The 57,671-nt window shown below is 66.4% G+C and carries 41 protein-coding genes and 1 pseudogene (2 of these 42 only partly in view); 25 read left to right on the forward strand and 17 right to left on the reverse strand.

What is annotated here, in order from left to right:
* The 7 genes and pseudogenes from BTN82_RS13435 to BTN82_RS13465 form a co-directional block, all read left to right on the forward strand.
* A protein-coding gene (locus tag BTN82_RS13435) for an energy transducer TonB (protein WP_075119598.1) crosses the window boundary here: on the forward strand, nucleotides 1-32 show its 3' end. It extends 676 nt beyond the left edge of the window; only the last 32 of its 708 coding nucleotides appear in the window; its start codon lies off the left edge, out of view; it ends in the stop codon at nucleotides 30-32.
* A gap of 43 nt (nucleotides 33-75) precedes the next feature.
* Nucleotides 76-1,770: a putative porin gene (locus tag BTN82_RS13440; protein ID WP_075119599.1), complete on the forward strand. Its 1,695-nt coding sequence runs from the start codon at nucleotides 76-78 to the stop codon at nucleotides 1,768-1,770.
* 34 nt (nucleotides 1,771-1,804) lie between these two features.
* On the forward strand, nucleotides 1,805-2,449 hold the full coding sequence (locus BTN82_RS13445; protein ID WP_075119600.1) for a DNA repair protein: 645 nt from the start codon (nucleotides 1,805-1,807) through the stop codon (nucleotides 2,447-2,449).
* Nucleotides 2,450-2,469: 20 nt separating this feature from the next.
* A complete protein-coding gene (locus BTN82_RS13450; RefSeq protein ID WP_075119601.1) occupies nucleotides 2,470-2,979 on the forward strand; it encodes a YbjN domain-containing protein in 510 nt (169 codons plus the stop codon).
* Nucleotides 2,976-3,932, forward strand: a complete 957-nt coding sequence (locus BTN82_RS13455; RefSeq protein ID WP_075119602.1) for a peptidylprolyl isomerase — start codon at nucleotides 2,976-2,978, stop codon at nucleotides 3,930-3,932. Before BTN82_RS13450 ends, BTN82_RS13455 begins: the two co-directional genes overlap by 4 nt.
* Nucleotides 3,933-4,076: 144 nt before the next feature.
* Nucleotides 4,077-5,054, forward strand: a complete 978-nt coding sequence (locus BTN82_RS13460; RefSeq protein WP_075119603.1) for a LysR family transcriptional regulator — start codon at nucleotides 4,077-4,079, stop codon at nucleotides 5,052-5,054.
* Between the two features lie 152 nt (nucleotides 5,055-5,206).
* Nucleotides 5,207-5,620, forward strand: a pseudogene (locus BTN82_RS13465) (GNAT family N-acetyltransferase); the annotation flags it as partial.
* A gap of 171 nt (nucleotides 5,621-5,791) precedes the next feature.
* Here BTN82_RS13465 and BTN82_RS13470 read toward each other — a convergent pair.
* A complete protein-coding gene (locus tag BTN82_RS13470; RefSeq protein WP_075119604.1) occupies nucleotides 5,792-6,499 on the reverse strand; it encodes an aspartate/glutamate racemase family protein in 708 nt (235 codons plus the stop codon).
* Between the two features lie 79 nt (nucleotides 6,500-6,578).
* Here BTN82_RS13470 and BTN82_RS13475 point away from each other — a divergent pair, with 79 nt between their 5' ends.
* Nucleotides 6,579-7,349, forward strand: coding sequence for a helix-turn-helix domain-containing protein (locus BTN82_RS13475; RefSeq protein WP_075119605.1), 771 nt, complete (start codon nucleotides 6,579-6,581; stop codon nucleotides 7,347-7,349).
* 136 nt (nucleotides 7,350-7,485) lie between these two features.
* On the opposite strand, the gene BTN82_RS13480 is transcribed toward BTN82_RS13475, so the two are convergent.
* Nucleotides 7,486-7,713, reverse strand: coding sequence for a hypothetical protein (locus BTN82_RS13480; RefSeq protein ID WP_075119606.1), 228 nt, complete (start codon nucleotides 7,711-7,713; stop codon nucleotides 7,486-7,488).
* A 63-nt stretch (nucleotides 7,714-7,776) separates the two neighbouring features.
* Nucleotides 7,777-9,204 (reverse strand): cytochrome-c oxidase, cbb3-type subunit I, encoded by a 1,428-nt coding sequence (gene ccoN, locus BTN82_RS13485; protein ID WP_075119607.1) that lies wholly within the window; start codon nucleotides 9,202-9,204, stop codon nucleotides 7,777-7,779.
* A gap of 344 nt (nucleotides 9,205-9,548) precedes the next feature.
* On the opposite strand from ccoN, the gene BTN82_RS13495 reads away from it, so the two are divergent.
* The 11 genes from BTN82_RS13495 to BTN82_RS13545 all read left to right on the forward strand — a co-directional run bounded on the left by BTN82_RS13495 (nucleotide 9,549) and on the right by BTN82_RS13545 (nucleotide 26,830).
* Nucleotides 9,549-11,222: a nitrite/sulfite reductase gene (locus BTN82_RS13495; protein WP_075119608.1), complete on the forward strand. Its 1,674-nt coding sequence runs from the start codon at nucleotides 9,549-9,551 to the stop codon at nucleotides 11,220-11,222.
* Nucleotides 11,223-11,258: 36 nt separating this feature from the next.
* Entirely contained in the window at nucleotides 11,259-11,753 is a 495-nt protein-coding gene (locus BTN82_RS13500; protein ID WP_075119609.1) for a DUF934 domain-containing protein, read from the forward strand.
* A gap of 194 nt (nucleotides 11,754-11,947) precedes the next feature.
* On the forward strand, nucleotides 11,948-12,616 hold the full coding sequence (locus BTN82_RS13505; RefSeq protein ID WP_075119610.1) for a DUF3313 domain-containing protein: 669 nt from the start codon (nucleotides 11,948-11,950) through the stop codon (nucleotides 12,614-12,616).
* Nucleotides 12,617-12,979: 363 nt separating this feature from the next.
* Nucleotides 12,980-13,423 (forward strand): SRPBCC family protein, encoded by a 444-nt coding sequence (locus BTN82_RS13510; RefSeq protein ID WP_075119611.1) that lies wholly within the window; start codon nucleotides 12,980-12,982, stop codon nucleotides 13,421-13,423.
* A 167-nt stretch (nucleotides 13,424-13,590) separates the two neighbouring features.
* Nucleotides 13,591-14,091 (forward strand): thiol peroxidase, encoded by a 501-nt coding sequence (gene tpx, locus BTN82_RS13515; protein WP_075119612.1) that lies wholly within the window; start codon nucleotides 13,591-13,593, stop codon nucleotides 14,089-14,091.
* A 175-nt stretch (nucleotides 14,092-14,266) separates the two neighbouring features.
* Nucleotides 14,267-15,580 (forward strand): MdtA/MuxA family multidrug efflux RND transporter periplasmic adaptor subunit, encoded by a 1,314-nt coding sequence (locus tag BTN82_RS13520; protein ID WP_075119613.1) that lies wholly within the window; start codon nucleotides 14,267-14,269, stop codon nucleotides 15,578-15,580.
* Nucleotides 15,577-18,681, forward strand: a complete 3,105-nt coding sequence (locus tag BTN82_RS13525; protein WP_075119614.1) for an MdtB/MuxB family multidrug efflux RND transporter permease subunit — start codon at nucleotides 15,577-15,579, stop codon at nucleotides 18,679-18,681. The genes BTN82_RS13520 and BTN82_RS13525 overlap by 4 nt, the downstream gene beginning before the upstream one ends.
* Complete coding sequence (locus BTN82_RS13530; RefSeq protein ID WP_075119615.1) at nucleotides 18,678-21,785, forward strand: efflux RND transporter permease subunit; 3,108 nt, start codon at nucleotides 18,678-18,680, stop codon at nucleotides 21,783-21,785. Before BTN82_RS13525 ends, BTN82_RS13530 begins: the two co-directional genes overlap by 4 nt.
* The gene (locus tag BTN82_RS13535) at nucleotides 21,782-23,263 is read left to right on the forward strand and encodes an efflux transporter outer membrane subunit (RefSeq protein WP_075119616.1); all 1,482 of its coding nucleotides are present in this window, start codon (nucleotides 21,782-21,784) and stop codon (nucleotides 23,261-23,263) included. Before BTN82_RS13530 ends, BTN82_RS13535 begins: the two co-directional genes overlap by 4 nt.
* 529 nt (nucleotides 23,264-23,792) lie before the next feature.
* Nucleotides 23,793-25,871 carry a putative bifunctional diguanylate cyclase/phosphodiesterase gene (locus tag BTN82_RS13540; RefSeq protein WP_075119617.1) on the forward strand — a complete coding sequence of 693 codons (2,079 nt, stop codon included), beginning with the start codon at nucleotides 23,793-23,795 and terminating at the stop codon, nucleotides 25,869-25,871.
* Between the two features lie 212 nt (nucleotides 25,872-26,083).
* Complete coding sequence (locus tag BTN82_RS13545) at nucleotides 26,084-26,830, forward strand: SDR family oxidoreductase (protein WP_075119618.1); 747 nt, start codon at nucleotides 26,084-26,086, stop codon at nucleotides 26,828-26,830.
* A 270-nt stretch (nucleotides 26,831-27,100) separates the two neighbouring features.
* On the opposite strand, the gene mapR is transcribed toward BTN82_RS13545, so the two are convergent.
* From mapR to BTN82_RS13560, 3 genes are all read right to left on the reverse strand, one after another.
* Nucleotides 27,101-28,510 carry a GntR family transcriptional regulator MpaR gene (mapR, locus tag BTN82_RS13550; protein ID WP_075119619.1) on the reverse strand — a complete coding sequence of 470 codons (1,410 nt, stop codon included), beginning with the start codon at nucleotides 28,508-28,510 and terminating at the stop codon, nucleotides 27,101-27,103.
* A 133-nt stretch (nucleotides 28,511-28,643) separates the two neighbouring features.
* Complete coding sequence (gene ccoG, locus BTN82_RS13555) at nucleotides 28,644-30,056, reverse strand: cytochrome c oxidase accessory protein CcoG (RefSeq protein WP_075119620.1); 1,413 nt, start codon at nucleotides 30,054-30,056, stop codon at nucleotides 28,644-28,646.
* A 207-nt stretch (nucleotides 30,057-30,263) separates the two neighbouring features.
* Nucleotides 30,264-30,536, reverse strand: a complete 273-nt coding sequence (locus BTN82_RS13560; protein WP_075119621.1) for a hypothetical protein — start codon at nucleotides 30,534-30,536, stop codon at nucleotides 30,264-30,266.
* Nucleotides 30,537-30,746: 210 nt separating this feature from the next.
* On the opposite strand from BTN82_RS13560, the gene BTN82_RS13565 reads away from it, so the two are divergent.
* The 3 genes from BTN82_RS13565 (at nucleotide 30,747) to glgB (ending at nucleotide 38,526) form a co-directional block, all read left to right on the forward strand.
* Complete coding sequence (locus BTN82_RS13565; protein ID WP_075119622.1) at nucleotides 30,747-32,762, forward strand: alpha-1,4-glucan--maltose-1-phosphate maltosyltransferase; 2,016 nt, start codon at nucleotides 30,747-30,749, stop codon at nucleotides 32,760-32,762.
* 191 nt (nucleotides 32,763-32,953) lie between these two features.
* The gene (gene treS, locus BTN82_RS13570; RefSeq protein ID WP_075119623.1) at nucleotides 32,954-36,301 is read left to right on the forward strand and encodes a maltose alpha-D-glucosyltransferase; all 3,348 of its coding nucleotides are present in this window, start codon (nucleotides 32,954-32,956) and stop codon (nucleotides 36,299-36,301) included.
* Nucleotides 36,298-38,526, forward strand: a complete 2,229-nt coding sequence (glgB, locus tag BTN82_RS13575; RefSeq protein WP_075119624.1) for a 1,4-alpha-glucan branching protein GlgB — start codon at nucleotides 36,298-36,300, stop codon at nucleotides 38,524-38,526. The genes treS and glgB overlap by 4 nt, the downstream gene beginning before the upstream one ends.
* Before the next feature lie 237 nt (nucleotides 38,527-38,763).
* On the opposite strand, the gene BTN82_RS13580 is transcribed toward glgB, so the two are convergent.
* The 11 genes from BTN82_RS13580 to BTN82_RS13630 form a co-directional block, all read right to left on the reverse strand.
* The gene (locus BTN82_RS13580; RefSeq protein WP_075119625.1) at nucleotides 38,764-39,810 is read right to left on the reverse strand and encodes an autotransporter outer membrane beta-barrel domain-containing protein; all 1,047 of its coding nucleotides are present in this window, start codon (nucleotides 39,808-39,810) and stop codon (nucleotides 38,764-38,766) included.
* Between the two features lie 359 nt (nucleotides 39,811-40,169).
* A complete protein-coding gene (locus BTN82_RS13585) occupies nucleotides 40,170-40,970 on the reverse strand; it encodes an endonuclease/exonuclease/phosphatase family protein (RefSeq protein ID WP_075119626.1) in 801 nt (266 codons plus the stop codon).
* Nucleotides 40,971-41,063: 93 nt separating this feature from the next.
* The gene (locus tag BTN82_RS13590; RefSeq protein WP_075119627.1) at nucleotides 41,064-41,819 is read right to left on the reverse strand and encodes a PIG-L deacetylase family protein; all 756 of its coding nucleotides are present in this window, start codon (nucleotides 41,817-41,819) and stop codon (nucleotides 41,064-41,066) included.
* A 295-nt stretch (nucleotides 41,820-42,114) separates the two neighbouring features.
* Entirely contained in the window at nucleotides 42,115-44,277 is a 2,163-nt protein-coding gene (gene glgX, locus BTN82_RS13595) for a glycogen debranching protein GlgX (protein WP_075119628.1), read from the reverse strand.
* A gap of 118 nt (nucleotides 44,278-44,395) precedes the next feature.
* The gene (locus BTN82_RS13600) at nucleotides 44,396-44,689 is read right to left on the reverse strand and encodes a DUF2934 domain-containing protein (RefSeq protein WP_075119629.1); all 294 of its coding nucleotides are present in this window, start codon (nucleotides 44,687-44,689) and stop codon (nucleotides 44,396-44,398) included.
* 20 nt (nucleotides 44,690-44,709) lie between these two features.
* Nucleotides 44,710-47,508 carry a malto-oligosyltrehalose synthase gene (locus tag BTN82_RS13605; protein WP_075119630.1) on the reverse strand — a complete coding sequence of 933 codons (2,799 nt, stop codon included), beginning with the start codon at nucleotides 47,506-47,508 and terminating at the stop codon, nucleotides 44,710-44,712.
* Entirely contained in the window at nucleotides 47,505-49,589 is a 2,085-nt protein-coding gene (malQ, locus tag BTN82_RS13610; protein WP_075119631.1) for a 4-alpha-glucanotransferase, read from the reverse strand. Before malQ ends, BTN82_RS13605 begins: the two co-directional genes overlap by 4 nt.
* Nucleotides 49,586-51,379 (reverse strand): malto-oligosyltrehalose trehalohydrolase, encoded by a 1,794-nt coding sequence (gene treZ / locus BTN82_RS13615; RefSeq protein ID WP_075119632.1) that lies wholly within the window; start codon nucleotides 51,377-51,379, stop codon nucleotides 49,586-49,588. Before treZ ends, malQ begins: the two co-directional genes overlap by 4 nt.
* A 15-nt stretch (nucleotides 51,380-51,394) precedes the next feature.
* Nucleotides 51,395-52,963: a glycogen synthase GlgA gene (glgA, locus tag BTN82_RS13620; RefSeq protein WP_075119633.1), complete on the reverse strand. Its 1,569-nt coding sequence runs from the start codon at nucleotides 52,961-52,963 to the stop codon at nucleotides 51,395-51,397.
* A gap of 486 nt (nucleotides 52,964-53,449) precedes the next feature.
* Entirely contained in the window at nucleotides 53,450-54,403 is a 954-nt protein-coding gene (locus BTN82_RS13625; RefSeq protein WP_075119634.1) for a D-2-hydroxyacid dehydrogenase family protein, read from the reverse strand.
* A 21-nt stretch (nucleotides 54,404-54,424) separates the two neighbouring features.
* On the reverse strand, nucleotides 54,425-55,435 hold the full coding sequence (locus BTN82_RS13630; protein ID WP_075119635.1) for an alpha/beta fold hydrolase: 1,011 nt from the start codon (nucleotides 55,433-55,435) through the stop codon (nucleotides 54,425-54,427).
* Between the two features lie 306 nt (nucleotides 55,436-55,741).
* Between BTN82_RS13630 and BTN82_RS31335 the strand changes: the two genes are divergently transcribed.
* The 3 genes from BTN82_RS31335 to BTN82_RS13640 form a co-directional block, all read left to right on the forward strand.
* Nucleotides 55,742-55,903, forward strand: coding sequence for a hypothetical protein (locus BTN82_RS31335; protein ID WP_186828391.1), 162 nt, complete (start codon nucleotides 55,742-55,744; stop codon nucleotides 55,901-55,903).
* Nucleotides 55,904-55,989: 86 nt separating this feature from the next.
* Nucleotides 55,990-57,462: an MBL fold metallo-hydrolase gene (locus BTN82_RS13635; protein WP_075119636.1), complete on the forward strand. Its 1,473-nt coding sequence runs from the start codon at nucleotides 55,990-55,992 to the stop codon at nucleotides 57,460-57,462.
* Nucleotides 57,459-57,671, forward strand: the 5' portion of a protein-coding gene (locus BTN82_RS13640; protein WP_075119637.1) for an MBL fold metallo-hydrolase. 1,176 nt of this gene lie beyond the right edge of the window; the window shows 213 of its 1,389 coding nt (coding positions 1-213); the start codon lies at nucleotides 57,459-57,461; the stop codon falls past the right edge of the window. Before BTN82_RS13635 ends, BTN82_RS13640 begins: the two co-directional genes overlap by 4 nt.

Consider the following 57,671-nt stretch of genomic DNA (forward strand, 5'->3'; position numbering starts at 1 on the left):
GCCTGTCCCTGCAAGGGCGGCGCCCGGGTTAACCGAACGATTGAGGCAAGTCTTGCCATAAGGAGTTGTGTGCAAATGATTTCCAACGTGAATCGATTGTCCCTGGCAATCGGCATGGTCATCGCGACCCTGGTAGGGCAGGCGGCGGCCGCGCCCGCCGGGCCTTCGGAAAACGCCACGATCAATCTGATCCGTTTGCTGGTGCAGCAGGGTGTGCTGAAACAGGAACAGGCCGACGGCCTGATCGCCCAGGCCGAGAAGGAGGCCGTGCAGGCACGCCAGGCCAATACCGCAGTGGCCGCGGGGCCGGCGGCGACGCCGGGGGATGTGCGGGTGCAGTACGTGCCGGCGATCGTCCGCGACCAGATCCGCGATCAGGTCAAGGCCGAGGTCATGGCCACCGCCAAGCAGGAGAACTGGGCCCAGCCCAATACCTTCCCGGAGTGGGTGTCGCGCATCAGCTTCGACGGCGACATCCGCCTGCGCGACGAGTCGCGCTACTACTCCGGCAGCAACAGCAACCAGATCGTCGACTTCGCCAAGCTAAACGACAAGGGGCCGTACGACGTCAACCCCAACAGCAGCAGCAACCTGCCGCCCTTGCTCAACACCCGCGAGGACCGCGAGAACCTGTTCCGCCTGCGCGCCCGGTTGGGCATGAAGGCGCAGATCGCCCCGGACTGGAGCGCCGGCATCCGCATCGGCACCGGCTCGGACAACAACCCGGTGTCCACTACCCAGACCCTGGGCGGCGGTTTCGGCAAGAAGGACATCTGGCTCGACCAGGGCTACCTGACCTGGAAGGCCACCGACGAGCTGACCCTGACCGGCGGGCGGATCGCCAACCCGTTCTTCTCCACCGACATGCTGTATTCCACCGACCTGAATTTCGACGGCGTGGCGGCGATCTTCAACCATAAATTCAACCGCGACTGGGGCGTATTCGGCACGGTCGGCGCGTTCCCGGTGGAGTACACCAACGACACCACCACCAGCAACGGCTTCGACAAGGAAGAGAGCGACAACAAGTGGTTGTACGGCGCGCAGATCGGCGCCAACTGGGCGATCAACAACAACCACCGGCTCAAGGGCGCGCTGGCCTACTACCGTTTCGACGATATCGAAGGCCAGCGCTCCGGTGCCTGCGAACCCTGGGCCGGAGCGCCGGGCTGCGACACCGACGGCTCGCGGGTGGCCTTCATGCAGAAGGGCAACAGCGTGTTCCTGCTGCGCGACATCACGCCCAACCCGGCCAACCCGGCCGCCACGCCGCAGCCGCAGTTCGTCGGCCTGGCCTCGGAGTTCAACCTGCTGGACCTGAACCTGGTATGGGACGCCGACCTGCCGGAAGACTTCAAGCTGCGCAGCCAGGCCAACTACATCCACAACCTGGGCTACGACGAAGGCGAGATGCGCAAGCGCTCCGAAGGCCAGATCGTCAACAACCTGGACAGCAGCGGCGAGCTGGAAAGCGGCGCCAACGCCTGGATGGTGCAGTTCACCCTGGGCAATAGCCTGGAGCTGGCCAAGCAGGGCGACTGGAACCTGTTCGCCGGCTACAAGTACATCCAGCCGGACGCGCTGCCGGACGGTTTCAACGATTCCTCGTTCCACCTCGGCGGCACCAACGCCAAGGGCTATTTCATCGGCGGCAACTACGGCCTGGCCAAGAACGTCTTCGCCACCGGCCGCTGGCTGAGCTCCGAGGCGGTCTACGGCGCGCCGTTCGACATCGATGTCTTGCAGCTTGAAATCAACACGCGCTTCTAGGGCGCAGGGGTGCATTGCTATGAAGAGCGACCGGATGAATAGGCGAGCCAGGGCAGGGGGTTGCCTGTGGCTGACCCTGGGCGTACTGGCGGCCAGCGGGGCCAGTGCCGAGGGCATGGAGGAGCGCCTGCGCACCCAATTGCGCAGCACCACCCAGCAGTTGCAGGCGTTGCAGAGCGAACAGGCCCAGGCCGGCGCGGCGCGCGTCGCGGCAGAGAACCAGGCCAGGGAGGCCCAGGCGCAGGTCAAGCAACTGACCGCCGAACTGGCCAAGGCCCGCGGCGTGGCCGAGCAATTGGCCGGCCAGCAACAGAACCTGCACAGCCAGGCCCAGGCACAGATGGCCGCCAGCAGCGAGCAGATCGGCAAGTTCAAGAAGGCCTATGACGAGTTGTTGGTCATGGCCCGTGCCAAAGAGGCCGAACGGGCTAAGCTTCAGGCGCAATTGAGCGAACGTGACACACAAGTGCAGCAATGTTCGGTCAAGAATCAGCAGATGTATGGCGTGGCCAAAGAGCTTCTCGCGGCCTATGAAAAGATCGACGTGGCCGAGGTCATGAAGATCCGCCAGCCCTTCGCCGGCGGCGCCCGGGTCAAGTTCGAGGAACTGGCCCAGGGCTTTGGCGACGACTTGTACAAGACCCAGTTCGATGCCCCGCGGGCAGCGAGCACTCACTGACTATCAAGGATGAATCGAGCATGACCGAACAACAGCAATTGATCGCCAGCGTCACCCCCCACAGCCTCACCGAGCTGCTGCAAGGCGCCGGCTACCGGGTCAACCAGACCGACCAGAACGGCGTCGTGCAACTGCTCAGCGCCAGCCAGGGCATCGGCTACGCCGTGCGTTTCGGCAACGCGGCAGCGCAGCAGGGCAGCTATGTCGACTTCACCTTCAGCTGCGCGCTGCGGGTCCAGGGCGAACTGCCGGCGGGCCTCGCGGAGCTGTGGAATGCCTCGCGGCGTTTTGCCCGGTTGTCGTTGCAGGGCGAATTCCTGGTGATGGAAATGGATGTGGTGGTGGCCGGGGTCGGCACCCAGCACCTGCGCAGCCAACTGGAACTCTGGGACCGGCTGTTGCAGGAATTCATCGTCTACCTGCGCGACTACAGCCAGCATGCCGCGCGCTTGCAGGCCCAGGCCGACGCGCCTGAGGCAACCGCGCCTGAGGCAACGCCCGAGGCCGCTGCCGAGGTGCCTGCGCAGTGAAGAGACCAAGCCTGATGGTCGGCGCGGGAGCGCTGGCCCTGGTGGCGCTGGCGGTGTGGCTGGGCGGGCGCCCGGGTGGCAGCGATCCGGTGGCGGCGCAACAGCGTGCGGTGGCGCTCGCCGGCCAGGCCGAATCCGCGCCCGCGGTGGCGCGCCTGGGCAACCTGCAAGTGGCGCCGGAGGAGCTCAAGGCGCTGCTGGCGGCGTTGCCCGAGGCGTCGCGGGAGCAACTGCGGGGCAATCGGCCGGCGCTGGAAAGCTGGATTCGCGCGCGCCTGGCGGAAAAGGCCGTGCTCGAACAGGCCGACGCCCAGGGCTGGCGCCAGCGTCCGGAGGTGGCCTTGCAGACCCGCGCGGCCACCGAACAGATCGTGTTTCGCGACTACTTGCAGTCGGTCAGCCAGGTGCCGCCTGGCTACCCCAGCGAGGCCGAGTTGCAGCAAGCCTATGAGGCCGGCAAGGCGCAGTGGCAGACCCCGGCGCTGTACCGGGTCAGCCAGATCTTCCTGGCGGTCGGCGACCCGCAAGCCCTTGAGGCGACGCGCAAGCAGGCCCAGGAACTGAGCAAGAAGGCCCAGGCGGCCCCCGGTGAATTCGCCGCCCTGGCCAGCCAGTATTCCCAGGACCCCGACAGCGCCCGGCGCGGTGGCGATTCCGGCTTGCAGCCGCTGCAGCAACTGCTGCCCGAGGTGCGGGGCGCGGTGGCGCGGCTGAAGGTCGGTGCGGTGTCGGACGCGGTGCAGAGCGCGGCGGGTTTCCATGTGCTCAAGCTGACCGAGCAGCAGCCGGCCCGCGCCGCGACCCTGGACGAGTTGCGCGACCGCCTGACCCAGGCCCTGCGGGCCCAGCGCCAGGAGCAGATCGCCAAGGCTTACCTGGAGGGCATGCTCGACACCGCGACCTTGAGCATCGACGGGGCGCAGTTGAACAAGGTGCTGGAGGAGAAGCTGTAGATCGCTATCGCGAGCAATCGAGCGTCGACCGACTGCTCCTTCAGTCGTTCGCATTTCCCTGTAGGAGCGAAGCTTGCTCGCGATAGACGGCAACGCCGTCAAACATGCAATGGATGCAATCACCCACACGACAGGGAGTCACCCATGTCCTTTCTGGAACCCGCCCCGACCTCGGGCATCACACCTTACCTCGCCCAGGCGGAGCCTCGGGAAGCCTGGCTGGCCCTGGCCGCCGGGATCGAGCCGGAGCTGGCCCAATACTTCCTGGTCACCGCCCGCTGCGGCTGTTTCATGCAGGCCGCGCGCAGCCTGAACATCAAGTCGACCCTGCTGCGCAAGCAACTGGCGCATCTGGAAGCCCAACTGCGCCGCTCGCTGTTCAGCTTCCAGGGCAGCGCCCTGAGCCTGAGCCGCGAAGGCCAGCAGCTCAAGGCGCAGCTGGTCGCCCTGGCCCACGAGCGCACGCTGCCGGTGCTCGAGCAACCGCTGATCCGCCTGGCGGTGGCCGAGTCGATCCTCCACGACATCCTCGGTCGCGACCTGATTTCCCTGCTGCGGCGCAACGCCAGCGTGCGCCTGGAGATCATCTCCATCGACAGCGAACTGTCCTTGCGCGCCTTGAGCGCCGATGTGGTGGTGTGGCTGGGCGGGGTGGATTCGCCAGCGCCGGGGCCGAGCTTCGTCACCGGCACGCCGCAGCCGCTGGTGCGCCTGGACTACCTGCCGCATATCGCCAAGCGCTACTCGCGGGTGGCGGCGCGCCCCGACAGCGTCGGCGACCTGGCCGACTACATGCTGGTGCAGTGGCAGCAGGACCGTCAGGTCGAGCAACTGCGGCCCTGGAACCAGTTGGTGGAGCAGCGCCTGGCGGGCGTGGTGCAGGTGCATTCCTACGAACTGATGCTGGAAATGATCCGCTGCAGTGCCTGCATCGGCCTGCTGCCGCACTACATGAGCCGCTTCGACCGCGGCCTGACCGCCTTGCCCGGGCTGTTCGACGAGGCCATGCCGCGCCAGGTGTGGCTGGCGGTGAATGCCCAGGCGCAGCACGACGCCGAGGTGCGGATGCTGGTGGAGCTGATCCTCAACACCTTCGACGAACGCGGCGAGTGGTTCGAATAACGGCCGGGGTTGTTCTGTAGGAGCGAAGCTTGCTCGCGATAGACCGCCCCGCGGTCGCTCTGCCTCTGGCCAGCGTTTCCGCTGGCGTTCTACACTCGACGGCCGTCCCGCAGCCATCAAGGAAGACCCATGTCCGTCGAGACCCCGGCCATCAGATGCCGTTCCAGTCCACCGAGGTCTGGCGCCAGCGCCTGGCCCCGGACAACGAACGGCGGGTGGCCCTGGTGGCGCTGCACCAGGGCACGGTGATCGGCAGTTGCAGCATCGAACAGTTCTCACGCATCCGCCGCGCCCACTGCGGCTCGGTCGGCATGGGCGTGGCGGTGGAGTGGCAAGGCCAGGGCATCGGCAGCCGCCTGTTGGCGGCGGTGCTGGACGTGGCGGACAACTGGATGAACCTGCACCGGGTGGAACTGACCGTGTTCGCCGACAACCAGGCGGCCCAGGGCCTGTACCGCAAGTTCGGCTTCGAGGACGAAGGCCGGCTGCGCGCCTACGCGGTACGCGACGGCCAGTACGTCGACGTGCTGAGCATGGCGCGGCTGCGCCATATGCCACACGCCTGAGTTGCCTCTGATCTTGTAGCCGCTGCCGAGCCCCAGCGAGGCTGCGATAGGTCCGAAGGACCTCTGGCGTCCGTGAGATCGCCGCGCCCGTTCCGGGCGATCGCAGCCGCGCTGGGGCTTGGCAGCGGCTACAGGTTTTGTGCCGGTGCGAGGTCAGCGCTCGTTACGATCTCAATACCTCTCCATCTTTCCATCCAGGGCAAAGTCCACCGCCGCCCGCGCATGCAGCTCGGTGGTGTCCAGCAGGGGCAGCGGGCTGTGCTCGGGTTTGAGCAGCAGGCCGATTTCCGTGCAGCCTAGGATGATGGCCTGGGCGCCGCGGGCTTGCAGGGCCTGGATCGCCTGCTGGTAGCGCTGGCGCGAAGCGGCGCTGATCACGCCGACGCACAACTCGTCGTAGATGATCCGGTGCAGGGCCTGGCGGTCCTCGGCGTCCGGCACCAGGACCTGCAGGCCCTGGTCGGCCAGGCGTTGCTTGAGAAAATCCTGCTCCATGGTGAAGGCTGTGCCCAGCAGGCCGACGGTCAGGGTGCCGGCGGCGAGCGCGGCCGCGGCGGTCGGGTCGGCGATGTGCAGGAAGGGCAGCGCCGTCGCCGCCTGAATCCGCCCGGCGACCTTGTGCATGGTGTTGGTACAGAGCACCAGGCACTCGGCGCCGCCGGCCTCCAGGCGCTGCGCGGCATCCCGCAGAATCTCTGCCGCAAGGTCCCAGCGCCCGGCGTGCTGGGCCTGTTCGACAGGCCCGAAGTCGACGCTGTACATTAGCAACCGCGCCGAGCGCAGCGGTCCGAGACGGTCCCGGACCTGCTGGTTGATCAGGCGGTAATACTCGGCGCTGGACTCCCAGCTCATGCCGCCGATAAGGCCGATGGTACGCATACGCAGCTCCTGTTGCCGACACCATTGAATGCTGAGAGTGTCTCGTGACGCAGCCCCGCGATCTATCAGGAAATTTCACATGCCCGCCGTACTGAGCCGCACACTGCTGGACGCCACGCTGGAGCTGCAATTGCTGCCGCGTGCGGCCTACAGCGCGCGCGATCCGTTGCAGTGGCAAAGCCTCGGCGTGACCCTGGAGCGGCAGACGGGCGTGCACGCCATCGGCAGCGACCGCCGCGAGGATTTCGACAGCTGGCCGGGCACCCTGGCCCTGACCCCGGCCGGGGTCGAGGTGTTTTCCGAGTCGCCGCAAGGCGGCGAATACCTGCTGTTGCGCTGGCTGGCAGAACCACCATCGCGCGCCGCCGGGGCGCGTCGGCAGGTGTCCGGGCACGCCCGCGCCCTGGCGTTGGGGCACCAGGCCCGGCGGCTGTTGCTGGCGCCGGCGGGCGATTCGCTGGCGCTGGAGGAATGCGCCTTGCAGTTCGCGACGCTGGCCGCTGGCGAAACGCCTCGCCAGGCACCTGGGCGTGGGGCGTTCGGCCGGGTATTGAAGCTGATCGATGAGCAGTACGCCGAGCCCCTGTCGCTGCGTGACCTGGCGGCCTGTTGCGGGTGCACGGAGCTGCGTTTCCTGCGCGACTTCAGCCGCGCCATCGGCATGACGCCCCACGCCTGGCTGGTCGAGGTTCGGGTCCAGGCGGCGCGCCGGCTGATCGAACGCAGCGACCTGCCGCTGGCCGCCATTGCCCTGGAAACCGGCTTCGCCCACCAGTCCCACATGGGCAGCGCCTTTCGCAAATGCCTCGGCCTGACGCCCAGCCAATACCGCGCTGCCCAAGCCCTGTAGCCGCTGCCGCAGGCTGCGCAAGGTCCGCAGGACCTCGGCGGTCGTTAGATCGCCGCGCCCGTTCCGGGCGAACGCAGCCTCGCTGGCGCTCGGCAGCGGCTACAGGTTTGTATCGGTTGGGGGGGCAAGGCGCGGCTCAAACCTCCAGGTTGCCCCAGCCGGGCCTGGGCTCGACGGGCTCCGGCGCCACGGCGTCGATCTTCTTGCCGGTGGCCAGTTCCACCCGGCGTGCCACTTCCGGGTCGTCGGCGAAGGGGATCAGGCTGGCGTCGTCGAGGCTCTTGGCGGTTTGATGGCGCAGGCAGTAGCCGATGCTCAGGTAGAGGAAGGTCACGCCGAGCAGGTCCAGGGCGATTTCGATCATCGGGGGCTCCCTATAAAAGGCAGGGCGCGGGCCAGGAGCGGCCCACGCGGAGTGCTGGAGCAATCAGGCGATCTGCGCTTCGCTCGCGGCCAGGCGCGGGTCGGCCACGCGCACGGTGCGCCAGGTGTTGTAGGCCATCAGCAGCATGCCGCTGAGGAAGAACACGCCGCCGGCGAAGCGCACGATAAAGCCTGGATGGCTGGCCTGCAGGGCCTCGACGAAGGAGTAGGTGAGGGTGCCGTCGTCGTTGACCGCGCGCCACATCAGGCCCTGGGTGATGCCGTTGACCCACATCGAGGCGATGTAGAGCACGGTGCCGATGGTGGCCAGCCAGAAGTGCGCGTTGATCAGGCCGATGCTGTGCATCTGCGGCCGGCCGAAGACCTTGGGCACCATATGATAGACCGCGCCGAAGGTGATCATCGCCACCCAGCCGAGGGCGCCGGCGTGGACGTGGCCGATGGTCCAGTCGGTGTAGTGGGACAGGGCGTTGACCGTCTTGATCGCCATCATCGGCCCTTCGAATGTCGACATGCCGTAGAAGGCCAGGGACAGCACCAAAAAGCGCAGGATCGGGTCGGTGCGCAATTTATGCCAGGCGCCGGAGAGGGTCATCATGCCGTTGATCATGCCGCCCCAGCTCGGGGCCAGGAGGATCAGCGACATCGCCATCCCTAAGGATTGCGCCCAGTCCGGCAGGGCGGTGTAGTGCAAATGGTGCGGGCCGGCCCAGATGTACAGGGTGATCAGCGCCCAGAAGTGCACGATGGACAAACGATAGGAATACACCGGGCGCCCGACCTGCTTGGGCACGAAGTAATACATCATCCCGAGGAAACCGGTGGTGAGGAAGAAGCCCACCGCGTTGTGGCCGTACCACCACTGCACCATGGCGTCGGTGGCGCCGGAATACACCGGGTAGGACTTGAACCAGTCCACCGGGATCGACAGGTGATTGACCACGTGCAGCATGGCGATCACCAGGATAAAGGCGCCGAAGAACCAGTTGCCGACGTAGATATGCTTGGTCTTGCGTTGCACCACGGTGGTGAAGAACACGATGCCGTAGACCACCCAGACCACCGCCATCCACACCGCGCCGGAGAATTCGATCTCGGCGTATTCCTTGGTGGTGGTGTAGCCCAGCGGCAGGGTCACCAGCATGACCACGATCACCGACTGCCAGCCCCAGAAGGTAAAGGCGGCGAGCTTGTCTGAGTACAGCCGTACCTGGCAGGTGCGCTGTACCGCGTAATAGCTGGCGGCGAACTGCGCGCTGCCGGCGAAGCCGAAGATCACCAGGCTGGTGTGCAGCGGGCGCAGGCGGCCGAAGCTGGTCCAGGGCAGGTCGAGGTTCATCTCCGGCCACACCAGCTGGGAGGCGATCCACACCCCCATGGCCATACCGATTACGCCCCAGGCTACGGTGGCGATGACGAATTGGCGCACCACCTGGTAGTTGTAGGCCGGTTCCATTGTTGCTGTGCTCATGGTCAATGCTTCCACGGTTGCAAAGGCTTGCCAGGCCACCCGGCCTGGCATGCTGCGCACTGTAGAAAGCCTGGAAGAAACAAAACAGACTCAGAAAAAACACATAAATACGGATCAGATTTACCGCCTGCCTGCGTAGGTCTGCGACCTGCTGATACGGTTTTTTAGTTTTTACCTGAATCTGTAACGCTCTGAGCCGTAGGTCCATAGTCACCGCCACACCAAAACCCCCGGGTTACCCCTGGTATGCCTGTAGCCACTGACTCGCGTAGCGAGTCAGTGGCTACAGGCATCGCGACGGCATTCAGGGATGGGATCGGGGTCAGCACTGATGAGGCCGTGACATGTATCACTATGACGAGTACGACCGGGCCCTGGTCTTTGAGCGGGTGGCGCAGTTTCGCGATCAGGTCGAGCGGTTCATGGCCGGCGCGTTGAGCGAAGAAGAATTCCTGCCGCTGCGCCTGCAGAACGGCCTGTACATGCAGAAACATGCCTACATGCTGCGGGTGGCGATTCCCTACGGCACCCTCAGCGCGCGGCAGATGCGCACCCTGGCCAGCATCGCCCGGGACTATGACCGCGGCTACGGCCACTTCACCACCCGGCAGAACCTGCAGTTCAACTGGATCGAACTGGCCCAGGTGCCGGACATTCTCGAGCGCCTGGCGGAGGTCGAGATGCATGCGATCCAGACCTCCGGCAACTGCGTGCGCAACATCACCACCGAAGCCTTCGCCGGGGTCGCCGCCGATGAGCTGATGGACCCGCGGCCGTTGGCGGAAATCCTCCGCCAGTGGTCGACCATCAACCCGGAATTCCTGTTCCTGCCGCGCAAGTTCAAGATCGCCATCTGCTCGGCCCGCGAGGACCGCGCGGCGATCATGATGCATGACATCGGCCTGTACCTGTACCGCGACTGGCGCGGCCAGATGCTGTTGCGGGTCATGGTCGGCGGCGGCCTGGGGCGCACGCCGATCCTCAGCCAGCAGATCCGCGACGGTTTGCCGTGGCAGCACTTGCTGTCCTACGTGGAAGCGGTGCTGCGGGTCTACAACCGCCACGGCCGGCGCGACAACAAGTACAAGGCGCGGATCAAGATCCTGGTCAAGGCGCTGGGCATCGAGGCCTTCGCCAGGGAAGTGGAGGAGGAGTGGCAGCACCTCAAGGACGGTCCGGCGCAACTGACCGAGGCCGAGTACCAGCGGGTTGCCAGCGCCTTTGTGCCGCCGCTCTATGAACGCCAGCCCGCCACCGATATCGACTACGGCAGCCGCATGGCCGAGTTCCCGGCCTTTGCCCGCTGGGTCGCGCGCAACGTCCAGCCGCACAAGGTGCCGGGCTACGCCTGCGTGGTGCTCTCGACCAAGCCCGGGGCCGCCGCGCCGCCGGGCGACGTGACGGCAACGCAGATGGCGGCGGTGGCCGACTGGGCCGAAGCCTTCGGTTTCGGCGAAATCCGCATTGCCCACGAGCAGAACATCGTCCTGCCGGATGTGCCCAAGGCGGCGCTCTATGCCTTGTGGCGGCTGGCCAGCGACCAGGGCCTGGGCAGCGCCAACGTCGGCCTCTTGACCGACGTCATCGCGTGCCCGGGCGGCGACTTCTGCGCCCTGGCCAACGCCAAGTCGATCCCTATCGCCCAGGCGATCCAGGCGCGCTTCGACAACCTCGATTATTTGCACGACCTGGGCGATATCAGCCTGAACATCTCCGGCTGCATGAACGCCTGCGGCCACCACCACATCGGCAATATCGGCATCCTCGGCGTCGATAAGAACGGCAGCGAGTGGTACCAGGTCACCCTCGGCGGGGCCCAGGGCCGGGACAGCGCGCTGGGCAAGGTGATCGGGCCGTCGTTCAGCGCCGAGGAGGTGCCGCAGGTGATCGAACGCATCATCTCGACCTTCGTGCGTTACCGGGAAAGCGAAGAGCGCTTCGTCGATACCGTGCAACGGATCGGCCTGGAGCCGTTCAAGGAGCGGGTCTACCCGAAAGTGCTGGAGGCACAGCCATGAACCAGGAGCGACAGCCATGAGCGAAGGACTGCAACCATGAACAATCTATTACGCCTGCAAGACGGCGAGGCCCGGCGGGTCGAGGACGACCCCTGGACCCTGGTGCGCGAAGTGGACGGCCTGCTGCCCGAGGGGCCGCTGATATTGCCGTTGGCGCGCTGGCTGATCCGCCGCATCGAGCACGAGCCGGCGCGGGACGGCGTCTGGCTCGGCCCGGACGACGAGGTCGAAAGCCTGCGCCCCTGGCTCAAGCTGATCCCGCTGATCGCCCTGGATTTTCCCAGTTTTCGCGACGGCCGGGCCTACAGCCAGGCGTATCTGTTGCGCACCCGGCTGGGCTGGCTGGGCGAATTGCGGGCGGTGGGCGATGTGCTGCGCGACCAGCTCAGCCACATGCGCCAGTGCGGTTTTGACAGTTTCGCCATTCGCGAAGACAAGTGCGCCGACGACGCCCTCAAGGGGCTGGCGGGCATGAGCGTGCTCTACGGACGTTCGGCGATCGAGCCGCGGCCGCTGTTCCGCCGGCGCTGAACCGCGAAGCCGGCGCAACATGGGCGTTACGCGGGCTCAAGGGGCGCGCGCGCACTGGCAATGGGCCTGCTCGCGACTGGGGAGGAGAATGCGCTTGGCGTGTTGTTTTTTGTTGCTGGTTTGCCAGGGATTTGGCTATACCTACAACTCCTAAAGCTGGCATCGCGTCCGGCTTTTCTGACAGGAGTTACCCTATGAAGCTTGCACGAATCACTGGCGCACTGTGCATCGCCTCCCTCGCACTGGCGGGCTGTTCCAGCAACGTCCCCAAGCCTGACGAGTATTCCGGTTTTCTGGGCGACTACAGCCAACTCAAGGAAGCCAAGTCGCCGTCGGGTGTCGAGGTGATGCGCTGGGTCGATCCCAAGCTGGACCTGAAGCAATACCGCAGCGTCTATATCGAGCCCACCCAGTTTTATCCCAAGCCTCAGCCGACGGCGAAAATCCCGCAAAATACGCTGAACGGGATCAATCGCTATTACGACGAAGCGCTCAAGCGTGAGATCGGGCAGGCCATGCCGCTGGCGACAGGGCCTGGGCCGGGTGTGATCGTGGTGCGCGCGGCGATCACCGCCGTGAGCAGCAAGACCGAAGGCCTGAAACCCTACGAAATCATTCCGATCGCCCTGGTGGCGGCGGCGGTGAGCACCGCCAGCGGCATCCGCGACCAGGAAACCACCCTGGGCACCGAGGCGCAGTTCATCGACGGTGGCAACAACAAAGTGATTGCCCAAGTCGTGCGCAAGGGCAGCGGCAAGGAACTGGAGAACGACAGCCAGGTGATGCAGGCCGCGGACGTGAAAAACGTTATCGACGGCTGGGCTTCGGACCTGCACCAGTCGTTCCAGCGGCTGAAAAAATAACTGCGTTCGACCCCACCGCCGGGGGCTGCAACTTATCCGGTCCGGGGTCGGGCAGCGTCTGCCCGACCCCTTTATCGACGCCGGGACGATAAGCGCCCGCACGTATCGCCAAGCCAACAGAATCAGCATCGGGCGAGGGCAAAGGCCTTATGCTCGGGCTGGCTCGCGGCCCTCATACGCCCAGGGCGAGCCGTTGCGCGGGGCCCTTTGGTTAAAGTTGAATATGACTATATCCATGTTTTTTTAGTGGTTAAGTTAAAGTGAATTGTTAAGTTAAATAAATTCAATAAAAACAATAGATTAATGATTTTTTGTGATGTTTTACATCATGTATTTTTGGTGGAAATAAGGAGCTTTCTCAGCATGCCCGTAGTCGAACGCACGACTTTCATTGCTGCTCGCAGCCCGGCCCAGGTGCTGGATTTCTGCCTTGAGGGGGCGAATTTCCCGAAGATATTTCCCGAACGCATCAGCCCCCTGAAAGGCGTCGATCTCAGTCACCTGCGCATTGCCGCCGGGCGTGAGTTCAGCTTTCGCCACTGGATGTGGGGTGTCATACCGGCGACATGGACGGTGGTTATACGTGAGGTCGGCGAGCGGCATTTCGTCGACGAGATGCTCAAGGGCCCCTTGCGGGCATTCCGTCACGAGCACCGGGTCGAGGCTGCCGAAGGGGGCACCCTGTATACCGACCGGGTGACCTATCGGGCCCTGGGTGGGGCCTGGGTGGAACGGTTGATCGTCAATGCCTACATGACACGCATTTTCGCCGCCCGGCACCGCAATATGCTGCGCTTGCTGGGGTGAAGGCGATCAAGCCGGGTTTTCGCGTTCCGCCGGTATTTCAACGGCGCCGGGTCTTGTTCGACAATTTGCATCCCGGGCATAGGTGGTCGAGGCGTTTCATGGTTAACTTCGGCCTCTTCATTTCTTTACCGCTGTTTTAACGACAACCGTTCAAAAGGACTCCGTTCATGGCTCAAGTCACCCTTAAAGGCAACCCGGTTCAAGTCAACGGTCAACTGCCCCAGGCCGGTTCCAAGGCCCCAGCGTTTTCCCTGGTGGGCGCCGGCCTGGCCGACGTCACCCTGAGCAGCTTTGCCGGCAAGCGCAAAGTGCTGAACATCTTCCCGAGCGTCGACACTCCGACCTGCGCCACTTCCGTGCGCAAGTTCAACGCCCAGGCCAGCGGCCTGAACAACACCGTGGTGCTGTGCATCTCGGCCGACCTGCCGTTCGCCCAGGCCCGCTTCTGCGGCGCCGAAGGCCTGGACAACGTGCAGAACCTGTCGACCCTGCGCGGCCGCGAATTCATCGAGAACTACGGTGTGGCGATCGTCGACGGCCCGCTGGCCGGCCTGACCGCCCGCGCGGTGGTGGTGCTGGACGAGAACGACAAGGTGCTGCACAGCGAGCTGGTCAAGGAAATCGCTGAAGAGCCTAACTATGACGCGGCGTTGGCCGTACTCAAGTAACAGGTTTTACAATTATTCACGGCCTGGCCCTGTCCAGGCCGTTTTTATTTGTGCTTCAGTAGCTTAGCGGGCACTTGCAAACGTAAGCCCAAGGTAAATTGCCGGTAAAGGCGCTTTGCTAAACCCCCGCCAGTGCTTATCTTTCAGCCACCTGAAAAAGATCCCCTCGCGCCCAATGGTTGATCACTCCATGCAATCCTCCGTTTCCCGCAACTCCCGTCGCTGGCTGTTTGGCCTGCTTGTCCTGTTGGCCATTGTCGGCCTGTGCTGGAAATTCTGGCCGGCCTCGAGCACCCACAAGGATGCCGCCGGGCAGAACGCCGCCGGCCACACCGGGCGCAGCGGGTCGATGCGCCCGGGGTTCGGCGGTGCGAGCGGGCCGATTCCGGTGCGGGTGGCGCCGGCCACGCGGGGCGACTTCCCGCTGTATTACAAGGCGCTGGGCACGGTGACCGCGCTCAACACCATTAATGTACGCAGCCGGGTGGCCGGCGAGCTGGTCAAGGTGAGCTTCGAGGAAGGGCAGATGGTCAAGGCCGGCGACCTGCTGGCCCAAATCGACCCGCGTCCGTACCAGAACGCCTTGCTCCAGGCCGAAGGCACGCTGTTGCAGAACCAGGCGCAACTGAAGAACGCCCAGGTCGACTACGAGCGTTATCGTGGCCTGTACGCCCAGGACAGCATCGCCAAGCAGACCCTGGACACCGCCGCGGCGCAGGTCGGCCAGTACCAGGGCACGGTCAAGACCAACCAGGCGGCGGTCAACGACGCCAAGCTCAACCTCGAATTCACCCAGATCCGCGCGCCGATCGCCGGCCGTGTGGGCCTGCGCCAGCTGGATGTCGGCAACCTGGTGGCGGCCAATGACACCACCGCGCTGGCGATCATCACCCAGACCCAGCCGATCAGCGTGGCGTTCACCCTGCCGGAGAACAACCTGGCCGCGGTGCTGGAGCGTTATCGCAGCGGCGCCAAATTGCCTGTGGAAGCCTGGGACCGCGGCGACCTGAAACTGCAGGCCAACGGCGTGCTGCAAAGCCTCGACAACCAGATCGACACCACCACCGGCACCCTGAAGTTCAAGGCGCGCTACGAGAACCGCGATCAGGTGCTGTTCCCCAACCAGTTCGTCAATGTGCGGTTGCTGGCCGACACCCTGAAGGACGTGGTGCTGGTGCCGTCGGCGGCGATCCAGTTCGGCACCAACGGCACCTTCGTCTACGCCCTGGACGGCGACAACAAGGTCAAGATCCGTCAGTTGCAGGTCGGCGCCAGCAACGGCGACTCCACCGTGATCAAGGCCGGCCTGGAAGTCGGCGACCGGGTGGTGCTCGAAGGCACCGACCGCCTCAAGGACGGCAGCGACGTCGAAGTGGTCAACACCACCGAAGAAGTCCCGACCACGCCGACCGAGCATTTGCAGGGCAAGCCGGCCAGCTCCAGCGCGACCCCGGCCGCTGACGCCCCGGCGAACAAGGTCGGCGCATGAACCTCTCGCGGCTGTTCATCCTCCGTCCGGTAGCGACCACCCTGAGCATGCTGGCCATTGTCCTGGCCGGCCTGATCGCCTATCGCCTGTTGCCGGTCTCGGCGCTGCCCCAGGTCGACTACCCGACCATCCGGGTGATGACCCTGTACCCCGGCGCCAGCCCGGACGTGATGACCAGCGCCGTGACCGCGCCGCTCGAGCGCCAGTTCGGGCAGATGCCCGGCCTGACCCAGATGGCCTCCACCAGTTCCGGCGGCGCCTCGGTGCTGACCCTGCGCTTCAACCTCGACATCAACATGGATGTCGCCGAGCAACAGGTGCAGGCCGCGATCAACGCCGCCACCAACCTGCTGCCGACCGATCTGCCGGCGCCGCCGGTGTACAACAAGGTCAACCCGGCGGACACCCCGGTGCTGACCCTGGCCATTACCTCCAAGACCATGCTGCTGCCCAAGCTCAACGACCTGGTCGACACGCGCATGGCGCAGAAGATCGCGCAGATCAGCGGCGTGGGCATGGTCAGCATCGCCGGCGGCCAGCGCCAGGCGGTGCGGATCAAGGTCAACCCCGAAGCCCTGGCGGCCAACGGCCTCAACCTGTCGGACGTGCGGACCCTGATCGGCGCCTCCAACGTCAACCAGCCCAAGGGCAACTTCGACGGCCCGACCCGGGTGTCGATGCTCGACGCCAACGACCAACTGACGTCGCCCAAGGATTACGCCGAGCTGATCCTGGCCTACAAGAACGGCGCGCCGCTGCGCCTGAAAGACGTCGCGCAGATCGCCGACGGCGCCGAGAACGAGCGCCTGGCGGCCTGGGCCAACGAAAACCAGGCGGTGCTGCTCAATATCCAGCGCCAGCCCGGGGCCAACGTGATCGAGGTGGTGGACCGGATCAAGGCGCTGCTGCCGAGCATCACCGACAACCTGCCGGCGGGCCTGGACGTCACCGTGCTCACCGACCGCACCCAGACCATCCGCGCCTCGGTCACCGACGTGCAGCACGAGTTGCTGATCGCCATCGCCCTGGTGGTGATGGTGACGTTCCTGTTCCTGCGCCGGGCCAGCGCCACGGTGATTCCGTCGATCGCCGTGCCGCTGTCGCTGATCGGCACCTTCGGCGTGATGTACCTGGCGGGTTTCTCGGTCAACAACCTGACCCTGATGGCCCTGACCATCGCCACCGGTTTCGTGGTCGACGACGCCATCGTCATGCTGGAGAACATCGCGCGGTTCATCGAGGAGGGCGACAGCCCGATGCAGGCCGCGCTCAAGGGCGCCAAGCAGATCGGCTTCACCCTGGTCTCGCTGACCCTGTCGCTGATCGCCGTGCTGATCCCGCTGCTGTTCATGGCCGACGTGGTCGGGCGGCTGTTCCGCGAGTTCGCCATCACCCTGGCGGTGGCGATCCTGATTTCCCTGGTGGTGTCCCTGACCCTGACGCCGATGATGTGCGCGCGCTTGCTCAAGCGCGAGCCGAAGATCGAGGCACAAGGGCGTTTCTACCGCGCCAGCGGCGCCTGGATCGACTGGTTGATCGCCAGCTACGGCCGCGGCCTGCAATGGGTGCTCAAGCACCAGCCGCTGACCCTGCTGGTGGCCGTCGGCACCCTGGCGCTGACCGTGTTCCTGTATATGGTGGTGCCCAAGGGCTTCTTCCCGGTGCAGGACACCGGGGTGATCCAGGGCATTTCCGAAGCGCCGCAGTCGGTGTCTTTCGCCGCCATGAGCCAGCGCCAGCAGGAGCTGGCGAAAATCGTCCTTGCCGATCCGGCGGTGCAGAGCCTGTCGTCCTATATCGGCGTCGACGGCGACAACGCCACGCTCAACAGCGGCCGGTTGCTGATTAACCTCAAGCCGCACCGCGAACGCGACCTCAGTGCCGCGCAGGTGATCGCGCGGATCCAGCCCCAGGTCGACCAACTGGTGGGTATTCGCCTGTTCATGCAACCGGTGCAGGACCTGACCATCGAAGACCGGGTCAGCCGCACCCAGTACCAGTTCAGCATGTCGTCGCCGGACGCCGACCTGCTGGCCACCTGGAGCGGACGCCTGGTGGACGCCCTGGCCCAGCGGCCGGAGCTCACCGACGTCGCCAGCGACCTGCAGGACAAGGGCCTGCAGGTGTACCTGGTGATCGACCGCGACGCTGCCTCGCGGCTGGGCGTCTCGGTATCGAACATCACCGACGCGCTGTACGACGCCTTCGGCCAGCGGCAGATTTCCACCATCTACACCCAGGCCAGCCAGTACCGCGTGGTGTTGCAGGCCCAGTCCGGCGAAAGCATCGGCCCGCAGGCGCTGGAGCAGATCCATGTGAAGACCACCGACGGCGGCCAGGTGCGGCTGTCGAGCCTGGCGCGGGTCGAGGAGCGCCAGGCGCAACTGGCCATTGCCCATATCGGCCAGTTCCCGGCGGTGATGATGTCGTTCAACCTGGCGCCGGGCGTGGCCCTGGGGCAGGCGGTGGAAGTCATCGACCAGGTGCAGCGCGACATCGGCATGCCGGTGGGCGTGCAGACCCAGTTCCAGGGCGCGGCCCAGGCATTCCAGGCGTCGCTGTCGAGCACCTTGCTGCTGATCCTGGCGGCGGTGGTGACCATGTACATCGTGCTCGGCGTGCTCTACGAGAGTTACATCCACCCGATCACCATCCTCTCCACCTTGCCGTCGGCGGCGGTGGGGGCCTTGCTGGCGCTGATCCTCAGCGGCAACGACCTGGGCATGATCGCGATCATCGGCATCATCCTGCTGATCGGCATCGTCAAGAAGAACGCGATCATGATGATCGACTTCGCCCTCGACGCCGAACGCAACCAGGGCATGGCCCCGGAACAGGCGATCTACCAGGCGGCGCTGCTGCGCTTCCGGCCGATCCTGATGACCACCCTGGCCGCGCTGTTCGGCGCCGTGCCGTTGATGCTGGCCACCGGTTCCGGCGCCGAGCTGCGCCAGCCCCTGGGGCTGGTGATGGTCGGCGGCCTGGCGCTGAGCCAGGTCCTGACCCTGTTCACTACGCCGGTGATCTACCTGTATTTCGACCGCTTGGGCCGGCGCTGGCGTTCGGCGCCTGAGCGCGCGGAGCCGGTAGAACAGCCATGAACCTGTCCGGACCCTTTATCCGCCGGCCGGTCGCCACGATGCTGCTGAGCCTGGCCATCATGCTGCTGGGCGGCGTCAGCTTCGGCCTGTTGCCGGTGGCGCCGCTGCCGCAGATGGACTTCCCGGTGATTGTGGTCCAGGCCAGCCTGCCGGGGGCCAGCCCCGAGGTCATGGCCTCGACCGTGGCCACGCCGCTGGAGCGCTCGTTCGGCGCGATCGCCGGGGTCAACACCATGAGCAGCCGCTCCAGCCAGGGCTCGACCCGGGTCATCCTGCAATTCGACCTGGACCGCGACATCAACGGCGCGGCGCGGGAAGTGCAGGCGGCGATCAACGCCTCGCGCAACCTGCTGCCCAGCGGCATGCGCAGCATGCCGACCTACAAGAAGGTCAACCCCTCCCAGGCGCCGATCATGGTGCTGTCGCTGACCTCCGACGTGCTGGAAAAGGGCCAGCTGTACGACCTGGCCTCGACCATCCTGTCCCAGAGCCTGTCCCAGGTTTCCGGGGTCGGCGAGGTGCAGATCGGCGGCAGTTCGTTGCCGGCGGTGCGCATCGAACTCGAGCCGCAATTGCTCAACCAGTACGGCGTGGCCCTGGACGATGTGCGCAAGACCATCGCCGAGGCCAACGTGCGCCGGCCCAAGGGCTCGGTGGAGAACGCCGAGCAACTGTGGCAGGTGCAGGCCAACGACCAGTTGGAGAAGGCCCGCGATTACGAGCCGCTGATCATCCACTACAAGGACGGCGCGGCCCTGCGCCTGAGGGACGTGGCCAAGGTCAGCGATGGCGTCGAGGACCGCTACAACAGCGGCTTCTTCAACGACGACGCGGCGGTGCTGCTGGTGATCAACCGCCAGGCCGGCGCCAACATCATCGAGACGGTCAACGAGATCAAGGCCCAGCTGCCGGCGTTGCAGGCGGTGCTGCCGGCCAGCGTCAAGCTCAACCTGGCCATGGACCGCTCGCCGGTGATCAAGGCCACCCTGCACGAGGCCGAGATGACCCTGCTGATCGCCGTGGCCCTGGTGATCCTGGTGGTCTACCTGTTCCTCGGCAATTTCCGCGCCTCGCTGATCCCCACCCTGGCGGTGCCAGTGTCGCTGGTGGGCACCTTCGCGGTGATGTACCTGTACGGTTTTTCCCTGAACAACCTGTCGCTGATGGCGCTGATCCTCGCCACCGGGCTGGTGGTGGACGACGCCATTGTGGTACTGGAGAACATCTCCCGGCACATCGACGAGGGCATCGCGCCGATGAAGGCGGCCTACCTGGGAGCCAAGGAAGTCGGCTTCACCTTGCTCTCGATGAACGTCTCGCTGGTGGCGGTGTTCCTGTCGATCCTGTTCATGGGCGGGATCATCGAAAGCCTGTTCCGCGAGTTTTCCATCACCCTGGCGGCGGCCATCGTGGTCTCGCTGGTGGTGTCCCTGACCCTGACCCCGATGCTCTGCGCCCGTTGGCTCAAGCCCCACGTGCCGGGCCGTGAGAACGGGCTGCAGCGCTGGAGCCAGCGGGCCAACGACTGGATGGTGGGCAAATACGCCCGCAGCCTGGACTGGGTGCTGCGCCACAAGCGCCTGACCCTGCTCAGTCTGTTCGTGACCATCGGCGTCAACGTCGCGCTGTACGTGGTGGTGCCCAAGACCTTCATGCCGCAGCAGGACACCGGCCAGTTGATCGGGTTCGTGCGCGGCGACGACGGCCTGTCGTTCACCGTGATGCAGCCGAAGATGGAAATCTTCCGCCGCGAGGTGCTCAAGGACCCGGCGGTGGAGAGCGTGGCCGGCTTCATCGGCGGCAACAACGGCACCAACAACGCCTTCATGCTGGTGCGCCTCAAGCCGATCAAGGAGCGCAAGCTGTCGGCGCAGAAGGTCATCGAGCGCCTGCGCAAGGAAATGCCCAAGGTTCCCGGCGCCCAATTGATGCTGATGGCCGACCAGGACCTGCAGTTCGGCGGTGGTCGCGAGCAGACCACCTCGCAGTATTCCTACATCATCCAGAGCGGCGACCTGGGCGCGCTGCGCGAGTGGTACCCGAAAGTGGTCACCGCGCTGCGCGCCTTGCCGGAGCTCACCGCCATCGACGCCCGCGAAGGGCGGGGCGCGCAGCAGGTGACCCTGGTGGTCGACCGCGACCAGGCCAAGCGCCTGGGGATCGACATGAACATGGTCACCGCGGTGCTCAACAACGCCTACAGCCAGCGGCAGATCTCGACCATCTACGACAGCCTCAACCAGTACCAGGTGGTGATGGAGGTCAACCCGAAATACGCCCAGGACCCGATCACCCTCAACCAGGTGCAGGTGATCACCGCCGACGGCGCGCGGGTGCCGCTGTCGACCATCGCCCATTACGAAAACAGCCTGGAAGACGACCGCGTCAGCCACGAAGGCCAGTTCGCCTCGGAGAGCATTTCCTTCGACATGGCCGAAGGGGTGACGGTGGAGCAGGGCACGGCGGCCATCGAGCGGGCGCTGGCCAGGCTGGGCATGCCTGAAGATGTGATCGTCAAGATGGCCGGCACCGCCGACGCCTTCGCCGCGACCCAGAAAAGCCAGCCGTTCATGATCCTCGGCGCCTTGCTGGCGGTGTACCTGGTGCTCGGCGTGCTCTATGAAAGCTATATCCACCCGCTGACCATTCTTTCCACACTGCCGTCGGCCGGGGTCGGCGCCTTGCTGTCGATCTATGCGCTGGGCAGCGAGTTCAGCCTGATCTCGCTGCTGGGACTGTTCCTGCTGATCGGCGTGGTGAAGAAGAACGCGATCCTGATGATCGACCTGGCGCTGCAACTGGAGCGCCACCAGGGCATGGGGCCGCTGGAATCGATCCGCAGCGCCTGCCTGCTGCGCCTGCGGCCGATCCTGATGACCACCCTGGCGGCCATCCTCGGCGCCTTGCCGCTGTTGCTGGGCAGCGCCGAGGGCGCGGAAATGCGCCAGCCCCTGGGCCTGACCATTATCGGCGGCCTGGTCTTCAGCCAGGTCCTGACCCTCTACACCACCCCGGTGGTCTACCTCTATCTCGATCGCCTGCGCCATAAGTTCAACCACTGGCGTGGGGTCCGTACCGATGCCGCTCTGGAAACGCCGCTATGACTGACCGTTCGCTCTCCCTCCTTTCCCAGCGCCTGCTCCTGGCCCGCGGCTCGCGGCTGTTGAGCCTGGGCTTGAGCCTGATGCTGCTCAGCGCCTGCGCCATCGGCCCGGATTACCAGCGCCCGCAGGTGGCCGAGCCTGCCCACTACAAGGAAGCGGCCGGTTGGCGCCAGGCCAGCCCCAGCGACTCCCTGGCCCGCGGCGCCTGGTGGGAGCTGTACGGCGACCGCCAGCTCAATGAGCTGATCGACAAACTCAACAGCGCCAACCAGACCGTGGCCCAGTCCGAGGCCCAGTACCGCCAGGCCCAGGCCCTGGTGCGCAGCGCCCGTGGCTCGCTGTTCCCGACCGTGGACCTGAGCGCGGGGAAAACCCGCGCCAGCCAGGGCACCGGTAGCAGCAGTTCGGCCCTGAGCAGTTCTTCCAGCGGCATCCGCGACACCTACAACACCCAGCTCGGGGTCAGTTGGGAGGCCGATGTCTGGGGCAAGCTGCGCCGTGGCCTGGAGGCCAACGAGGCCAGCGCCGAAGCGAGCTTCGCCGACCTTGCGGCCATGCGCCTGAGCCAGCAGTCGGAACTGGTGCAGAACTACCTGCAACTGCGGGTCATGGACCAGCAGAAGCGTCTGTTCGAAGCCACGGTGGCGGCCTACCAGCGTTCGCTGACCATGACCGAGAACCAGTACCGCGCCGGCGTCGCCGGCAAGGACGCCATCGCCCAGGCGCGGACCCAGCTGAAAAGCACCCAGGCCGACCTGATCGACCTGATCTGGCAGCGCGCCCAGCTGGAAAACGCCATCGCCGTGCTGATCGGCCTGCCGCCGGCCGAGTTCAACCTGGCGGAAACCCAGGACATCCCGGCCTTGCCCCAGGTGCCGCTGGGCCTGCCGTCGCAGCTGCTGGAACGGCGCCCGGACATCGCTTCGGCCGAGCGTTCGGTGATCGCCGCCAACGCCAATATCGGCGTGGCCAAGGCGGCCTATTACCCGGACCTGACCCTGAGCCTGGCGGGCGGCTACAGCAGCAGTACCTACGCCGACTGGATCAGCCTGCCGAACCGCTTCTGGTCGGTGGGGCCGAAACTGGCCATGACCCTGTTCGACGGCGGCCAGCGCTCGGCGGAAGTCGACCGCACCGAGGCGGTCTACGACCAGACCGTGGCCAAGTATCGCCAGACCGTGCTCGACGGCTTCCGCGAAGTGGAGAACTACCTGGTGCAGCTCAAGGTCCTGGAAGACGAGGCCGCGGTACGCCAGGAGGCCCTGGACGCGGCGCGCGATTCCCAGCGCCTGACCGAAAACCAGTACAAGGCCGGGCTGATCGCTTACCTCGACGTGGTGGTGGTGCAGGCCACGGCCCTGAGCAACGAACGCAGCGTGCTGAGCCTGCTGCAAAGCCGGTTGGTCACCAGCGTGCAACTGATCGCCGCCCTGGGCGGCGGCTGGGACGGCCAGCTGCAAGCCAGCGAGCAGCCCTGACGGTTTCCGCCCAGCGCAACCCCGGGCCTCGCGTTCGGCCTGGCTGTACGCACCAGCCGATTCCGCGACCGCTGCGTGGCCGTACGCAGGCTGCGCCAGCGGCTACATCGCCCGTGGCGCCCACGAACCTGTAGCCGCTGCCGAGCGACAGCGAGGCTGCGTCCGGTTGCGCAGCGACCGTAAACCCAAGCCCCGCGTTCGGCCTGGCTGTACGCGCCAGCCGGTTCCGCGACCGCTGCGCGGCCGTACGCAGGCTGCGCCAGCGGCTACATCGCCCGCGGCGCCCACGAACCTGTAGCCGCTGCCGAGCGACAGCGAGGCTGCGTCCGGTTGCGCAGCGAGCGCCAGCCCAGGCGATGGCGATCAGGAAAGGTGCGTTTGTAACGGATTTGTTTTGTCGACCGGGTACTTTCTGTCCGACTGATGGCTTTTTGCTTACTTTGTGAGTGCGTTCCTACGCGCAATCAGTACAATTGCGAATTTTTACCGCCGGGTATGGAAGCTTCCGGCTCACGGCCACGAGACGTCCATGCTCATCGGTACCTATTCTTCCGCACTGGTTCTGATTTCCCTGTTTGTGGCGATTCTCGCCTCCTATACCGCGCTCGACATGACCGGCCGCATCGCCACCGCCCAGGGCCGTGCGGCGATGTGGTGGATGGTCGGCGGCGCCCTGGCCATGGGCATCGGCGTGTGGTCGATGCACTTTATCGGCATGCTCGCCTTCCGCCTGCCGATCGACCTGGGCTACGACGTCGGCATTACCGCCTTGTCGCTGCTGATCTCCGTGCTGTCCTGCGGTTTCGCCCTGTGGCTGGTGAGTCAGCCGAGCCTGCCGGCCTGGCAACTGGGGTTCGGCGCGCTGATCATGGGCTCCGGGATCAGCGCCATGCATTACACCGGCATGGCGGCGATGCGCATGCAGCCGGGTATCGACTATGACCCGAGCCTGTTCGGCGCCTCGCTGCTGATTGCCGTCGGCGCTTCGGCCGCGGCGCTGTGGATCGCCTTCCGCCTGCGTCACAACACCCCCTATGTCCGTTTGGCCCGCTGCGGAGCGGCGGTGGTGATGGGCATCGCCATTGTCGGCATGCACTACACCGGCATGGCCGCGGCGCGTTTCGCCGACGGCAGTTTCTGCGGCGCGGCGGTGGATGGGCTGAGCGGCAAGGGCCTGGACAACCTGGTGTTGATCACCACCTTGGCAGTGCTGGTCATCGCCTTGCTGACCTCGGTGCTCGACGCGCGGCTGGAAGCGCGCACCGCGGTGCTCGCCGAATCGCTGACCGTGGCCAACCGCGAGCTGACCCAACTGGCGCTGCACGACACCCTGACCGGACTGCCGAACCGCACGCTGCTGGCCGACCGGATCGACCAGGCGATGCAGCGGGTCACCGAGCAGGGCGGCTGTTTCGCGCTGATGTTCATCGACCTGGACGGCTTCAAGCCGGTCAACGACGCCTTCGGCCATCACATGGGCGACCAGTTGCTGCGCGAAGTGGCGGTGCGCCTGCGCGAAGACCTGCGCAGCCAGGACACCCTGGCGCGGATCGGCGGCGACGAGTTCGTGCTGCTGGTGCAACTGAGCGAGCCGGACGACGCCTTGCGCCTGGCCGCGCGCCAGGTCGGCCTGATCGCGCAGTCGTTCCGGGTCGCCGAGCACGCCTTGCAGATCTCCGCCAGCGTCGGCATCGCGGTCTACCCGGGCAACGGCCTGACGCCCCAGGAACTCTTGATGAACGCCGACGCGGCGATGTACCACGCCAAGGGCACCGGCAAGAACGGCTACAGCTTCTTCGACGCCTCGATGAACAGCGACGCGCGCCGCCAGCTGCAACTGTTGCAGGATCTGCGCAACGCCGTCGAACACGGCCAGTTCAAGCTGTATTACCAACCCAAGTTCGACGCCGCCAACGGCATGCCGGTGGGGGCCGAAGCCTTGCTGCGCTGGGACCACCCGCAGCTGGGGCTGCTGTTGCCGGACAAGTTCATCGAGCTGGCGGAAAAGACCGGGCTGATCATTCCCATCGGCGAATGGGTGCTCAACGAGGCATGCCGGCAGATGCGCGAGTGGTACAGCGAGGGTTACCAGGGCTGGCGGATCGCGGTGAACATCTCCGCGTTGCAGTTCTGTCATGCCGGGCTGGTCGACAGCGTGGCCAAGGCGCTGGCCCAGCATCGCTTGCCGGCCAACAGCCTGACCCTGGAGATCACCGAGACCACGGCCATGAGCGACGCCGACGCGAGCATGACCGTGCTCAGGCAACTGGCGGACATGGGCGTGGACCTGTCCATCGACGATTTCGGCACCGGCTATTCGAGCCTGATGTACCTCAAGCGCCTGCCGGCCAACGAACTGAAGATCGACCGCGGTTTCGTCCGCGACCTGGAGCACGACAGCGACGACGCGGCGATCGTCTCGGCCATCGTCGCCCTGGGCCAGGCCCTGGGCCTGCGCATCGTCGCCGAGGGTGTGGAAACCGACGTGCAGCAGAGCTTCCTGACCCAGCTGGGCTGCGACTCGCTGCAAGGCTATTTCCTCGGCCACCCGTTGCCGGCCACGCGTTTCATGCAAAGCATCCACCAGGCCGAACGCCAGCCCCTGTAGTCGCGGCCGAGCCTGCGAGGCTGCGCTCGGTCGTGTCGCGACCGCAAAACCTGAACGCGCGATCTGCCTGAACAAACGCGGTAATTGGCCTGGCGGATGCTTCGCGACCGGCGAGCAGCCACGGGGCGGATGCCCCGCCGGTGGAGGTTTGCAACGCTGGCCGCAGGGTGTTTAATGGCTCGCGTTCAACGATCAGCGAGGGAGTCGGCAGCATGGAAAAAGTCATCCTCATCACCGGTGGCGGGCGCGGTATCGGCGCGGCCACCGCGCTGCTGGCCGCGCAACAGGGCTACCGGATCTGCATCAACTACCAGGCCGACGAGCAGGCGGCCTTCAAGGTGCTGGAGCAGGTGCGCGAGCTGGGCGCCCAGGCGATTGCGGTGCGCGCCGATGTGAGCATCGAGGACGAAGTGATCGGCCTGTTCCAGCGGGTCGATGCCGAACTGGGGCGGGTCACCGCGCTGGTCAACAACGCCGGGACCGTCGCGCAGAAGTCGCGGCTCGACGAAATGTCCGAATTCCGCATCCTGAAAATCATCAAGACCAACGTGCTCGGGCCGATCCTCTGCGCCAAGCACGCGGTGCTGCGCATGTCGCCCAGGCACGGCGGGCAGGGCGGCAGCATCGTCAACGTGTCGTCGGTCGCGGCGCGCCTGGGTTCGCCCGGCGAGTACGTCGATTACGCCGCCTCCAAGGGCGCGCTGGACACCTTCACTATCGGCCTGTCCAAGGAAGTCGCCGGCGAAGGCATCCGCGTCAATGGCGTGCGCCCGGGCTATATCTACACCGATTTCCACGCCCTGAGCGGCGACGCCGACCGCGTCAGCAAGCTCGAATCCGCGATCCCCATGGGCCGCGGCGGCCGCCCGGACGAAGTGGCGGAGGCGATTATCTGGCTGCTGTCGGACAAGGCCTCGTATTCCACCGGGACCTTTATCGATCTGGGCGGCGGGCGCTAGGCCGCCAACCCTGAGTCCGCGATCTGTCTGGATAACCGCATCAGCCGATCTTGCGACCGCTGCGCGGCCGATCGCAGCCTGCGGCAGCGGCTACATTGATCGTGGCGTGCGCGGTTTCTGTAGCCGCTGTCGAGCCTGCGAGGCTGCGTCCGGGCGCGCAGCGGCCGCCAACCCTGAGTCCACGATCTGTCTGGATAACCGCGTCAGCCGATCTTGCGACCGCTGCGCGGCCGATCGCAGCCTGTGGCAGCGGCGACGGGGCGTGTGGCGTTAGAACGAGCGCACGATCCGCCCTAACGTCTCCATGGCCTTTTCCGCTGCTTCGCTCCACGGGCTGCCGTAGTTCAGGCGGATGCAGTTACGAAAGCGCTGGGTCGGCGAGAAGATCGGCCCCGGGGCGATGCTGATGCCCTGGGCCAGGGCCATCTGGAACAGTTTCAACGAGTCCATCTGCGCCGGCAGTTCCAGCCACAGGAAGTAGCCGCCGGCCGGCTGGCTGACCCGGGTCTGCGCCGGGAAGTAACGGGCGATGGCCGCGAGCATGGCGCTCTGCTGTTCTTCCAGGGCGTAGCGCAGCTTGCGCAGGTGGCGGTCGTAGCCGCCGTGTTGCAGGTAGTCGGCGATGGCGGCCTGGGCCGGCATCGAGGCGCACAGCGAGGTCATCAGTTTCAGCCGCTCGATTTTCTGCGCGTAGCGCCCGGCAGCCACCCAGCCGATGCGGTAGCCCGGCGCCAGGCTCTTGGCGAACGAGCCGCAGTGCATCACCAGGCCCTCGGTGTCGAAAGCCTTGGCCGGTTTCGGCGCCTGCTGGCCGTAGTACAGCTCGGCGTAGACGTCGTCCTCGATCAACGGCACCTGGTGCGTGCGCAGCAGTTCCACCAGTTCCTGCTTCTTCGCCTCGGGCATGGTCGCGCCCATGGGATTCTGGAAGCTGGTCATGCACCAGCAAGCCTTGATCGGATGCCGCTCCAGGGTCTGCGCCAGCACCCCGAGGTCGATGCCGTCCCGCGGGTGCACGGGGATTTCCACCGCCTTGAGTTTCAGCCGCTCCAGCACTTGCAGGCTGGCGTAGAAGGCCGGTGCCTCGATGGCCACCAGGTCGCCCGGTTCGGTCACCGCTTGCAGGCACAGGTTCAGCGCTTCCAGGGCGCCGTTGGTGATCAGCAGTTCTTCCATGGGCAGCATCAGCCCGCCGACCATGTAGCGCAGGGCGATCTGCCGGCGCAGTTGCGGGTTGCCCGGCGACATGTCGGTGACCACCACGCGCGGGTCCATCTCGCGGCTGGCGCTGGCCAGGGAGCGCGACAGGCGTTGCAGGGGGAACAGGGTCGGGCTGGGGAAGGCCGAGCCGAAGGGCACGGTGGTCGGGTCCTTGATCGAGTCCAGCACCGAGAACACCAGTTCGCTGACGTCGACTTCGGTGGACTCGTTGACCTGGCTGCTGATCACCGGCTCCGAGAACGGGCTCGGCGCATGGGTGTTGACGAAGTAGCCGGAACGCGGCCGGGCGCGGATCAGGCCGCGGCGTTCCAGCAGGTAATAGGCCTGGAACACCGTGGACGGGCTGACCCCGTAGGTCTGGCTGGCGTAACGCACCGACGGCACGCGCTGGCCAGGGCCGAGCACCCCGGAGCGGATCAGTTCTGCGATGTCGTCGGCGAATTTTTCGTAGCGTTTCATGGGCGACTCGGTCTGGATTTTGCGGTGTCTGGGCGTTTTATCGCGAGCAAGCTCGCTCCTACAAGGACAGGTGCGGACCTGTAGGAGCGAGCTTGCTCGCGATCGGCCGCGAAGCGGCGCCCAGTCTAAGGGATCAACGGTTCAACGGGGCAACGAAACGGCTCTTGGCCACGCTGTAGACCCCGGGCTCGTCGCTGTCGATCACCTTGAACGACAGCTCCTGGGAACTGCTTTGCGGCTTGTCGGCGAGCATCGCCACCGACACCGGCAGGTCGACGATTTCCCCCGGGGCCAGGCTGATCTGGTCCTTGCCTTGCAACTGGAAGCCGTCGCCGTCCACCAGTTGCAGGCGGTAATCCTGGCGCTGCTGGGTCTTGTTGATGATCTTCAGGCTGTAGATGTTCTCGATCTGGCCCAGGGCGTTCTCGCGGAACAGGCCGCGGTCCTTGCTGACGTCCAGCGAGACCATCGGCCGCTCCACCAGCGCCAGGGCCAGGGCGCCGATCATCACCAGCAGCACGGCGCTGTAGCCCACCAGGCGCGGGCGCAGCAGGTGGGTCTTGCCGCCCTGCAACTGGTGCTCGGAGGTATAGCTGATCAGGCCGCGGGCATAGCCCATCTTGTCCATGATCGAATCGCAGGCGTCGATGCACGCGGCGCAACCGATGCATTCCATCTGCAGGCCGTCGCGGATGTCGATGCCGGTCGGGCAGACCTGCACGCACAGCTGGCAGTCGATGCAGTCGCCGAGGCCGATGTCGGTGGGTTTCACGCCGCGTTTGCGCGGGCCGCGGATTTCGCCGCGGGCCGGGTCGTAGGAGATGGTCAGGGTGTCCTTGTCGAACATCACGCTCTGGAACCGCGCATACGGGCACATGTGCATGCACACCGCCTCGCGCAGCCAGCCGGCGTTGAGGTAGGTGGCGCCGGCGAAGAACAGCACCCAGAACAGGCTCACGCCGCCCAGTTGCAGGGTCAGCAGCTCTTCGGCCAGCGGCCGGATCGGGGTGAAGTAGCCGACGAAGGTCAGCCCGGTGAGCAGGCTGATGGCCAGCCACAGGGTGTGCTTGGCCGAGCGGCGGATCAGCTTGTTCAAGCTCCAGGGCGCAGCTTGGAGCTTGATGCGCTGGTTGCGCTCGCCCTCGGTGAGCTTCTCGCACCACATGAACAGCCAGGTCCAGGAACTTTGCGGGCAGGTGTAGCCGCACCAGACGCGGCCGGCGAACACGGTGATGGCGAACAGGCCGAAGGCGCAGATGATCAGCAGGCCCGAGAGCAGGATGAAATCCTGCGGCCAGAAGGTCGCGCCGAAGATATGGAATTTACTTTCCGCCAGGTCCCAGAGCACCGCCTGGCGGCCGCCCCAGTTCAACCACACGGTGCCGAAGAACAGCAGGAACAGGAAACCCGCGCCGCTCATGCGCAAGGTGCGGAACAAGCCGGTGAAGCTGCGGGTGTGGATCAGGTTGTCGCTGGATTTGGCCTTCGTCTTTGGGCGCGCAGGCTCGAATGTTTCTACTAATCGGACGGGGATTCTTTCGCTCATGGTCGTTCGCTCATCAGCCTCCATCAGGCCGATGAACTATGCCCAGCGATCTGTTTGCATAACAGACTCAGGTATTGCAATAAAAAGCAGATCAGATGTGTAGTTGGCGGCGCCCTGCGACAACTTGCCATACCCGGCCGAACCCCCGTCAGCAGGCGGCGGGAGCCTCTGGCACAGGCGTGTGCGGGGCGCCGTGACGCAGATCAGTCAAATCACCGAATCACTGAGGGTGGGCCCAGGTGACGTCGGCCGTCGGCAGCGCCTGCTACGGTCGATGCCTCGGCTTCTGCCGCGGTGATGCCGGGCGGCCACCACTGGCGCCGGGTCGCCGGGCGGATCGACCCTGGGCGGCGGAGCGCTTTCCGGCGGTTCCTGTTCGGGCACCGGCTGGGGTTGGGGTTGGGGTTGGGGCTCGGGCGGCGGCAAGGTCGGGTGGTCGATGTTCGGATCGGGGGTTTGCGCCGGGATCGGAATATTCATCGTTATGGCCTCCTTTGTGCTTGGCTTTGTCCCTGAGTGGACCGTCGACGCGGCGATTTGATTCCCCTGCGCGAGGCCAGGCAAATCCGCCTGAACTTTCCCGGCGTCGGCGTCTCGGAACCTAAGTGTCGTGTCGATCCGCAAGCACCGGCGCGGCGCTGCGACAGACCAGCTACAGAGCGTCCATGGGGCGTAAAGGGGTGAGGCTCGATGACTGCCGAAAAACCGACCGAACTGCACGACCATCCGCACATGCATGCGCACATGCCGCTGTCGCAGGCCTTGCTGTTGCCACGGATCGCCATCGAAAACACCCGGCCGCAGATCGACGGCGGGCGTTTCGCGGTCAAGGCGGTGGCGGGGCAAGTGGTGCGGGTCAGCAGCAAGGTGTTCGCCGACGGCCACGACGTGCTGGCGGTACGCATCCGTTGGCGCGCCGACGCCGATGCCGACAGCCGCTGGCACAGGGCAACCATGGAGGACCTGGGCAACGACGGCTGGGGCGGCCATTTCAGCGTCGCCGGCCAGGGCCGCTACCGGTATTGCATCGAAGCCTGGGTCGATCAGTTCGCCAGCTTCTGCTACGAGCTGCGCAAGAAGCACCAGGCCGGCGTGGCGGTCAGCCTCGAATTGCAGGAGGGCCGCAACCAGGTGCAACAGGCCGCCGAGCGCAGCGACGGGCCGCTGCGCGAGCAACTGCTGGCGCTGCACCAGGAGCTGGCGACGCTGTTGGAAACCGAGCAGGTGGCCTTGTTCCTCGATCCGCGCAGCGCGCGGCTGATGGCCGAGGCCGACCACCGTCCCTACCTGAGCCTGAGCCCGGAATACCCGCTGGACGTGGAGCGCGAACGCGCGCAGTTCGCCAGCTGGTATGAGCTGTTTCCCCGCTCGATCACCGACGATCCCGCCCGCCACGGCACCTTCGACGCTGTCCATTCGCGCCTGGCGACGATCCGCGACATGGGCTTCGACGTGCTCTATTTTCCGCCGATCCACCCCATTGGCCGGCGCTTTCGCAAGGGCCGCAACAATTCCCTGACCGCCGGTCCCGACGAGCCAGGCAGCCCGTACGCGATCGGCAGCGAGGAGGGCGGCCACGAGGCGATCCACCCGCAGCTCGGCAGCCGCGACGACTTCCGGCGCCTGGTGGCGGCGGCGGCCGAACATGGCCTGGAGATCGCCCTGGATTTCGCCATCCAGTGTTCCCAGGACCACCCCTGGCTCACGCAGCATCCGGGCTGGTTCAACTGGCGCCCGGACGGCAGCATCAAATACGCCGAGAACCCGCCGAAGAAATACCAGGACATCGTCAACGTCGACTTCTATGCCGCGGACGCCATCCCCGGCCTGTGGCTGGAGCTGCGCGACATCGTGGTCGGCTGGGTCGAGGAGGGGGTGAAGATCTTTCGCGTCGACAACCCCCACACCAAGCCGCTGCCGTTCTGGCAATGGCTGATCGCCGATGTGCGCGCGCAGTACCCGGAGACGATCTTCCTCGCCGAAGCCTTCACCACGCCGGCGATGATGGCGCGCCTGGGCAAGGTCGGTTACTCCCAGAGCTACACCTACTTCACCTGGCGCAACACCAAGAGCGAGCTGGCGAGCTACCTCACCGAGCTGAACCAGTCGCCGTGGCGCGAGTGCTTCCGGCCGAACTTCTTCGTCAATACGCCGGATATCAACCCGTTCTTCCTGCACGAGTCGGGCCGCCCGGGGTTTCTCATCCGCGCCGCCCTGGCGACCATGGGCTCGGGCCTGTGGGGCATGTATTCGGGGTTCGAGCTGTGCGAGGCGGCGCCGATCCCGGGCAAGGAGGAGTACCTGGATTCGGAGAAATACCAGCTGCGCCCGCGGGACTTCGAGGCCCCCGGCAACATCATCGCCGAGATCGCCCAGCTCAACCGCATCCGCCGGCAGAACCCGGCGCTGCACACACACCTGGGCCTGCAGCTGTACAACGCGTGGAACGACAACATCCTGTATTTCGGCAAGCGCACCGCCGACCGCGGCAACTTCATCCTGGTGGCGGTCAGCCTCGACCCGTTCAACGCCCAGGAAGCGCATTTCGAGCTGCCGCTGTGGGAGCTGGGCCTGCCCGACGACGCCCAGACCCAGGGCGAGGACTTGATGAACGGCCATCGCTGGACCTGGTACGGCAAGGTCCAGTTCATGCGGATCGAACCCTGGCGGCAGCCGTTCGGTATCTGGCGCCTCAGCGTTATCTGATTCGATCCTTCGCCGTCTCGACAGCGGCGGCAGGTGGAGCGTGATCGATGTAGCCGCTGCCGCAGGCTGCGATCGGCCCGGAACGGGACGTGCTCTTGAGGCCCTTGAAGGCCCTGCGGGCCTTGTCGCAGCCTCGCGGGCTCGGCAGCGGCTACAGGGGCGCGAACCATTGAATTTTTCAGGAGCATGCAATGGCGAAGAAAACCCGCTCGGCGACCTTTATCAAGGACCCGCTCTGGTACAAGGACGCGGTGATCTACCAGGTTCACGTCAAATCCTATTTCGACTCCAACAACGACGGGATCGGCGATTTTCCCGGGCTGATAGCCAAGCTCGACTACATCGCCGAACTGGGGGTGAACACCCTCTGGCTGCTGCCGTTCTATCCCTCTCCGCGCCGCGACGACGGTTACGACATCGCCGAATACCGCGGCGTCAGCCCCGACTACGGGACCCTGGCCGATGCCCGCCGGTTTATCGCCGAGGCCCACAAGCGGGGGCTGCGGGTGATCACCGAGCTGGTCATCAACCACACCTCGGACCAGCACCCCTGGTTCCAGCGGGCGCGCAAGGCCAAGGCTGGCTCCAAGGCGCGGGACTTCTATGTGTGGTCCGACGACGACCAGAAATACCCCGGCACGCGGATCATCTTTCTCGACACCGAGAAGTCCAACTGGACCTGGGACCCGGTGGCCGGCCAGTACTTCTGGCACCGCTTCTATTCCCACCAGCCGGACCTCAACTTCGACAACCCGCAGGTGCTGGAGGCGGTGCTGTCGGTGATGCGCTACTGGCTGGACATGGGCATCGACGGCCTGCGCCTGGACGCCATTCCCTACCTGATCGAGCGCGACGGCACGAATAACGAGAACCTGCCCGAGACCCACGACGTGCTCAAGCGCATCCGCGCCGAGATCGACGCCCACTACCCGGACCGCATGCTGCTGGCCGAGGCCAACCAATGGCCGGAAGACACGCAACTCTATTTTGGCGATGTGAAGGGCGACGACGGCGACGAATGCCACATGGCCTTCCACTTCCCGCTGATGCCGCGCATGTACATGGCCCTGGCCCAGGAAGACCGCTTCCCGATCACCGACATTTTGCGCCAGACCCCGGAGATCCCCGCCAATTGCCAGTGGGCGATCTTCCTGCGCAACCACGACGAGCTGACCCTGGAGATGGTCACCGACCGCGAGCGCGACTACCTGTGGAACTACTACGCCGCCGACCGCCGCGCGCGGATCAACCTGGGGATCCGCCGGCGCCTGGCGCCGCTGATGGAGCGCGACCGCCGCCGTGTCGAGCTGCTCAACAGCCTGCTGCTGTCGATGCCCGGCACGCCGACCCTGTATTACGGCGACGAGATCGGCATGGGCGACAACATCTACCTGGGCGACCGCGACGGTGTGCGCACGCCGATGCAGTGGTCCATCGACCGCAACGGCGGTTTCTCCCGGGCCGACCCGGCGAGCCTGGTCTTGCCGCCGATCATGGACCCGCTGTACGGCTATCAGTCGGTGAACGTCGAGACCCAGTCCGGCGATCCCCATTCGTTGCTCAACTGGACCCGACGCATGCTGGCGATCCGCAAGCAGTCCAAGGCCTTCGGCCGCGGCAGCCTGAAGATGCTGGCGCCGAGCAACCGGCGGATCCTGGCCTACACCCGCGAATACACCGGGGCGGACGGCAAGCACGAAATCATCCTCTGCGTGGCCAACGTCTCGCGCAGTGCCCAGGCGGCGGAGCTGGACCTCTCGGCGTTCGCCGGCATGGTCCCGGTGGAGATGCTCGGCGGCAACGCCTTCCCGCCGATCGGCCAGTTGCATTTCCTCCTGACCCTGGCGCCCTACGGTTTCTACTGGTTCGTCCTGGCGGCGGAAAACCAGATGCCGAGCTGGCACGTGGAGCCGGCCCAGAGCCTGCCGGACTTCACCACCCTGGTGCTGAAAAAGCGCCTCGAAGAATTGCTCGATGCACCGTCGCGCACCACATTGGAGCAGAGCGCGCTGCCGACCTGGCTGCCCAAGCGCCGTTGGTTCGCCGGCAAGGACAGCGCCATCGAGCAGGTGCAGATCGCCTACGGCGTGCGTTTCGGCGACCCGCAGCACCCGGTGCTGCTCAGCGAGCTGGAGGTCACCGGCGGCGGCCGGAGCGGGCGTTACCAGCTGCCGTTCGGCCTGCTCGGCGAAGAGCAGATCGGCGCCGCCTTGCCCCAGCAACTGGCCCTGGCCCGGGTCCGCCGCGGCCGTCAAGTCGGGTTGATCACCGATGCCTTTGCCCTGGAAAGCTTCGTGCGCAACGTGCTGCAGGCGCTCCTGGCGCAGACCCGGCTGCCTTGCGCCGACGGCGAGATCCGTTTTGAGGGCAGCGAACAGCTGGCGGCGCTGGGGCTGGGCAGCGACGCCGAAGTGCGTTACCTGTCCGCGGAACAATCAAATAGTTCGGTGGTGATCGGCACCAGCCTGGTGCTCAAGCTGATCCGCAAGGTGGCCAGCGGGGTGCACCCGGAACTGGAAATGGGCGCCTACCTGACCGCCGCCGGTTTCCAGTACATATCGCCGTTGCTCGGTTCGGTGGTGCGCCGCGACGGGCAGGGCGAGGACAACCTGCTGCTGATCGCCCAGGGCTACCTGAGCAACCAGGGCGATGCCTGGGAGTGGACCCAGAACAATCTGGAGCGGGCGATCCGCGACGAACTGGCCGATGCCATGTCCGAACAGGACCAGCACTACAATGCCCTGGGCGAGCTGCGCGACTTCGCCGGCCTGCTCGGCCAGCGCCTGGGGGAGATGCACGAGATCCTCGCCGCGCCCACCGCCAATCCGGACTTCCGCGCGCAGCCAAGCACCGCCAGGGATGCCCAGGCCTGGGCCAGACAGATCGGCGCGCAACTGGAACGGGCCTTGCACTTGCTCAACGAACATCGGGCCCAACTGACGGCCGAGGAGCAGCAGCGCGTGGCGGCATGGAGCCAGCACAAGAAGGCGATCCTGGCGCATGTCCAGGCGCTGGCCAAGCGCGCGGTCGGCGGCCTGCGCATGCGCGTGCACGGCGACCTGCACCTGGGCCAGGTGCTGGTGATCAAGGGCGATGCCTACCTCATCGACTTCGAGGGCGAGCCGGCGCGGCCGTTGTCCGAGCGGCGGGGCAAGCACAGCCCGTACAAGGATGTCAGCGGCGTGCTGCGTTCCTTCGACTATGCGGCGGCGCTGGCGGTCAGCGGGCCGAACGTCGATGGCTCGGCCCAGGCCCTGGCCGCCCGGCAACGAGTCGCCGAGCGGTATCTGGGGGACGCCCGCGAGGCGTTTGTGCAGGCGTATCGGCTGGCGACGGCTAGTCTTGCTCATGCCTGGCAGGACCCGGCCGGCGAGGACGCGGCCCTGGCCTTGTTCAGCCTGGAGAAGGCCGCCTATGAAGTGGCGTATGAGGCGCAAAATCGTCCGGCCTGGCTAGCGGTGCCGTTGCGGGGCTTGCACGGGTTGTTGAGTGGCGTTGAACCCTTTTCCGATACACGCGGTGGTGGAGAGCAGTCATGAGTTTCTCGAACAAGGAACAGGGTGAAGTCCGGCAGGCCATGCCCGCCGCCAAGGAAATCGAGGCGCTGCTGCGCGCCGAACACCAGGACCCCTTTGCCGTGCTCGGCCCCCATGGCGACGGTGCCGGCGGCCAGTTCGTCCGCGCCTTCCTGCCGGGCGCCTTGAGTGTGCAGGTGCTGGCCCGCGACAGCGGGGAGGTGCTGGGCAGCCTGAACGGCACCGAGGTGCCGGGGTTGTTCGTCGGGCACTTCGCCCCGGCCCAGGCCTATCTGTTGCGCACGCAATGGGCCGGCGGCGAGCAGATCGGCGAAGACCCCTATAGTTTCGGCCCGTTGCTGGGGGAGATGGATTTGTACCTGTTCGCCGAGGGCAACCATCGCGACCTCGGCGCCTGCCTCGGCGCGCAGTTGCACAGGGTGGACGGCGTCGCCGGGGTGCGTTTCGCGGTCTGGGCGCCGAACGCGCGACGGGTCTCGGTGGTCGGCGACTTCAACGTCTGGGACGGGCGCCGGCACCCGATGCGCCTGCGCCATCCGACCGGAGTCTGGGAGCTGTTCATTCCGCGCCTGGGTCCGGGCGAAGCCTATAAATACGAAATCCTCGGCGCCCATGGCATCCTGCCGCTGAAGGCCGACCCGATGGCGCTGGCCACCCAGTTGCCGCCGGACACCGCCTCGAAAGTCGCCGCGCCGCTGGCCATCGACTGGCAGGACCAGGAGTGGATGCAGGCCCGCGGCGAGCGCCAGCGGGTGGATGCGCCGCTGGCCATCTACGAGCTGCACGCCGGCTCCTGGCAGTGCGAGGTGGACGACCTGGGCGACGTGGCGCGCCAGTACGACTGGCACGAGCTGGCCGAACGGCTGATTCCCTATGTGCAAGAGCTGGGCTTCAGCCATATCGAGCTGATGCCGATCATGGAGCACCCCTTCGGCGGTTCCTGGGGCTACCAGCCGCTGTCGCAATTCGCCCCGAGCGCCCGTTACGGCAGCGCCGACGACTTCGCGGCCTTCGTCAACGCCTGCCACCGGGCGGGCATCGGCGTGATTCTCGACTGGGTGCCGGCGCATTTTCCCACCGACGCCCACGGCCTGGCGCAGTTCGACGGTACGGCCCTGTATGAATACGGCAACCCGCTGGAAGGGTTCCACCAGGACTGGGACACCCTGATCTACAACCTGGGGCGCACCGAGGTCCACGGTTTCATGCTGGCGTCGGCGCTGCACTGGCTCAAGCATTTCCATGTCGACGGCTTGCGGGTGGATGCCGTGGCCTCGATGCTCTATCGCGACTATTCGCGCAATGCCGGGGAGTGGGTGCCCAACCGCCATGGCGGGCGCGAGAACCTCGAGGCCATCGATTTCTTGCGCCACCTCAACGACGTGGTGGCGCTCGAGGCGCCGGGCGCGCTGGTGATCGCTGAGGAGTCCACGGCCTGGCCCGGGGTCAGCCAGGGCACCCAGCAGGGCGGCCTGGGCTTTGCCTACAAATGGAACATGGGCTGGATGCACGACTCGCTGCACTACATCCAGCAGGACCCGGTGTACCGCGCCCACCACCACAACGAGTTGAGCTTCGGCCTGGTCTACGCCTGGTCCGAGCGCTTCATCCTGCCGATCTCCCACGACGAAGTGGTGCACGGCAAGCATTCGTTGATCGACAAGATGCCCGGCGATCGCTGGCAGAAGTTCGCCAACCTGCGGGCCTACCTGAGTTTCATGTGGGCGCACCCGGGCAAGAAGCTGCTGTTCATGGGCTGCGAGTTCGGCCAGTGGCGCGAGTGGAACCACGACCAGCAACTGGACTGGTACCTGCTGCAATACCCCGAGCACCGCGGCGTGCAGAAGCTGGTGGGCGACCTCAACCGGCTGTACCGCGAGCATCCGGCGCTGCACGACCAGGACGACGTGCCCCAGGGGTTCCAGTGGCTGATCGGCGACGACGCGATCAACAGCGTCTACGCCTGGCTGCGCTGGAGCAAGGACGGCAAGCCGCTGCTGGTGGTGGCCAACTTCACCCCGGTGCCGCGCCAGGCCTACCGGGTCGGCGTGCCGTTCGCCGGGCGCTGGAGCGAATTGATCAACAGCGACGCCGCCACCTACGCCGGTTCCAACTACGGCAACGGCGGCGGGGCGTTCACCGAAGACCAGCCGAGCCATGGCCAGGCCCTGTCGCTGGCGTTGAACCTGCCGCCGTTGGCGGTGTTGATCCTGCAGCCCGAGGGTTGATGCGGCTGGCCGCTGCCGGCAGCGGATCGCGAGCAAGCTCGCTCCTACAAGGGTTGCGCCGGCCCCTGTAGGAGCGAGCTTGCTCGCGATGCCATCCGCCCAGACACCACAAACGGTCGCTGAAAATCCAATCCCTGTAGCCGCTGCCGCAGGCTGCGCACGGCCCGGAACGGGGCGCGCCCTTGAGCCTTTGAAGGCCCTGCGGGCCTTACCGCAACCGGGCGGGTCTTGAGGGCTTTACCAGCGCATCCGCACCCCCAGGCTGCCGATCAGTCCGTTGAGGTCGTTGTCGTCGACGTCGCTGCTGTAGTCGGCGCTGACGTACAGGCTGACCGTGGGGGTGAGCCGGGCAACCAGGCCCAGGCCGACTTCGACGGTGGAGGATTTGCGGCTGCTGCTGATCTTGTCGACCTTGTCCAGGGTCAGGACGTCGCCGCTGTACACCGTGTGCCACAAGCTGGTGCGCAGATAGGGCTCCAGCGAGCGCCCGGCGACTTCGTAACTGCCTTGCAGGCGGGCGCCGACCCGGCCGCTCCACGAGTTCAGGTTGCCGGCGGAACTGTTGCCGCTGCCGGCGTTCGGGTTGTCCAGGCTCAGGCGCTGGTTGATCAATTGCGCCTGGGGTTCGACCACCCAGTTGTCGCTGATGCCGATGGGAATCCCGCCTTGCACCGAGAGGGTCACCGCGCTGCCCTCGGCGGCCTGGCGCTGGCCCTGCTCGGTGCGGCTGAAGCCGCTGACCCGGGCGCCGCTGGCCGACAGGTCGACGTGCCAGCCCTGGGCGCCGGTCAGGCTCCAGAACGCGCCGAGGCTTTGGCCCTGGACGTTGAAGCTGTCGTTGCGCGGGTCGCTGAAGCCGCCGAGAATCCCCTGGCTATTGGCCTGGAACTGGCTCTGGCCGCCCAACAGGCCGATGCGCTGGGTTTGCCCGCCGCTGCTTTCCAGGGTGTAGAGCACCGGGCCTGCGGGCCGGTCGTTGAAGCCGCCGGCAAAACGCGAACCCAGGTAGCCGACTTCGATCGGCTGCGCCACGGGCCCGTGGACCGGGTCCCAGGCTTGCGGGCTGCCGCTGGCCAGGCCCAGGCTGTTGCGTGCGAAAGGGGCCAGGGGCGCGCCGCTCACGGGCGCGGGAAAGCCACTCAGGGTCAGGTCCTGGCGATACCAGGGCTGGGCCTGGTCGTCGGCCGAGGCCGCTTTTACCTCCATGGAAGAGCACAGCAACAGCGAGGCCGAAGCCGTGCACAGAATGAATTTGATCTCTTGTGGGGTGAGTGAAGTTTTCATGGAGGTCTACCTTGCAATCGCATGCCATATCTCGCTGTGGCGTCTCTCCTACCCCGAATGAGGGGCGACCGAGTTCGTTGAGGCAAGGCCCGGCGACCCGCTGTGCAGCAGGTATTTCGAGGCTTGCCCCGGGCTGTGTTTCCGGGGGTAGTACGTTCTAGCTAAGGAGACGCGCACGCCTGCGTCAAGAAAATGACCGACAAATGGCATGGTTAATTCAGGCGGTGTAACTGTCTGAAAAAGCGCGATTATCTAAGTGATTGTTTATGCGGAAAATCGCCGGAAACGCGCATTTTCGGTAGTCGGCTACCGACTCGCCGGGGCCCGGGCCAATTGTCGAATCCGCGTCCGGCCAGGGTTCAGATATGCACTTGCACCGCCAGCGGCAGGTGGTCGGAGAGGTGAGGCCAGGGCTTGTGCCCGAGGACCTGCGGCGCATGGCTGCTGGCGTTGCGCAGGTAGATGCGGTCCAGGCGCAGCAACGGCCAGCGGGCCGGGTAGGTCTTGGCCGGGTGGCCCAGGTGGCGCTCGAAGGCTTCGTGCAGGTCGTCGCGCCGGGCGAGGGTGGCGTTGCCGTGCAACTGCCAGTCGTTGAAGTCGCCGGCGATGATCACCGGCGCCTGGGCCGGCAACGACTCCAGCAACTGGCACAACAGCGCCAACTGCAACTGGCGGTGGCTTTCCAGCAGGCTCAGGTGCACGCAGATGGCGTGGACTTCGGCATGTCCTGGCACGTCCAGCACGCAATGCAGCAGCCCGCGGCGTTCCGGGCCGGTGATCGAGACATCGAGGGTGCGGTACTGGCGGATCGGGTATTTCGACAGCAGGGCGTTGCCGTGGTGGCCGTCGGGGTAGACCGCGTTGCGCCCGTAGGCGTAGTCGCTCCACAGGCTGTCGGCGAGAAATTCGTATTGCGACGGCTGCGGCCCGTTGTTGTAGCGGTTGGTGGGGCGGTCGTGTTCGCCCAGCACTTCCTGGAGAAACACCAGGTCGGCCTGGGTACTGCGCACCGCGTCGCGCAGCTCCGGGAGGATGAAGCGGCGGTTCAGGGCGGTGAAACCCTTGTGGGTGTTGACGGTCAGGATGCGCAGGCGACGGATCGCCGGGGTCTCGTCTGCCGGAGCCGGCGGGACGGGGCGCCTGGTTGAATCGGTGCTCACGCTCACTCCTCGTCATCAGGGCGGTTATGCAGGCGACTGACGCTGTGTCGGTCAGTTCAGGGTTTTTCCCCGGCGGCGCGCGCCGGGGCGGGGTTACATGAAAATGATCTCGTAGGACTGGCGCAGCCGCTCCAGCACGATCGGCGTCAGCGTCGGGGCCAGGCCGATGCCCGGGTCGCCCTGCAATTGGCTGGCATAGGCGTGTGCCGCGTGGCGCTTGCGGGCCACGGTCCAGGTGTCGAGGCGCAATTTGCGCGCGCGGTGCCAGGGCAACTGGTGTTCGTCGCGCGCTGGCCAGTGCCAGGCCCAGACCGGCACCTCGTGGAACGCCACGCCCACCCGCGCCGCGGCCTTGGCGCTGGCGCGGCCGACGGCGTCGTGATCGTCGTTGCCGTCCTCGCGCCAGGTGCTGAACACCACGTCGTCGGGGCGCAGGTAGCGGCCGATGAACTGGCTCAGCTGGTGTTCGCGGTCCTGCAGCGCATTGTCGGCGAACCCGCCGCGAATCCACTTCAGGCTGTGCAGGGGCAAACCCAGGCGGCGCAGGGCCTCGACGCTCTCCTGAGGGCGAAACACGCTCAGGCGTCGCTCCGACCACAGGTCGGAACCGGGGTGGCTGGCGCTGCCGTCGGTGACGGAAATCAGTTGCAGCGGGTGGCCGTGATGGGCCAGCACCTGCAGCAAGCCGCCGCAGGTCAGCACTTCGTCGCCGGGGTGCGGGGCGATGACCACCGCGCGCGCGCCGGCGGGCACCAGGCTGGCGATGTTGATGGGCGGTACGTCGGGTAGCTGGCGGGAGCCGTTCCAGATCTGCTCCGGCCAGGTGTCGCTCAGGGGTATGGGTCTCATGGGTGTCACATCCTTGTTCCGGGGCAGTCGGCGCGCGGCGATGAACCGGGCCCGCTTGGCTTCGCACCCGGTGTCGGTCCGGGTGCCGGCGCTCCATACCTTGGATTGCCGTCTTGCAAGAGCGTTCAATCATACACAGCCGTTGGTCGCCATCGCAGGGGCCAACGGTTTTTTTCTGACGGTGCCGCTCAAGTGCTCAAGATAGCGGGGAATCGCCCCTGGGCACCATCGTACAGATGTCCGATGTGCGGTCTGTCACAAGACTCGGCGCCCGGGCGGATGGCCGGCAGCCTGTTCAGTCGTCCGCAGGTTGCAACTCGAACAGCCGCAGCGAGCGGCCGGTCACCGAGTAGCCGTGGCCGAACGCGAAGCGTTCCTGGCCTTTGACCGCGGGCTGGTGGGTGTCGAGCAGGCACGTCCAGAAGCCGCCGTCGGGCACCGCCGGCAGGCTGAAATTGACAATGTCGTGGTGGGCGTTGACCACCAGCAGCAGGGTCGCGTCGGCGCCGGGGCGGCGGATCCCGGTTTCCTGGGCGCGGCCGTCGAGCAGCATGCCCAGGCAGCGGCCGTGGCTGTCCTGCCATTGCTCGATGCTCATCTCGCTGGCGTCGGGGGCGAGCCAGGTGACGTCCTTGACCCCGATGTCCTCGTTGTAATTGCCCACCAGGAAGCGTCCGCGGCGCAGGATCGGGTAGGCCATGCGCAGCTTGACCAGGCGCTTGACGAACCCGAGCAGGGCTTTGCCGTCCTCGTCGAGGTCCCAGTTGACCCAACCGATCTCGCTGTCCTGGCAATAGGCGTTGTTGTTGCCGTGCTGGGTGCGGGCGAACTCGTCGCCGGCGACGATCATCGGCGTGCCCTGGGCCAGCAGCAGGGTGGCGAAGAAATTGCGCATCTGGCGCAGGCGCAAGGCGTTGATCTGCGGGTCGTCCGTGGGGCCTTCGACGCCGTGGTTCCACGACAGGTTGTTGTTGCTGCCGTCCTGGTTGTTCTCGTCATTGGCCTCGTTGTGCTTGTCGTTGTACGACACCAGGTCGTGCAGGGTGAAGCCGTCGTGGGCAGTGACGAAATTGACCGAAGTGCAGGGCCTGCGGCCGCGCTGGTTGAACAGCTCGCCGGAGGCGGTCATGCGCGCGGCGAAGTCGGCGAGCTGGCCGTCGTCGCCTTTCCAGAAGGCCCGCACGGTGTCGCGGAACTTGTCGTTCCATTCCATCCAGCCCGGCGGGAAGCCGCCCACCTGATAACCGCCGGGGCCAATGTCCCAGGGTTCGGCGATCAGCTTGACCTGGCGCAGCACCGGGTCCTGGCGGCAGGCGACCAGGAAGCTGTGGCGTTCGTCGAAACCGTCGTGGTAACGCCCGAGAATGGTCGCCAGGTCGAAGCGGAAACCGTCCACGTGCATTTCCGTGGCCCAGTAGCGCAGCGAGTCGGTGACCATCTGCAACACGCATGGGTGGCTCAGGTCGAGGGTGTTGCCGGTGCCCGAGTCGTTGATGTAGAAGCGTTTGTCGTCGGGCATCAGGCGGTAGTAGGAGGCGTTGTCGATGCCGCGCATGGACAGGGTCGGGCCCTGCTCGTTGCCCTCGGCGGTGTGGTTGTAGACCACGTCGAGCAGCACTTCGAGCCCGGCCTCATGCAGGTGCGCGACCATTTCCTTGAACTCGGCGATCTTGCCGCTGGCCAGGTAGCGCGGGTCGGGGGCGAAGAAGGCGATGCTGTTGTAGCCCCAGTAATTGGTCATGCCCTTGTGCAGCAGGTGCTGGTCGTTGACGAAGGCGTGGATCGGCAGCAGCTCCACCGACGACACCCCGAGCGCGCGGATATGCTCCAGCACGTCGTCGACCATCAGCCCGGCGAAGGTGCCGCGCACGCTCTCCGGCACGGCCGGATGGCGCATGGTGAAACCGCGCACGTGAGTCTCATAAATGATCGTTTTGTCCCAGGGCACGCCGACCCGCTGGTCGTGGCCCCAGGTGTGCGCCGGGTCGATCACCTTGCATTTGGGCACGAAGGGCGCGCTGTCGCGCTCGTCGAAACTCAGGTCGGCGTCGGGGTGCCCGATGGTGTAGCCGAACAGCGCCTCGGACCACTTCAGCTCGCCGACCAACTGCTTGGCGTAGGGGTCGATCAGCAGCTTGTGGGGGTTGAAGCGATGGCCGTTGGCCGGGTCGTAAGGGCCGTACACGCGGTAGCCGTAGATCAGCCCCGGGTGGGCGTCGGGCAGGTAGCCGTGGAAGATTTCGTCGGTGTATTCCGGTAGCTCGATGCGTTCCAGCTCAACGTCGCCTGTGGCGTCGAACAGGCACAGCTCGACCTTGGTGGCGTTGGCCGAGAACAGCGCGAAGTTGACCCCCAGGCCGTCCCAGGTGGCTCCGAGCGGGAAGGGCAGGCCCTCGCGGATGCGTGTGGCTTCAGTCGCGGGCGGGGTCTTCGGCGTGGCGGCGGTGGGCGTGGTCATAAAGGCTCCTGCCTGGGCGGCGGATCAAAGGGGCGAACGGGCACCTTGTGGCGCTCGCGCGCCACACCCATGGGCGGTCGGTCGGCGACGCAGGCGCGCGCCTGGTCGAACGAGGGCCTCAGCTGGCAGGCGGCTTGCGCGGCGCCCGCGGTTTTTTCGCGGCGCCGGCTTTTTCTCCGGGAGGCACCACGGGCGCCGCGGCGGCGGGTTTGGCGACCTTGGGTTTGGCCGCCGGCTTAGGCTTGGGCGGGCTGGCCCGGGTCGCCCGCGGCGGTTTGCTCGGGGCCAGGGCCTCGGCTTCGGCCAGCTTGCGGGCCATTTCCCAATGGCGGTGTTCCTGGCCCTCGGGCTTGCCTTCCGATTCCCAGATTTGATAGGCGAACTCACGAATGCGTTTGTCGTCGGTACTCATCGCAATGCTCCTGAACTGACTCAAGTTTGGATGAAGAGGTTGACCGGGAAATCCCGCAAAGCGCTGCTGATCGTCAGATCCTTGTGCTGTGTGACTGTCGCGCTGGAAAAAAATCCCTTCAGGTGTTGTCCGGGGGCGGCGAACGGTAGGTGCACCCGCGTATCGCCCCAATCCGGCGCGTCGACCCAGGGTCGCGCGCCGTTTCCCAGCAGCCCGGCCGCGAGCCTGGGCACGATCACCACGGCGCGCTGGCCCTGGTGTTCGCGCAGCAGCGCCAGCACCGAGCCTGCGTGCTGGCCGCGCACCGCCAGCGCCTGGTAGGTGCCCCGGCGAAACAGTTCCGGGCATTCGCCGCGGCGGGCCAGGGCGGCGGCGACCAGCGCCTGCTTGATGCGCCCGTCGCGCCAGTTCGCCAGCAGTTCGTGGGGCTCGTCGCCCGGCTGCAAGGCCTGCTGCCGGGCGGCGAAGTCCACCGGCCGGCGGTTATCCGGGTCCACCAGGCTGAAGTCCCAGAACTCGTTGCCCTGGTACAGGTCCGGCACCCCCGGCACCGTCATGCGCAGCAAGGATTGCGCCAGGCTGTTGAGGGCGCCGGCCGGGGCGATGGCTTGGACGGCCGCGGCGATGGCGTTGCGCAACGGGCGGCCCTCGGCGCCGAGCAACAAGCGCTGGATAAACCCGCGGACCGCGCTTTCGTAGACCTCGTTAGGCGCCGCCCAACTGCTGTGCAGCTTGGCTTCGCGCAGGGCCTTCTGCTGCCATTGCCAAAGGCGCTGGGCGTACTCGCGCAGACCCTCGGCGTCGTCGGCGCGCAGCGTCAGCGGCCAACTGCCGAGCAGTGCCTGGTAGAGGATCAGCTCGTCGCCGCCGCTCGGCGCCAGGGGCTCGTCGCGCAGCGCCTGGGCCAGGCCGCGCCAGTGTTCGACCTGTTCGACGTACCACGGGCCGCGCTCGCTGAGCACCGCCAGGCGCGCGCGGGCGTCTTCGCCGCGCTTGTGGTCGTGGGTGGCGCTGGCCAGCAGATTGTCGGGGAACTGTTCCAGGCGCTCGCGGCAGGCCGCGTGGAAGTCCGCGACCGGGGCGCTGAACTGCTCGGCGGCAAAACCCACGTCGTTGCGCGACAGCAACACCGCCGAGCGATAGAAGGCGGTGTCTTCCACCGCCTTGGCCGCCGTCGGCGAGGTCAGTTGCTGGAAGCGCACGCCGGCATGCTTGAGCACCTTGCGCGGGCGCCCCGGCGGCAAATGGCGCCAGCCGCGGCCGCCGAGCCACTGTTGCAGGCAGTCGAGCACCGGCCAGTCGGCTTCGCCCAGGGTGGCGCGGGCACCTTGCAGGGCCTGCTGGAAAACCGCCTCGTCCGCTGCCGAGCGGCCGCAGGCACCGATGTAGGTGCGGTACACCGGGAAATGCACGATCAGTTCCTGCAATGCGCGGCGGATCGCCCCCAGGGTCAGGTCGCGGCTCATCACGTCGTTGCGCGCCACCTGCAGCAGGGCCTGGGCCACGCTCTCGAAGTCGCTGGCCAGGGAGCCGTTGAGCAGTTGCTGGCGCGCCAACCGGGCTTCTTCGATAAAGGCCGCCGGGCGTTCGCTGTGCCGGCTCCAGAGTTCGGCCAGGGGCGCCGCGCCGCGCGGGTCGTGTTGCAGCAGCGACAGCTGGTTCATGAATTCGTAGCCGGTGCTGCCGTCCACGCCCCAGTCGCGGCGCAGGCGTTCGCCGGGGCCGAGGATTTTTTCCACGTAGATCGGCAGGTGCTGGCCGGGCCGCAGGGCATCGACCCGGCGCCGCAGCTTGCGGCAGTAGCCGCGGGGATCGGCGAGGCCGTCGATATGGTCGATGCGCAGCCCGTCCACCAGGCCGTCGGCGATCAGCTGGAAGATTTTGCCGTGGGTGGCTTCGAACACTGCCGGCCGCTCGACCCGCAGCCCGCCCAATTCGTTGACGTCGAAGAAGCGCCGCCAGTTGATGTCGTCCGCCGCCGTGCGCCAACTGGCCAGACGGTAGCTCTGCTGCTCCAGCAGCGCGTGCAGGCGGGCGAAACCTTCCGGCTGACGGGCGTCGTATCGCCTCAGGTGGTGTTCGATGGCCGCGCCAATCCCCGGCTGCCGGGCGGCTTCGCGCAATTGTCGCTGCAAAGGTTCGGCCCGGGTGTGGGCGTCGGGCTGATAGCGCAGGCTGCCGAAGGCCTCGGCCAGCGGCTTGAGCCGTTCGGCCGGCGCGGCGGCACGCTTGCCCTGGAGCCTGAGCAGTTCGCCGTAGTCGCTGGGGCAGATCGGGAAGCGGTGCTGGTCATGCTCGACATGAAAGCCGCCGCGCTCGGCATCGAAACACAGCGCCAGCTCGCCTTGCTGCAAGGCCGCGCCGTAGTCGCTGGCGAGGAACGGCAGCAGCAACTGGCCCTCCAGCAGCGGGTCGGGGGAATGCCACTGGATATCGAAGAACTCGCCGTAGGGGCTCAGGCGCCCCCAGCGCAGCAGGTCCTGCCACCAGGGATTGTCCGCGCCGCCGACCGCCATATGGTTGGAGACGATATCCAGCAGCAGGCCCATGCCGTGCCGGCGCAGGCGGCGGACCAGGCGTTCCAGGGCTGGCTCACCGCCCAACTCGGGGTTGATCCGGGTCGGGTCGACCACGTCGTAGCCGTGCAGCGAGCCGGCGCGCGCGCAGAGCAGCGGCGAGGCGTACAGGTGGCTGATGCCCAGGCGGGCGAAGTAGGGCACCAGCGGTACCGCGTCGTCGAGGCTGAACCCCCGGTGAAATTGCAGGCGCAGGGTGGCGCGCACGGGCGGGGGGCCGGTCGGCGGCAGCAGGGCGTTCATCGGTCGCGCTCGTGGGCCTGCTGCCGGGCGCAGGCCAGCAGCTCAAGGCGGCGCGCGGCGTCCGGGTCGTCGAGCAGGCTCGCGCTGGCGCCGGCCAGGCGCCGGCGCCAGTTGGGGTGGGTGTCGAGGGTGCCGGGCAGGTTGGCCTGCTCGTCGATGCCCAGGGCGTCCTCCAGCGGCAGCAGCACCAGCGGCGCGCGGGTGTGGCCGAGGAAGCGCACGCTGGCGTCCACCACCTGGTCAGCTTCGCGGCTGTCTGCGCGCCGGAAATTCTGCGGGTCGCGGGCCAGGGCGTGGCGCAGGCCCTCGCGTTCGCGCTGGCGGTGTTCGCGCCAGTGGGTTTCGCCGCTGCCGTCCACCAGGCCCAGGCGCGCGCTCCAGTCGATGTCGCGGCCTTGCCACCAGCCGGCGAGGGTCGGCAGGTCGTGGGTGCTGGTGGTGGCCAGGGCATTGTCCGGCCAGTCGAGGATCGGCCGGAAATGCGTGCCGTGCTCCTGCTCGAACAGCAGCACGCGCATGCCGAGCATGGCCCGCGCGGCGAGTTTTTCCCGCAGGCCGTCGGGCACGGTGCCGAGGTCTTCGCCGAGGACGATCGCCTGGTGCCGGTGCGACTCCAGGGCCAGCAGGCGCAGCAGGTCGTCCACCGGGTAATACAGGTAGGCGCCGTCGCCGGGCGGCGCGCCGAGGGGGATCACCCACAGCCGTTGCAGGCCCATCACATGGTCGATGCGCAGGCCGCCGGCGTGGGCGAAGTTGGCCCGGAGCATTTCGATGAAGGCGCGGAAACCGTTGCGCACCAGGCCCTCGGGGGAAAACGCGGAAATGCCCCAACCCTGGCCCTGGCGGTTGAGGATGTCGGGCGGCGCGCCGACGGTCAGCGCCGCCAGCAGCTCGTCCTGGCGGCTCCAGGCCTGGCTGCCGCCGCCGTCGGCGCCCACCGCCAGGTCGGCGATCAGGCCGATGCCCATGCCGCTGTCGCGGGCGGCGCTTTGCACGCGCTCCAGGCAGCGGGCGATCAGCCATTGGCAGAAGGCGTAGAAGCCGATCTCGCCGGCCTGTTCCGCGGCGAACTGCGTCAGCGCCGGGCTGCGCGGGGTGCGCCAGGCCTCGGGCCATTGGCGCCAGTCGAGGCTTTCGCCGCGGGCCGCGCACCGGGCCTGGAGGGCCTCGAAGCGGCAGTGGTTTTCCAGGGCCTCGCCGCTGGCATGGCGGAAACTGGCGAAGTCCTGATGCAACGGATGTTCGCCCCGGCAAAAGTCGTGGTAGAGGGCGCGCAGGACCTTCTGCCGGGCCTGGGCGGCCTGCGGCCAGTCGACCATCGGCTGTTGCTCCAGCTGCTGCAACTGCGGTCCGAGGCCACTGGCGTCGATAGCGCTGCGCCAGGCCTGTTCGCCAAGAATGCTCCCGGGGGCGGCGTACAGGCTGTTGAGAAACAACCGGCTGGACGGCGAGTACGGGCTGTAGCGCTCGGTGTCGCTGCTGAACATGGCGTGCATCGGGCTGATGGCCAGGGCGTCGGCGCCCCGTTCGCCGGCCATCCGCGCCAGATCTTCCAGGGCCTGGGTGTCGCCGAAGCCGCCGTCGCCGGTGCGGCGCAGCGCATACAGTTGCACGCTCAGGCCCCAGGCCCGGGGCGTGGCCTGGTCCACCGCGTCGGCGACGCTGTAGCAACGCTCGGGGGCCACGGCCAGGGTGAAATGCTGGCCGGCGATGGCGACGTTCTGATAGCCGACTGGCAGCAGCCCCGGCAGCCTGGCGTTGGCGTCCAGCCTGAGGGTCAGCACGCTGCCGTCTTCCAGGTGGATGTCGCAGGGCGTGTCCGCGGCGAAGTAGCGCCCCAGGTCCAGGCCCTGGCCGACCTCGACGGTCAGCAGCGGCGGCAATTGATGGGCCTGTCGTGCCTGTTGCAGTTGCCGCAGGCTGTCGGCGATCTGCTGCTCGTTGTCGGCCGGGTGCCCGAGGCCGGCCAGCACCGCGCGCAGTACCCGCGGCTCGACCCGTTGCGGGCGGCCGTTGGCGTCGACCCAGTCGACGGCCAGGCCGGCTTGGCTGGCGAGGATTTCCAGTGGCGCGTCGCTCATGGGCGTTCTCCGTCAAGGTCGGGCGTGGGGGCGACTGCGCCGAGGCTGGCCCGCGCGCTATAGGGCGCGAGGCCAGGCCCTGGCGACAGCGAATGGGCCGGGGGCGGGTACTCGAACAGCGGTTGCAGCGCGACGGGCGGCTGCTCGACCGGCTGCGCGCTCAGGTTGAGGTCGATACGCAGCTCCCGACCGTCGCCCAGGCGCCAGCGGGCACAGAGCGCGCCCGGGGCGAGCACCTCGGCGCCCAGGGCCTGGGCGCCAGGCAGGTACGGCACGATGAACTGGCGGCGCAGGCGCAGCAGTTGGCGGTACAGCGCCTGGGTCCGCTCGGCCCGGATCGGGTCCACCTGGGGGCGTGAGGCGCGGAAGGTCGCGGGCGCGTTCGGGTCGGGAATTCGCTGGCGTTGGTCGGCATCGGCAAAGGCGCTGAAGGCGGCGAATTCGTTGCGCCGGCCTTCACGCACCGCGTCCGCCAGGGCGCCGTGGTGGCTGGTGAAAAACAGGAAGGGTTGTGGCGCCGCCAGTTCGTCGCCCATGAACAGCAGCGGAATCATCGGCGACAGCAGCAACAGCACCGTGGCCGCGTCCAGCGCCTGGGGCTCGGCCAACTGCGCCAGGCGCTCGCCGAAGGCACGGTTGCCGATCTGGTCGTGGTTCTGCAAAAACAGCACGAAGGCGCTGGGCGGCAGGTGGCCGCTGGGTTCGCCGCGCGGCGTGCCGTGGCGGTTGCGCTGGCCCTGGTAGGCGAAGCCCTGGCCGAGGCAGCGCGCCAACTGCGCGGTGGGCTGCTCGGCGAAATCGGCGTAATAGGCATCGGTTTCGCCGGTCAGCAGCACGTGCAGGGCGTTGTGCCCGTCGTCGTTCCACTGCGCGTCGTAATCGCGCTCCAGCAGGCGGGCCTGGTTGTGCTCATTTTCCACGGTCAGCCAGACCTGCCGCGCCGGGTCGCAGCGCTGGCGCACCCGTTGCGCCAGTTCGCCGAGGAACTCCGGGTCGTCGATGGCGTGCACCGCGTCCAGGCGCAGGCCGTCGAAGCGGTACTCCAGCAGCCACATCAGGGCGTTGTCGATAAAGAAGTCGCGCACCTGGCGGCGGCGAAAGTCGATGGCCGCGCCCCAGGGGGTGTGGCGGTCTTCGCGAAAGAAGGCGCTGGCGTAGCGATGCAGATAATTGCCGTCGGGGCCGAAGTGGTTGTAGACCACGTCCAGGATCACCGCGAGACCCAGGCCGTGGGCGCTGTCGATGAGGCGCTTGAGGTCGTCGGGCGAGCCATAGGAAGCCTGCGGCGCGTAAGGCAGGACGCCGTCGTAGCCCCAGTTGCGCGCGCCGGGGAATTGCCCCACGGGCATCAACTCGATGGCGGTGACGCCCAGTTCGGCCAGGCGCGGCAACTGTTGCTCGACTGCGCGGTAGCCGCCGAGCACGCCCACATGCAGTTCGTAGATCACCGCTTCGTGCCAGGGGCGGCCGCGCCAGTGCGGGTGTTGCCAACGGTAGGCTTGGTGATCGACCACCACGCTGGCGCCGTCGATGTCGCCGTCCTGGGCTCGGGACGCCGGGTCGGGGACGCGGATCTCGCCGTCGATGCCGAAGCGGTAGCGGGTGCCGGGCGGGCATTGCTCGACGGCCATGAACCAGCCGTCGGCCTGGGGCTGTAGCGGTCGCGACGAGCCGTCTTCGAGTTCCAGGCTGACGTGTCGGGCATCCGGCGCCCAAAGGGCGAAACGGGTGCGTTCGGCATCCAGTACGACAGCGCCGTGGGGCCAGGCTTCCGGAGTCCTTGACGGCATCGGTGGCGCCCCCTTTTACGGCCTGGCCGATGTTCCCAGCGCCCTGGCCACCAGTTGTTCGTAGAGTTCGGCGTAGGGTTCCACCGCCTTGCACCAGTTGAAGGGCGCGGCCATGGCCCGGCAGCGCATGGCGTTGAGCAATTGTGGGTAGGCGAACACCTTGAAGGCGCGGCCCAGGGCCTCTTCGTAGCTGGGTACCGTGGACTCGTCGAAGAGAAACCCGGTGACGCCGTTCTCGATGGTGTCGGCCAGGCCGCCGGTATTGCGCGCCACCGGCAGCGAGCCGAAGCGCTGGGCGTACATCTGGCTCAGGCCGCAGGGCTCGTAGCGCGAGGGCATCAACAGGAAGTCGCTGCCGGCGAACATGCGCCGGGCGTCGGTTTCGTCGAAGCCGATATGCACCCCGATGCGCCCGGGAAAGCGCGCGGCCAGGGCGCGCATGGACTGCTCTTCCTCGGGCTCGCCACGGCCGATGATGGCGATCTGGCCGCCGGACTTGACGATGTACTCGGCCACGCCCTCGGTGAGGTCCAGGCCTTTCTGGTAGACCAGCCGCGAGACCACGGCGAACAACGGGCCGCTGCTGTCGTCGAGGCCGAACATCTGCCGTACGTGGGCGGCGTTGGCCGCCTTGCCCTGCCAGTCGCCGATGGCGAAGGGGTTGGCCAGGTGCGGGTCGGTGGCGGCGTCCCAGCTTTCGTCGATGCCGTTGGGGATGCCGCTGAGCAGGCCTTGCTGGGTCTTGCTGGCGAGGAAACCGTCGAGCCCGCAGCCGAAGGCCGGGGTGGTGATTTCCTGGGCGTAGGTGGCGCTGACGGTGGTGATATGGCTGGCGTAGGCCATACCCGCCTTGAGGAACGACAGCTTGCCGTAGAACTCCATGCCTTCCTGTTGCAGGGCGTGTTCGGGGATGCCCAGTTCCGGGCAGGAGGCGAGGCTGACCACGCCCTGGTACGCCAGGTTGTGGATGGTGAACAGGGTCGGCGTGCGCTGTCCGCGCCAGTGCATATAGGCCGGGGCCAGCCCGGCGGGCCAGTCGTGGGCGTGCACCAGGTCCGGGCACCAGTGGATCTGCGCCAGGTTGGCGGCGATGTCGGCGGCGGCCAGGCCCAGGCGGGCGAAGCGAATATGGTTGTCCGGCCAGTCGCGGCCGTTGTTGGCGCCGTAGGGCGTGCCTTCGCGCTCGTACAGTTCGGGGCAGATCAGCACATAGATGACCAGGCCGTCGGGCATGTCCATGCGCCCGATCTTGCAGGCCGGCAGGGCTGCGTGGCCGCCCAGCTCGCCGATGACATGGATGGGGTTTTCGCTGTGCATGACCTGCCGGTAGCCGGGGATCAGCAGGCGCACGTCATGCAGGTGCGCCATGGCCCGCGGCAGGGCGGCGGAGACATCGCCCAGGCCGCCGGTCTTGACCAGGTCGGCGATCTCGGAGGTGACGAACAGGACTTTCTTGCGGTTGGGGTTGTGCCGGGGCATGGGCAGCAGCGTCTTGCCGCCAGGGGCGAGAATCGAGGGGGAGGCCGGTTCGCCGGCCAGCGGCAGAGGATGCTTTCCCTGGGTTTGCAATACGGCACTGGTCATCTGTTTCTCCCGTTTTATTGATCGATTCCTGGCATCTGGCCAGCGGTGTCAAAAGGCCAATCCTGTGGCCGGGCACAAAAGCGTGGCGCGTACGAAAGCCACACGCAGCCTCACGCGTCGACGCAAAGAGGGTGAAGGGGCCGTTGCAAGGATTGCACCAGTCGCGCAGGCCCTACCTTTAACCTGACCCAAGGCACGAGCCAAAAGTTTCGACTTTATTTCAGTGCAAATGACCGGTCGGTCACTTTACGGATTGCAGTCTAGGACAGAAGTTAGAGCGCGGGCATGACGATTCGGTTTTCGTGGGCGCGAGGTTGCGCTGCCCGGAAATAAAGCCGACGAAAGGCAACCCCGCGCACTGCCCGGGGGCGCCGGTTTTTGGCCTTTGGGCAAAAACGGTGAGGGGGCTGCACACGCGCGGTGCATGAAAAAAGCCCGCGCCCGAAGAGGGGGCGGGCAGTGCTGGCGTAATGCTTGTGAGTGGCTTCAGCCCAGCGGTCGGATTGGCCGGCCGGCGGCCCAGGCCTGGATGTCTTCAATCATCTGGCCGAAGAACTGCTGGTAATTCTGCCGGCTGACGTAACCGATATGGGGCGTGGCCAGCACGTTGGGCAGGCGCCGGAACGGATGGTCCGCGGGCAGCGGTTCCTGCTCGAACACATCCAGCGCCGCGCCGGCCAGTTGCCCGCGTTCGAGGGCGGCGATCAGCGCCGCTTCGTCGACGATCGGCCCGCGGGCGGTATTGACCAGCAGCGCCGTGGGTTTCATCCAGGCCAATACCTGGGCGTCTACCAGGCCGCGGCTGCGCTCGCTGAGCACCAGGTGCACCGACAACACGTCGGCCTGCTCGAACAGCTGCTGCTTGCTGACGTAGGTCACGCCAGCCGCGGCGGCGCGTTCGGCGCTGAGGTTCTCGCTCCAGGCGATCACCCGCATGCCGAACACCTGGCCGAACTGCGCCACCCGCTGGCCGATGCTGCCCAGGCCGAGGATGCCCAGGGTCTTGCCGTGCAGGTCGCCGCCCAGGCCTTGTTGCCAGTGGCCGGCGCGCAGGGCGTTGGCTTCGTCGAGCAGGTTGCGGGTCCGGGCCATGATCAGCGCCCAGGTCAGCTCCGGCGCCGCGTGCTTGTAGCTGTCGGTGCCGCAGACCTGGATGCCCAGTCCGGCGGCGGCCGGCAGGTCGATGGCGGCGTTGCGCATGCCGCCGGTGAGCAGCAGCTTGAGCCGCGGCAGGCGGCGCAGCAGCTGCTCGTCGAAACGCGTGCGCTCGCGCATCACGCAGATCACCTCGAACGGCGCCAGGCGCTGGCTCAGGGTCGCGGTGTCGCCGGGGTAGTCATGGATAAAGCTGACCTGGCCGATGCCCGCCAGCACCGACCAGTCCACGGTGTCGCGGGCAACGTCCTGCCAGTCATCGATTACTGCGATCTGTACGCTCATGAGGGCTCCGGGGGATACGTGTCATTGGGGGGCAAGCCAGCCCAGCAGGGCCCGGTGGAACGGCTCCGGCTCTTCCATCTGCGGGGCGTGGCCCAGGCCGGGGAATTCGATCAGGGTCGCGTGCGGGATCAGCCCGGCCACCTGCTTGCCCAGTTCCTGGTAGCGACCGATCCGCGCCTTGACCGCCGGCGGCGCGATGTCGCTGCCGATGGCGGTGGTGTCGGCGGTGCCGATCAACAGCAGGGTCGGCATCGGCAGGTCCTTGAATTCGTAGTACACCGGCTGGGTGAAGATCATGTCGTAAATCAACGCCGAGTTCCACGCCACCCGCGTATGCCCCGGGCCTTTGTTCAGGCCGGCGAGCATGTCCACCCAGCGCTCGAATTCCGGCTTCCAGCGCCCGCCGTAATAGGTGCTGCGTTCGTAGTTGCGAATGCCCTCGGCCGACAGCTTGAGCTCGCGCTGGTACCACTGGTCGACGCTGCGATAGGGCACGCCGAGGGCCTTCCAGTCTTCCAGGCCGATCGGGTTGACCAGCGCCAGTTGTTGCACCTGGTCGGGGTATTGCAGCGCATAGCGGGTGGCCAGCATGCCGCCGGTGGAGTGGCCCAGCAGGCTGACCTGGGCGATGCCCAACCGGTCCAGCAACTGCCGGGTGTTCTGCGCCAGTTGCTGGAAGCTGTATTGATAATGCTCAGGCTTGCTCGAGGTGCAGAAACCGATCTGGTCCGGGGCGATAACCCGGTAGCCGGCGTCGCTCAGGGCCTTGATCGAGCCGTCCCAGGTCGCCCCGCAGAAGTTCTTGCCGTGCATCAGCACGATGCTGCGCCCGTTGGGCGTGCCCTTGGCCGGCACGTCCATATAGCCCATCTGCAAGGCCTGGCCCTGGGACTCGAAGGCAAAGTGCCGCAATGGGTAGGGGTAGTCGAAACCTTGCAGTTCGGGGCCGTAGGCCGGTATTTCAGCGGCAAGGGTGGGCAGGGCCAGGGTCAGAAACAGGCTGGGCAGCCAGCGGAGGCAGGGTCGGGGCACGGGATGACTCCAAAGTATCGGCCAATCCTGGAAGGGCTGGATTAGCGGTTCATTAAGTACCGGCAAGCGCTCGGGAACAGCTGTCCGGATGCCCGCCGCGGTGCCGTTCGAGAATGGACAGGCGTCGGACGCTGGCTTTCGGATAGTTTTGTATCAAAAGTTTTCTATGGGCTGAAAATCGCCGTCACAATATTTTTCCGTACAACTCGATTTCTTGAAAAACTAGTTTCCTCGGTTATATTGGCTCGCGGCAGGACGCCATTACGCTTTTGGCGTACCTGGAAACAGCTAGACAAGGAGCAAGTCATGAACCAGAAGATCCAGCAAGGTGCGACCGCACCGAACCATCAAGACAGTGAAAAAGTACTCTTCAGCAAGGAAGAGTTGCTGGCCTTGAGCGACGCCATCAAGAAGTCCAAGACCCGGGTTTCCGAAACCAAGGCGGCGAGCTGCGCCTACCACCGTTGAGTTGACCCCGAAAAAGCAAGAAAGGCATTTCTTGCTTTTTCACTTTTTGGGTAGTGAGTCTTCAGTTGTCACCCAGGGAGGGGGACATGAGAGCGATCTTTGTCGGCCATCAAACGTGGCTGGTGGAACATGGAAGCACCAGGGTCCTGATTGACCCGCTGTTATGCGAAGACTTCGGTCTGGTCGACGAACACCGGATCGAGATCTACCCGCCGCGCACAGTCGATGCCGCGGCATTATCCGATGTAGACCTGATTTTCCTCAGTCACGAACATTCCGATCATTTCGATATCCAGTCGTTGAACCTGTTGCCGCGTTCCGCCCGGTTCGTGGTCGGGGCGACCATCGTCGAACCGGTCAAGCAGTGCATCCGCGACCTTGGATTCACGCTCACTGAAGTCAATGACACCGAGCCGATGCGGGTCGGCGACCTGAGTCTGCGCTTCTACCCGGCGGATCCGAAGACCGCCTTCTGGGAAAGCCGGGTCACCCAGGTGCATATCGAGGAGGCCGAGCAGCCGAGTAGCGGCATCTTCATTGCCGTGGACGCCCTGGTGTCCGAGGTGTTCAAGAGCGACATCGTCGAAGAGCGGTTGGCTCCGCCCAAGCTGGTGATTGTCTCGAACAATTCCAGGGTGTCGCCGCCGGGCGCCTTCCAGTCCCTGGAAAACTGGGGCAAGAACGCCAGCGACAGCAACCGCAAAGTCGGTCCGTTGGGGATCGGGGTGCTGAGCGCGGTGCTGACCAGCTATATGGACGACTTTCCGGTGCAACCCGAGAACATTGCGCTGTGCGGCGGTGGGTTCATCAAGCGCCTGGGCGGGTTCGCCGCTTTCCCGTTTTCCGACCAGCCGACGCTGAGCCGGCTGGCCAATCGGCTCAGTCTGGACACCAATATCGTCGGCCTGCTGCCGGGCGAGGCCTTTGCCCTGGACCCTGAACCCGGACCGCAGGCGGCTATCGATTGGGTCCAGGTGGACAAGGTGCAGCACAGCTTGTTGATCGAAGAACTGGACCAGTTCATCGAGGCGCGCAAGACCGTCGAGGTGGTCGCTTCGGTGCGTCCGGATGTGCAGGACGATGCGGCCTATGAAGCGCTGTTGCGGCGCGCGGAAGCCGAGCTGCAACGCCTGGCGAAAAGCCTGATGCTGTTCATCACCGGGCGCAGGGCGCTGGCGATGTCTCATCACAAGGGGCGCAAGCTGGGGCCGAAAAGAATCGTTTTCAGCTTCGTCTCGCGGGCCCTCGGGCGCCAGGACAGTTACGCGCTGAACCTGATCAGCGGCCAGTTCGAGGCTGAACCGCAAAGCCAGCTCGAGTCGCTGGTGGCGCAGTACCCCTTTGGCGTATGCCTGCCGCTGGTGGATTTCGTCGGTATGGCCGAGGGCGACCTGCAGATCTGGGACATCGTCGGCGTTTCGGTCCAGTCGTGGTTCGAGAATGGCATCTTCGACGGATTGATCCCGTTCTTCTACAGCTACTACGGCGAGAACGGCAGCCCCGAACTGCTGGCGAAAATCATCGCGCGCAGTATGCACAGCCTGGAGGCATGCCCATGAAGCTGACGATGATCGGCCATGAAAGCTGGTCGCTGCAGGCGGACGATACTCACTTGCTGATCGACCCCGTGCTGGGGCACGGCTTCGGTTCCGACGCCGAGCGACAGTTCTCCATCGTCCCGGCGCGCAGCGTCGACCTGCAGCGCATGCCGGCGGTGGACGGGATTGTTCTGACCACCGAACACCTGCAGCACTTCAATCCGGCCTCC

Source organism: Pseudomonas chlororaphis, from assembly GCF_001921865.1.
Taxonomy (GTDB): Bacteria; Pseudomonadota; Gammaproteobacteria; order Pseudomonadales; family Pseudomonadaceae; genus Aquipseudomonas; species Aquipseudomonas chlororaphis_D.

Bases quoted from the DNA above. Each gene is read 5' to 3' on its own strand.
- BTN82_RS13590 (WP_075119627.1), bottom strand. From the start codon at position 41,819: ATGAGACCCATACCCCTGAGCGACACCTGGCCGGAGCAGATCTGGAAC.
- BTN82_RS13530 (WP_075119615.1), top strand. From the start codon at position 18,678: ATGAACCTGTCCGGACCCTTTATCCGCCGGCCGGTCGCCACGATGCTG.
- BTN82_RS13600 (WP_075119629.1), bottom strand. From the start codon at position 44,689: ATGAGTACCGACGACAAACGCATTCGTGAGTTCGCCTATCAAATCTGG.
- glgX (WP_075119628.1), bottom strand. From the start codon at position 44,277: ATGACCACGCCCACCGCCGCCACGCCGAAGACCCCGCCCGCGACTGAA.
- BTN82_RS13525 (WP_075119614.1), top strand. From the start codon at position 15,577: ATGAACCTCTCGCGGCTGTTCATCCTCCGTCCGGTAGCGACCACCCTG.
- tpx (WP_075119612.1), top strand. From the start codon at position 13,591: ATGGCTCAAGTCACCCTTAAAGGCAACCCGGTTCAAGTCAACGGTCAA.
- BTN82_RS13495 (WP_075119608.1), top strand. From the start codon at position 9,549: ATGTATCACTATGACGAGTACGACCGGGCCCTGGTCTTTGAGCGGGTG.
- treZ (WP_075119632.1), bottom strand. From the start codon at position 51,379: ATGCCGTCAAGGACTCCGGAAGCCTGGCCCCACGGCGCTGTCGTACTG.
- BTN82_RS13460 (WP_075119603.1), top strand. From the start codon at position 4,077: ATGTCCTTTCTGGAACCCGCCCCGACCTCGGGCATCACACCTTACCTC.
- glgB (WP_075119624.1), top strand. From the start codon at position 36,298: ATGAGTTTCTCGAACAAGGAACAGGGTGAAGTCCGGCAGGCCATGCCC.
- BTN82_RS13445 (WP_075119600.1), top strand. From the start codon at position 1,805: ATGAATAGGCGAGCCAGGGCAGGGGGTTGCCTGTGGCTGACCCTGGGC.
- BTN82_RS13565 (WP_075119622.1), top strand. From the start codon at position 30,747: ATGACTGCCGAAAAACCGACCGAACTGCACGACCATCCGCACATGCAT.
- BTN82_RS13535 (WP_075119616.1), top strand. From the start codon at position 21,782: ATGACTGACCGTTCGCTCTCCCTCCTTTCCCAGCGCCTGCTCCTGGCC.
- BTN82_RS13545 (WP_075119618.1), top strand. From the start codon at position 26,084: ATGGAAAAAGTCATCCTCATCACCGGTGGCGGGCGCGGTATCGGCGCG.
- BTN82_RS13580 (WP_075119625.1), bottom strand. From the start codon at position 39,810: ATGAAAACTTCACTCACCCCACAAGAGATCAAATTCATTCTGTGCACG.
- glgA (WP_075119633.1), bottom strand. From the start codon at position 52,963: ATGACCAGTGCCGTATTGCAAACCCAGGGAAAGCATCCTCTGCCGCTG.
- ccoG (WP_075119620.1), bottom strand. From the start codon at position 30,056: ATGAGCGAAAGAATCCCCGTCCGATTAGTAGAAACATTCGAGCCTGCG.
- BTN82_RS31335 (WP_186828391.1), top strand. From the start codon at position 55,742: ATGAACCAGAAGATCCAGCAAGGTGCGACCGCACCGAACCATCAAGAC.
- mapR (WP_075119619.1), bottom strand. From the start codon at position 28,510: ATGAAACGCTACGAAAAATTCGCCGACGACATCGCAGAACTGATCCGC.
- BTN82_RS13470 (WP_075119604.1), bottom strand. From the start codon at position 6,499: ATGCGTACCATCGGCCTTATCGGCGGCATGAGCTGGGAGTCCAGCGCC.
- malQ (WP_075119631.1), bottom strand. From the start codon at position 49,589: ATGAGCGACGCGCCACTGGAAATCCTCGCCAGCCAAGCCGGCCTGGCC.
- BTN82_RS13475 (WP_075119605.1), top strand. From the start codon at position 6,579: ATGCCCGCCGTACTGAGCCGCACACTGCTGGACGCCACGCTGGAGCTG.
- BTN82_RS13480 (WP_075119606.1), bottom strand. From the start codon at position 7,713: ATGATCGAAATCGCCCTGGACCTGCTCGGCGTGACCTTCCTCTACCTG.
- BTN82_RS13635 (WP_075119636.1), top strand. From the start codon at position 55,990: ATGAGAGCGATCTTTGTCGGCCATCAAACGTGGCTGGTGGAACATGGA.
- BTN82_RS13440 (WP_075119599.1), top strand. From the start codon at position 76: ATGATTTCCAACGTGAATCGATTGTCCCTGGCAATCGGCATGGTCATC.
- BTN82_RS13560 (WP_075119621.1), bottom strand. From the start codon at position 30,536: ATGAATATTCCGATCCCGGCGCAAACCCCCGATCCGAACATCGACCAC.
- ccoN (WP_075119607.1), bottom strand. From the start codon at position 9,204: ATGAGCACAGCAACAATGGAACCGGCCTACAACTACCAGGTGGTGCGC.
- BTN82_RS13605 (WP_075119630.1), bottom strand. From the start codon at position 47,508: ATGAACGCCCTGCTGCCGCCGACCGGCCCCCCGCCCGTGCGCGCCACC.
- BTN82_RS13505 (WP_075119610.1), top strand. From the start codon at position 11,948: ATGAAGCTTGCACGAATCACTGGCGCACTGTGCATCGCCTCCCTCGCA.
- BTN82_RS13500 (WP_075119609.1), top strand. From the start codon at position 11,259: ATGAACAATCTATTACGCCTGCAAGACGGCGAGGCCCGGCGGGTCGAG.
- BTN82_RS13540 (WP_075119617.1), top strand. From the start codon at position 23,793: ATGCTCATCGGTACCTATTCTTCCGCACTGGTTCTGATTTCCCTGTTT.
- BTN82_RS13520 (WP_075119613.1), top strand. From the start codon at position 14,267: ATGGTTGATCACTCCATGCAATCCTCCGTTTCCCGCAACTCCCGTCGC.
- BTN82_RS13450 (WP_075119601.1), top strand. From the start codon at position 2,470: ATGACCGAACAACAGCAATTGATCGCCAGCGTCACCCCCCACAGCCTC.
- BTN82_RS13510 (WP_075119611.1), top strand. From the start codon at position 12,980: ATGCCCGTAGTCGAACGCACGACTTTCATTGCTGCTCGCAGCCCGGCC.
- BTN82_RS13625 (WP_075119634.1), bottom strand. From the start codon at position 54,403: ATGAGCGTACAGATCGCAGTAATCGATGACTGGCAGGACGTTGCCCGC.
- treS (WP_075119623.1), top strand. From the start codon at position 32,954: ATGGCGAAGAAAACCCGCTCGGCGACCTTTATCAAGGACCCGCTCTGG.